The sequence below is a fragment of the Ruegeria sp. BF10 genome, from assembly GCF_056538725.1.
In genome coordinates this window covers 1,174,718-1,231,580 of sequence record NZ_JBQFTR010000001.1, presented here as the reverse complement: position 1 = coordinate 1,231,580, position 56,863 = coordinate 1,174,718, and the positions used below count along the sequence as shown (strand labels likewise).

The 56,863-nt window shown below is 59.0% G+C and carries 52 protein-coding genes and 4 tRNA genes (2 of these 56 cut by a window edge); 29 read left to right on the top strand and 27 right to left on the bottom strand.

What is annotated here, in order from left to right:
* Positions 1-3,044, bottom strand: partial view of a vitamin B12-dependent ribonucleotide reductase gene (locus ACR0DJ_RS06235; RefSeq protein WP_480684232.1) — the 5' portion only. The gene continues 577 nt to the left of window position 1, outside the view; 3,044 of the gene's 3,621 nt are visible here — the first part of the coding sequence; its start codon is at positions 3,042-3,044; its stop codon lies beyond the left edge, outside the window.
* Between the two features lie 542 nt (positions 3,045-3,586).
* Here ACR0DJ_RS06235 and ACR0DJ_RS06230 point away from each other — a divergent pair.
* Complete coding sequence (locus ACR0DJ_RS06230) at positions 3,587-4,021, top strand: hypothetical protein (RefSeq protein WP_257600801.1); 435 nt, start codon at positions 3,587-3,589, stop codon at positions 4,019-4,021.
* 11 nt (positions 4,022-4,032) lie between these two features.
* Here ACR0DJ_RS06230 and ACR0DJ_RS06225 read toward each other — a convergent pair.
* The 4 genes from ACR0DJ_RS06225 to pdxH form a co-directional block, all read right to left on the bottom strand.
* Positions 4,033-4,109, bottom strand: a tRNA-Pro gene (locus tag ACR0DJ_RS06225).
* Positions 4,110-4,152: 43 nt separating this feature from the next.
* Positions 4,153-4,620, bottom strand: coding sequence for a DUF192 domain-containing protein (locus ACR0DJ_RS06220; RefSeq protein ID WP_170344159.1), 468 nt, complete (start codon positions 4,618-4,620; stop codon positions 4,153-4,155).
* Positions 4,621-4,625: 5 nt separating this feature from the next.
* Entirely contained in the window at positions 4,626-5,132 is a 507-nt protein-coding gene (locus tag ACR0DJ_RS06215; RefSeq protein WP_174818371.1) for a cold-shock protein, read from the bottom strand.
* A 142-nt stretch (positions 5,133-5,274) separates the two neighbouring features.
* Complete coding sequence (gene pdxH / locus ACR0DJ_RS06210) at positions 5,275-5,880, bottom strand: pyridoxamine 5'-phosphate oxidase (RefSeq protein WP_170344157.1); 606 nt, start codon at positions 5,878-5,880, stop codon at positions 5,275-5,277.
* Between the two features lie 135 nt (positions 5,881-6,015).
* On the opposite strand from pdxH, the gene fabI reads away from it, so the two are divergent.
* The 5 genes from fabI to trpE all read left to right on the top strand — a co-directional run bounded on the left by fabI (position 6,016) and on the right by trpE (position 11,978).
* Complete coding sequence (gene fabI, locus ACR0DJ_RS06205) at positions 6,016-6,822, top strand: enoyl-ACP reductase FabI (RefSeq protein ID WP_170344156.1); 807 nt, start codon at positions 6,016-6,018, stop codon at positions 6,820-6,822.
* Positions 6,823-6,826: 4 nt separating this feature from the next.
* Positions 6,827-7,336 carry a xanthine phosphoribosyltransferase gene (gene gpt / locus ACR0DJ_RS06200; protein ID WP_170344155.1) on the top strand — a complete coding sequence of 170 codons (510 nt, stop codon included), beginning with the start codon at positions 6,827-6,829 and terminating at the stop codon, positions 7,334-7,336.
* A gap of 21 nt (positions 7,337-7,357) precedes the next feature.
* Entirely contained in the window at positions 7,358-8,533 is a 1,176-nt protein-coding gene (locus ACR0DJ_RS06195; RefSeq protein ID WP_480684228.1) for an aminotransferase, read from the top strand.
* Positions 8,534-8,613: 80 nt separating this feature from the next.
* On the top strand, positions 8,614-10,455 hold the full coding sequence (locus ACR0DJ_RS06190) for a peptidylprolyl isomerase (RefSeq protein WP_480684226.1): 1,842 nt from the start codon (positions 8,614-8,616) through the stop codon (positions 10,453-10,455).
* An 11-nt stretch (positions 10,456-10,466) separates the two neighbouring features.
* The gene (gene trpE / locus ACR0DJ_RS06185; RefSeq protein WP_480684224.1) at positions 10,467-11,978 is read left to right on the top strand and encodes an anthranilate synthase component I; all 1,512 of its coding nucleotides are present in this window, start codon (positions 10,467-10,469) and stop codon (positions 11,976-11,978) included.
* 58 nt (positions 11,979-12,036) lie between these two features.
* Here trpE and ACR0DJ_RS06180 read toward each other — a convergent pair whose 3' ends face one another.
* The gene (locus tag ACR0DJ_RS06180; protein WP_480684222.1) at positions 12,037-13,470 is read right to left on the bottom strand and encodes a divergent polysaccharide deacetylase family protein; all 1,434 of its coding nucleotides are present in this window, start codon (positions 13,468-13,470) and stop codon (positions 12,037-12,039) included.
* Between the two features lie 198 nt (positions 13,471-13,668).
* Here ACR0DJ_RS06180 and ACR0DJ_RS06175 point away from each other — a divergent pair, with 198 nt between their 5' ends.
* The 6 genes from ACR0DJ_RS06175 (at position 13,669) to lexA (ending at position 18,494) form a co-directional block, all read left to right on the top strand.
* Positions 13,669-14,250 carry an anthranilate synthase component II gene (locus ACR0DJ_RS06175; RefSeq protein WP_257600807.1) on the top strand — a complete coding sequence of 194 codons (582 nt, stop codon included), beginning with the start codon at positions 13,669-13,671 and terminating at the stop codon, positions 14,248-14,250.
* Positions 14,247-15,266 carry an anthranilate phosphoribosyltransferase gene (gene trpD, locus ACR0DJ_RS06170; protein WP_480684220.1) on the top strand — a complete coding sequence of 340 codons (1,020 nt, stop codon included), beginning with the start codon at positions 14,247-14,249 and terminating at the stop codon, positions 15,264-15,266. The genes ACR0DJ_RS06175 and trpD overlap by 4 nt, the downstream gene beginning before the upstream one ends.
* Entirely contained in the window at positions 15,263-16,075 is an 813-nt protein-coding gene (gene trpC, locus ACR0DJ_RS06165; protein WP_257600809.1) for an indole-3-glycerol phosphate synthase TrpC, read from the top strand. The genes trpD and trpC overlap by 4 nt, the downstream gene beginning before the upstream one ends.
* Positions 16,075-16,548 (top strand): cyclic pyranopterin monophosphate synthase MoaC, encoded by a 474-nt coding sequence (gene moaC, locus ACR0DJ_RS06160; protein WP_171725424.1) that lies wholly within the window; start codon positions 16,075-16,077, stop codon positions 16,546-16,548. Before trpC ends, moaC begins: the two co-directional genes overlap by 1 nt.
* Entirely contained in the window at positions 16,545-17,717 is a 1,173-nt protein-coding gene (locus ACR0DJ_RS06155) for a molybdopterin molybdotransferase MoeA (RefSeq protein ID WP_480684217.1), read from the top strand. The genes moaC and ACR0DJ_RS06155 overlap by 4 nt, the downstream gene beginning before the upstream one ends.
* Positions 17,718-17,795: 78 nt before the next feature.
* Positions 17,796-18,494, top strand: coding sequence for a transcriptional repressor LexA (lexA, locus tag ACR0DJ_RS06150; protein WP_152458099.1), 699 nt, complete (start codon positions 17,796-17,798; stop codon positions 18,492-18,494).
* Here the strand turns inward: lexA and ACR0DJ_RS06145 are convergent.
* Complete coding sequence (locus tag ACR0DJ_RS06145) at positions 18,488-20,536, bottom strand: ComEC/Rec2 family competence protein (protein WP_480684215.1); 2,049 nt, start codon at positions 20,534-20,536, stop codon at positions 18,488-18,490. The genes lexA and ACR0DJ_RS06145 overlap by 7 nt on opposite strands.
* A 78-nt stretch (positions 20,537-20,614) precedes the next feature.
* Here ACR0DJ_RS06145 and gltX point away from each other — a divergent pair, with 78 nt between their 5' ends.
* Positions 20,615-22,015 carry a glutamate--tRNA ligase gene (gene gltX / locus ACR0DJ_RS06140; RefSeq protein WP_480684213.1) on the top strand — a complete coding sequence of 467 codons (1,401 nt, stop codon included), beginning with the start codon at positions 20,615-20,617 and terminating at the stop codon, positions 22,013-22,015.
* A gap of 121 nt (positions 22,016-22,136) precedes the next feature.
* Positions 22,137-23,432, top strand: a complete 1,296-nt coding sequence (gene gltA, locus ACR0DJ_RS06135) for a citrate synthase (protein ID WP_480684211.1) — start codon at positions 22,137-22,139, stop codon at positions 23,430-23,432.
* A gap of 135 nt (positions 23,433-23,567) precedes the next feature.
* Here gltA and ACR0DJ_RS06130 read toward each other — a convergent pair whose 3' ends face one another.
* Positions 23,568-24,635, bottom strand: a complete 1,068-nt coding sequence (locus tag ACR0DJ_RS06130; protein WP_425078329.1) for a PA0069 family radical SAM protein — start codon at positions 24,633-24,635, stop codon at positions 23,568-23,570.
* Between the two features lie 270 nt (positions 24,636-24,905).
* On the opposite strand from ACR0DJ_RS06130, the gene ACR0DJ_RS06125 reads away from it, so the two are divergent.
* The 3 genes from ACR0DJ_RS06125 (at position 24,906) to ACR0DJ_RS06115 (ending at position 27,525) form a co-directional block, all read left to right on the top strand.
* Positions 24,906-25,604, top strand: a complete 699-nt coding sequence (locus ACR0DJ_RS06125; protein WP_152458104.1) for a corrinoid protein — start codon at positions 24,906-24,908, stop codon at positions 25,602-25,604.
* Between the two features lie 146 nt (positions 25,605-25,750).
* Positions 25,751-26,788 (top strand): Hint domain-containing protein, encoded by a 1,038-nt coding sequence (locus ACR0DJ_RS06120; protein ID WP_480684209.1) that lies wholly within the window; start codon positions 25,751-25,753, stop codon positions 26,786-26,788.
* A 77-nt stretch (positions 26,789-26,865) separates the two neighbouring features.
* On the top strand, positions 26,866-27,525 hold the full coding sequence (locus tag ACR0DJ_RS06115) for a DUF1638 domain-containing protein (protein ID WP_170344139.1): 660 nt from the start codon (positions 26,866-26,868) through the stop codon (positions 27,523-27,525).
* Positions 27,526-27,527: 2 nt separating this feature from the next.
* Here ACR0DJ_RS06115 and ACR0DJ_RS06110 read toward each other — a convergent pair whose 3' ends face one another.
* Entirely contained in the window at positions 27,528-27,938 is a 411-nt protein-coding gene (locus tag ACR0DJ_RS06110) for a SufE family protein (protein WP_170344138.1), read from the bottom strand.
* Positions 27,939-28,077: 139 nt separating this feature from the next.
* Here ACR0DJ_RS06110 and ACR0DJ_RS06105 point away from each other — a divergent pair, with 139 nt between their 5' ends.
* A complete protein-coding gene (locus ACR0DJ_RS06105) occupies positions 28,078-28,608 on the top strand; it encodes a hypothetical protein (RefSeq protein ID WP_170344137.1) in 531 nt (176 codons plus the stop codon).
* 6 nt (positions 28,609-28,614) lie between these two features.
* Here the strand turns inward: ACR0DJ_RS06105 and rnd are convergent, their stop codons facing one another.
* From rnd to purM, 3 genes are all read right to left on the bottom strand, one after another.
* Positions 28,615-29,772 carry a ribonuclease D gene (gene rnd, locus ACR0DJ_RS06100; RefSeq protein ID WP_170344136.1) on the bottom strand — a complete coding sequence of 386 codons (1,158 nt, stop codon included), beginning with the start codon at positions 29,770-29,772 and terminating at the stop codon, positions 28,615-28,617.
* 114 nt (positions 29,773-29,886) lie between these two features.
* A complete protein-coding gene (gene purN, locus ACR0DJ_RS06095; protein ID WP_170344135.1) occupies positions 29,887-30,483 on the bottom strand; it encodes a phosphoribosylglycinamide formyltransferase in 597 nt (198 codons plus the stop codon).
* Positions 30,480-31,526: a phosphoribosylformylglycinamidine cyclo-ligase gene (gene purM, locus ACR0DJ_RS06090; RefSeq protein WP_480684206.1), complete on the bottom strand. Its 1,047-nt coding sequence runs from the start codon at positions 31,524-31,526 to the stop codon at positions 30,480-30,482. The genes purN and purM overlap by 4 nt, the downstream gene beginning before the upstream one ends.
* A 107-nt stretch (positions 31,527-31,633) precedes the next feature.
* Here purM and ACR0DJ_RS06085 point away from each other — a divergent pair.
* Positions 31,634-31,710, top strand: a tRNA-Ile gene (locus ACR0DJ_RS06085).
* Between the two features lie 53 nt (positions 31,711-31,763).
* Here the strand turns inward: ACR0DJ_RS06085 and ACR0DJ_RS06080 are convergent.
* Together ACR0DJ_RS06080 and ACR0DJ_RS06075 are read right to left on the bottom strand one after the other, a co-directional pair.
* On the bottom strand, positions 31,764-32,321 hold the full coding sequence (locus ACR0DJ_RS06080; RefSeq protein ID WP_170344133.1) for a hypothetical protein: 558 nt from the start codon (positions 32,319-32,321) through the stop codon (positions 31,764-31,766).
* A gap of 99 nt (positions 32,322-32,420) precedes the next feature.
* Positions 32,421-33,740, bottom strand: coding sequence for an ATP-binding protein (locus ACR0DJ_RS06075; protein ID WP_257598795.1), 1,320 nt, complete (start codon positions 33,738-33,740; stop codon positions 32,421-32,423).
* 44 nt (positions 33,741-33,784) lie between these two features.
* Between ACR0DJ_RS06075 and ACR0DJ_RS06070 the strand changes: the two genes are divergently transcribed.
* The 3 genes from ACR0DJ_RS06070 (at position 33,785) to ACR0DJ_RS06060 (ending at position 35,052) form a co-directional block, all read left to right on the top strand.
* The gene (locus ACR0DJ_RS06070) at positions 33,785-34,699 is read left to right on the top strand and encodes an MBL fold metallo-hydrolase (protein WP_480684203.1); all 915 of its coding nucleotides are present in this window, start codon (positions 33,785-33,787) and stop codon (positions 34,697-34,699) included.
* Between the two features lie 76 nt (positions 34,700-34,775).
* Positions 34,776-34,850, top strand: a tRNA-Asn gene (locus tag ACR0DJ_RS06065).
* Positions 34,851-34,977: 127 nt separating this feature from the next.
* Positions 34,978-35,052 (top strand) — tRNA-Asn (locus ACR0DJ_RS06060).
* Positions 35,053-35,073: 21 nt separating this feature from the next.
* Here ACR0DJ_RS06060 and ACR0DJ_RS06055 read toward each other — a convergent pair.
* From ACR0DJ_RS06055 to zwf, 4 genes are all read right to left on the bottom strand, one after another.
* A complete protein-coding gene (locus ACR0DJ_RS06055) occupies positions 35,074-36,693 on the bottom strand; it encodes a long-chain-fatty-acid--CoA ligase (RefSeq protein WP_480684770.1) in 1,620 nt (539 codons plus the stop codon).
* 186 nt (positions 36,694-36,879) lie between these two features.
* Positions 36,880-38,484, bottom strand: coding sequence for a glucose-6-phosphate isomerase (pgi, locus tag ACR0DJ_RS06050; RefSeq protein WP_480684201.1), 1,605 nt, complete (start codon positions 38,482-38,484; stop codon positions 36,880-36,882).
* Positions 38,485-38,488: 4 nt separating this feature from the next.
* Entirely contained in the window at positions 38,489-39,160 is a 672-nt protein-coding gene (gene pgl, locus ACR0DJ_RS06045; RefSeq protein WP_257598799.1) for a 6-phosphogluconolactonase, read from the bottom strand.
* On the bottom strand, positions 39,157-40,611 hold the full coding sequence (gene zwf / locus ACR0DJ_RS06040) for a glucose-6-phosphate dehydrogenase (protein ID WP_257598800.1): 1,455 nt from the start codon (positions 40,609-40,611) through the stop codon (positions 39,157-39,159). The genes pgl and zwf overlap by 4 nt, the downstream gene beginning before the upstream one ends.
* A gap of 163 nt (positions 40,612-40,774) precedes the next feature.
* On the opposite strand from zwf, the gene ACR0DJ_RS06035 reads away from it, so the two are divergent.
* Positions 40,775-41,728 (top strand): radical SAM protein, encoded by a 954-nt coding sequence (locus ACR0DJ_RS06035; RefSeq protein ID WP_480684199.1) that lies wholly within the window; start codon positions 40,775-40,777, stop codon positions 41,726-41,728.
* Here ACR0DJ_RS06035 and ACR0DJ_RS06030 read toward each other — a convergent pair whose 3' ends face one another.
* The gene (locus ACR0DJ_RS06030; protein ID WP_480684197.1) at positions 41,729-42,391 is read right to left on the bottom strand and encodes a lipid-binding SYLF domain-containing protein; all 663 of its coding nucleotides are present in this window, start codon (positions 42,389-42,391) and stop codon (positions 41,729-41,731) included.
* A 98-nt stretch (positions 42,392-42,489) separates the two neighbouring features.
* Entirely contained in the window at positions 42,490-42,759 is a 270-nt protein-coding gene (locus ACR0DJ_RS06025; RefSeq protein ID WP_152458119.1) for an usg protein, read from the bottom strand.
* A gap of 193 nt (positions 42,760-42,952) precedes the next feature.
* On the opposite strand from ACR0DJ_RS06025, the gene gyrA reads away from it, so the two are divergent.
* Entirely contained in the window at positions 42,953-45,679 is a 2,727-nt protein-coding gene (gyrA, locus tag ACR0DJ_RS06020) for a DNA gyrase subunit A (RefSeq protein ID WP_257598803.1), read from the top strand.
* 131 nt (positions 45,680-45,810) lie between these two features.
* Positions 45,811-46,473, top strand: coding sequence for a PAQR family membrane homeostasis protein TrhA (gene trhA, locus ACR0DJ_RS06015; RefSeq protein WP_257598804.1), 663 nt, complete (start codon positions 45,811-45,813; stop codon positions 46,471-46,473).
* Between the two features lie 155 nt (positions 46,474-46,628).
* On the opposite strand, the gene ACR0DJ_RS06010 is transcribed toward trhA, so the two are convergent.
* The 4 genes from ACR0DJ_RS06010 to ACR0DJ_RS05995 all read right to left on the bottom strand — a co-directional run bounded on the left by ACR0DJ_RS06010 (position 46,629) and on the right by ACR0DJ_RS05995 (position 50,950).
* Complete coding sequence (locus tag ACR0DJ_RS06010; RefSeq protein ID WP_480684194.1) at positions 46,629-47,378, bottom strand: CE1 family esterase; 750 nt, start codon at positions 47,376-47,378, stop codon at positions 46,629-46,631.
* 149 nt (positions 47,379-47,527) lie between these two features.
* Entirely contained in the window at positions 47,528-48,997 is a 1,470-nt protein-coding gene (locus tag ACR0DJ_RS06005) for a carboxypeptidase M32 (protein WP_480684192.1), read from the bottom strand.
* Between the two features lies 1 nt (position 48,998).
* Positions 48,999-50,147, bottom strand: a complete 1,149-nt coding sequence (gene ctaA, locus ACR0DJ_RS06000) for a heme A synthase (RefSeq protein WP_480684190.1) — start codon at positions 50,145-50,147, stop codon at positions 48,999-49,001.
* Positions 50,148-50,206: 59 nt separating this feature from the next.
* Complete coding sequence (locus ACR0DJ_RS05995; RefSeq protein WP_170344120.1) at positions 50,207-50,950, bottom strand: RNA methyltransferase; 744 nt, start codon at positions 50,948-50,950, stop codon at positions 50,207-50,209.
* A 155-nt stretch (positions 50,951-51,105) separates the two neighbouring features.
* Between ACR0DJ_RS05995 and ACR0DJ_RS05990 the strand changes: the two genes are divergently transcribed.
* The gene (locus ACR0DJ_RS05990) at positions 51,106-51,726 is read left to right on the top strand and encodes a thiamine phosphate synthase (RefSeq protein WP_480684188.1); all 621 of its coding nucleotides are present in this window, start codon (positions 51,106-51,108) and stop codon (positions 51,724-51,726) included.
* On the opposite strand, the gene ACR0DJ_RS05985 is transcribed toward ACR0DJ_RS05990, so the two are convergent.
* The gene (locus tag ACR0DJ_RS05985; protein WP_480684186.1) at positions 51,723-52,865 is read right to left on the bottom strand and encodes a HupE/UreJ family protein; all 1,143 of its coding nucleotides are present in this window, start codon (positions 52,863-52,865) and stop codon (positions 51,723-51,725) included. The two genes, ACR0DJ_RS05990 and ACR0DJ_RS05985, sit on opposite strands and share 4 nt — an antisense overlap.
* A 171-nt stretch (positions 52,866-53,036) precedes the next feature.
* Between ACR0DJ_RS05985 and ACR0DJ_RS05980 the strand changes: the two genes are divergently transcribed.
* The 3 genes from ACR0DJ_RS05980 (at position 53,037) to ACR0DJ_RS05970 (ending at position 55,580) form a co-directional block, all read left to right on the top strand.
* Positions 53,037-53,930, top strand: coding sequence for a PfkB family carbohydrate kinase (locus ACR0DJ_RS05980; RefSeq protein ID WP_480684184.1), 894 nt, complete (start codon positions 53,037-53,039; stop codon positions 53,928-53,930).
* Complete coding sequence (locus ACR0DJ_RS05975) at positions 53,927-54,838, top strand: pseudouridine-5'-phosphate glycosidase (RefSeq protein ID WP_480684182.1); 912 nt, start codon at positions 53,927-53,929, stop codon at positions 54,836-54,838. Before ACR0DJ_RS05980 ends, ACR0DJ_RS05975 begins: the two co-directional genes overlap by 4 nt.
* A gap of 64 nt (positions 54,839-54,902) precedes the next feature.
* Positions 54,903-55,580, top strand: coding sequence for a DUF502 domain-containing protein (locus ACR0DJ_RS05970; protein ID WP_170344115.1), 678 nt, complete (start codon positions 54,903-54,905; stop codon positions 55,578-55,580).
* Here ACR0DJ_RS05970 and ACR0DJ_RS05965 read toward each other — a convergent pair whose 3' ends face one another.
* Both ACR0DJ_RS05965 and ACR0DJ_RS05960 read right to left on the bottom strand, forming a co-directional pair.
* Complete coding sequence (locus ACR0DJ_RS05965; RefSeq protein ID WP_480684180.1) at positions 55,581-56,606, bottom strand: patatin-like phospholipase family protein; 1,026 nt, start codon at positions 56,604-56,606, stop codon at positions 55,581-55,583.
* Positions 56,607-56,670: 64 nt separating this feature from the next.
* On the bottom strand, positions 56,671-56,863 hold the end of the coding sequence (locus ACR0DJ_RS05960) for a 3-hydroxybutyrate dehydrogenase (protein WP_480684179.1). 581 nt of this gene lie beyond the right edge of the window; only the last 193 of its 774 coding nucleotides appear in the window; the start codon falls outside the window, past its right edge; it ends in the stop codon at positions 56,671-56,673.

Below are 56,863 nucleotides of genomic sequence, written 5' to 3'. Positions count from 1 at the left end.
GCGATGGCAAAGTTGTTCATCATCGCCCGGAAGCCAGCGCCTTCCTTGTGCATGTCGATGAAAATCTCGCCCAACTGGCCGTCTTCGAACTCACCTGTGCGCAGATACACCTTGTGGCCACCGACGATTGCCTTCTGGGTATAGCCCTTGCGGCGATGCGGCAGTTTCTCGCGATGGCTGCGGATGATCTCTTTGACCACAACCTTCTCGATCACCTTCTCGGCCAGAACGACGGCCTTTTCCTGCGCCGATCCGCTTTCCAGCACCTCTGCCGCCTCGTCGTCATCCTCGACCAGTGCAGCTGCCAGCGGCTGCGACAGTTTCGAGCCGTCACGATAAAGCGCGTTGGCCTTCACACCCAGCGACCAGCTGAGTTCATAGGCTTTCTGACAGTCTTCGATGGTCGCGTCATTCGGCATGTTGATCGTCTTCGAGATCGCACCCGAAATGAAGCTCTGTGCCGCCGCCATCATGGTGATATGACTGTCAACACCAAGGAAACGCTTGCCTTTTTTTCCGCACGGGTTGGCGCAATCAAAGATCGAATAATGCTCTTCGTTCAGATGCGGCGCACCTTCCAGTGTCATGGTTCCACAGACGTGATCGTTGGCCGCGTCGATATCCGCCTTGGTAAAGCCCAGATGGCGCAGCAGGTCGAATGTCGGGTCATTCAGCTTGGTCGCCGGGATGCCAAGAACGCCGGTGCAGAAATCCTCGCCCAGCGTCCACTGGTTGAAGACGAACCGGATATCGAAGGCGCTTTCCAGCGCCGCGTCCACCTTTGCCAGTTCATTCGGGCCAAAGCCGTGACCGGTCAGCGAGGTGTGGTTGATCCCCGGCGCGTTGCCGATGGTGCCGTGACCAACGGCATAGGACACGATCTCTTCGATCTGCGACGAGGAATAGCCCAGCTTTTCCAGCGCCGATGGCACCGAGCGGTTGATGATCTTGAAGTAACCGCCACCGGCCAGCTTCTTGAACTTTACCAGCGCAAAGTCAGGCTCGATCCCGGTGGTGTCGCAATCCATCACCAGACCGATGGTGCCGGTTGGCGCGATCACGGTGGCCTGCGCGTTGCGATAGCCGTTTTTCTCACCAAGGCTCAGCGCCTCATCCCAGGCCGACATGGCCAGATCGACCAGACGCTTGTCCGGGCAGTTGCCGTGATCCAGCGGCACCGGCTTGACCGCCAGTTTCTCGTAGCCGTCAGTCACGCCCTGCGCCGCACGGCGGTGGTTGCGGATGACGCGCAGCATATGCTCGGCGTTGCGTTCATAGCCTTTGAACGGGCCAAGCTCTCCGGCAATCTCAGCCGATGTCGCATAGGCCACGCCGGTCATGATCGCGGTCAGCGCGCCACAGATCGCCCGGCCTTCGTCCGAGTCATAGCTGTATCCCATGTTCATCAGCAGACCGCCGATATTGGCATAACCCAGTCCCAGGGTGCGGAAGTCATAGGACAACTGCGCGATTTCCTTCGATGGGAATTGCGCCATCGTTACCGAGATTTCCAGCGTCAGGGTCCACAGGCGCGAGGCATGCATGTAATCCGCCGCCTGGAACTCACCATCCTTGAGGAAGGTCAGCAGGTTCATCGAGGCCAGGTTACAGGCCGTGTCATCCAGGAACATGTATTCCGAGCACGGGTTCGAGCCGCGGATCTCGCCATCTTCGGGGCATGTGTGCCACTCGTTGACCGTATCATGGAACTGGATGCCCGGATCGGCGCAGGCCCATGCCGCATGACCGACCTTTTCCCACAGATCACGCGCCTTGACCACCTTGGCCACCTTGCCGTCGGTGCGGTTGATCAACTCCCAATCGGCATCCTTTTCAACCGCCTTGAGGAACGCATTGGTCACGCGGATCGAGTTGTTCGAGTTCTGGCCCGAAACCGAGCTGTACGCCTCTGAATCCCAGTCTGTATCATAGGTCGGGAACTCGATGCTGTCGTGGCCCTGCTTGGCATAATCCAAGACGCGCTTGATGTAAGTTTCTGGGATCGCGACCTTTTTCGCTTCACGAACCGCCTTCTTCAGCGCGTCGTTCTTGTTCGGATCATAGGCGTCATCGGCAGATCCATCCCAAGATCGGATGGCCTCGAAAATGCCGTTCAGCATCTTCTCGTGCATCTTCGATCCGGCAACGATCGAGGCCACCTTCTGTTCTTCGATCACCTTCCATTGGATGAATTGCTCGATGTCCGGGTGATCCGCATCGACGATGACCATCTTTGCTGCCCGACGGGTCGTTCCGCCTGATTTGATCGCGCCGGCGGCGCGGTCGCCGATCTTGAGAAAGCCCATGAGGCCCGAGGACTTGCCGCCGCCCGACAGCGCCTCGCCCTCTGCGCGCAGATGGCTGAAATTGGTCCCGGTTCCCGAGCCGTATTTGAACAGGCGCGCCTCGCGCACCCACAGATCCATGATGCCGCCTTCGTTCACCAGATCATCATCGACCGACTGGATGAAGCACGCGTGCGGCTGCGGATGTTCGTAGGCCGATTTGGATTTGGTCAGCTTGCCGGTCTTGTAATCGACATAATGGTGCCCCTGTGCCGGGCCATCGATTCCATAAGCCCAGTGCAGGCCCGTGTTGAACCACTGCGGTGAGTTCGGCGCCGCGCGCTGGGTCGCCAACATAAAGCGCATCTCGTCGAAATAGGCGCGCGCATCTTCCTCGGTCGAGAAATAGCCGCCCTTCCAGCCCCAATAGGCCCAGGCTCCGGCCAGACGGTCGAACACTTGCTTCGACGATGTTTCTCCCACGAACTCGGCGCCTTCTGCGGGAACCGAGCGCCACAGAAACTCGGGAACATCTTTTTCCTTCACTTTCTTGAGCTTGGTGGGCACGCCCGCCTTGCGAAAGTATTTCTGCGCAATCACATCACTTGCGACCTGCGACCAGCTGGAGGGGACTTCGATGTCATCCAGACGAAAAACGATTGTGCCGTCCGGATTTCTGATTTCAGACGTTGCAGACACAAAATTCAGTTCCGCATAAGCGTCCTGATCCGGTTTGGTGAATTTTCTTTCAATCTTCATGTCCGCAGCCCTGGTTAATACAGCTCAATTTCCGATTCCCGACACCAAATCTTGTGTTGCGGGGTGTCGCCCACAACGCCCTGAGACGCACGCAAAAAGGTACTGTTCGCTGTCTGAGACAGCGCAAAGCCGCAAATGCGACCGCACGTAAAACGATAGTGCTTTTCCGACCCTCGCCCGCTGCCTTTTCCGGATTATACACCAGATATTGTGGCAATCTCGTTGGCCCATACAATTTGACGTATGTTCCCATAGAAGGTCAACGCCCTTTTTCGGTCATTTTCCAAATCTTTTTTGTTGACCTGACGGTTGCGTAAAGCCTTCTGCGCGCAGGTCGCGATTCCTCCACAGCTTCATCCACGGCGTATTTCCGCCGATGTTTTGAATTCTCAAAATGAATTCCCGTTTTTACCAGCATAGTTATCGGTATTTGATCAACCAATGACATGCTGGTTACCCTGAAGGGGAATCAATACCGCCCAGACAAACTGTCCCGCACCGTGTGCCGAACGGTCTACCGACGAGCGAGGGAGCTCAAGCGAATGAAGTTGTTTCCTTTTGTCCCGGCCACAGCCTTCATCGTGGCGTGCGCACCACAGGATGTGCCCATCCCGTCACGCAGCGCACAGTTCGACTCCTTCCCTCAACGACTGTTCGATACGTTCGAGACCAGCTGCTCGGGCCCAGGCGAGTCTTTCAGGAAAACCGGGAACCAAATCTTTGAATGCAGTGAGTTCCTGCCCCCAAAGGCCACAGCTTATTTGATTCTGAACTATGACGGTCATCCGCAGGACCTGCCCCAAAGCGTCATGCGCCTGACGTCGACGAAGACAAGCGCAGGGTATCGCGTGGACGCGCGTGTTTTCTTCCACGTCCCGCAAAAATCCGGTGCGGCCGTCGAAGTTCCGGTTGAAAGCAAGCTTCTGAACCAAGCCATCAGCGAGCTCTACCAGTCAATGGGTGGCTCGCCGAATTAGCTTGATGGAAATGGTCGGGGCGGCAGGATTCGAACCTACGACCCCCTGTACCCAAAACAGGTGCGCTACCAGACTGCGCCACGCCCCGGACCGTGCGCCTTCCTAACGATGCCGTTCTGATTTGAAAAGCCCTAACAGGGCCAAATTGCAGGTCCTTGCGAAAAAATTTCGTGCTTCATCTGTGTCCCGGGCCCGATGGAGTAGCGCGCGGACAATCCTGCATTGATTTCCAGCACCGCAAATACGGAATCGCCCCCTTCAATCGCCGTAAGATCACCCGGAATCGCCCCTTCATGCACACGAGTCACCAAACCGGTGCGATCCAGAAAAATCATATCCAGCGGGATCAGGGTGTTCTTCATCCAGAAGGCAACAGGCTGCGGCGGATCAAACACGAACAGCATTCCGGATCGAGCCGGCAACGATTCGCGAAACATCAAACCGCGGGATCGCTCTTGCGGTGTAACGGCGATTTCCACGTCAAATTGCACCGTCGCACTGTCATTTCTGAGGGTGACACGGTCGGATCTGCATGCGGCAGCAGCAACTCCTGCCCACAACGTTAAGAATATGGTCAAGAGTATCCGAAGCCGTTTCATCCGGTTCAGCTGTCCAAAGCCGCTTCCCAGGCCAGAACCTGCGCGGCCATCCGACCCCGCTTGCCGTCGATCACCCTCATGGCCAGTGCTTCACCTGGTTGCAGATCGGCAAGCCCCGAACGGCGCAACACCTCGATATGAAGGAATACGTCTTCGCCGCGCCCGAAGACATTTGCAAATCCGAAACCTTTGCCCTTGTCGAACCATTTCACCCGTGCGGCTTCCAGCGGCGCTTCTGCGATGACCTCCGGATCCAGCTCGGCGAAATCGGCAAGCATCATCGAGTCGGTCCGCGCCGGCGGATCAATCGCGATGACCTCGACCGCCTGAACCCCCCGGTCCGTGCGATGTGTCATGATTTCAATGCTGGCACCGTCTGCGACCGAGCTCTGGCCGTAGTTGCGCAGAACATTCACGTGCAACAGAATATCCGGGCCGCCCTCTTCGGACACAACGAAGCCATACCCCTTGGCAGGGTCGAACCATTTTACGTGTCCACGGACGCGGTACATGTTGTTCAGGTCTTCTGGCACGGTTTTCCCATCGCGAATATCAACAGTTCGTTAAGGGTTTGTTGTTTAGGGGAATGGCAGGCAAATTCAAGCTGAAAAAATCGTTTGTTTTCTGCTTGTTGCATTTCACGACACGTGAACGTCATGGATTCAACCTTTCAACATGCCATGCCGATCCCGGCTCAATTCGTTGCCATCTGAACCGATCATGCAAGCGGAACGCTCCATCGGCCCAGAACTCAATCTCGGTGGGCGTCAATCTGTACCCGCCCCAAAATGGCGGACGCGGCGGATTTGGCCCAAGTTTCGCCGTCACTTTCGCGACTTCTGCCATCAAAGCTGTCCGGCTCGAAAGCGGTTGCGACTGCTTTGAAGCCCACGCGCCCAGCCGGCTTTTCAATGACCTTGATGCATAATACTCATCTGCCTGGGGCCCGTTTTCACGACTTATTGTACCACGAACACGAAGTTGACGCCGCAAAGATTTCCAATGCATCACAAATGCAGCTTTTCCGGCGGTGTCCAGTTCCCTGGCCTTGGCGCTTTCGTAGTTTGTATAGAAAACAAACGAGTCCGCTTCGATTTCCTTTAGCAACACCATGCGTGCATTGGGCAAGCCATCCGGGTCAACGGTTGCAAGCGCAATCGCGTTCGGGTCGTTCATTTCGGTTTCTTCAGCCTCAGCCAACCACCGGGCCGCTATTTCAAACGGATCGGAGCCAGCAAAGATGCCATCACGCTCGGTCATTTCCATCCCCTGGAAAGTATTAACGACGAACCTAAGGCGAGAACCCGCTGCGGGCAAGAGCGCACGGCCTTGATGCAACGCAACCAATGGCATAAACCAACTCAACATAACGCGAAGACAGGCGGAGAACCGAACATGTCAAATCAGTTGATGGCCGGCAAACGCGGCCTCATCATGGGACTGGCCAATGACAAATCAATCGCATGGGGAATCGCCCGCGCCTTGTCGAATGCCGGGGCCGAGCTGGCCTTTTCCTATCAGGGCGAGGCTTTGAAAAAGCGTGTCGACCCGCTGGCGGCGCAATTGGGCAGCGAAATCGTTCTGCCCTGCGACGTCAGTGACGAAGCATCCATCGACGCGCTCTTTGCAGCGCTGGAAGAGAAATGGGGCAAGCTGGACTTCATCGTCCACGCCATCGGCTTTTCCGACAAGAACGAGCTGCGCGGTCGCTATGTCGACACCAGTCGCGCGAATTTCAAACTGACGATGGATGTGTCGGTCTATTCTTTCACGGCCGTGATGCAGCGTGCTGAAAAGATGATGTCCGAGGGCGGCAGCGCTGTAACCCTGACCTATTACGGCGCTGAACAGGTCATGCCGCATTACAATGTCATGGGCGTCGCCAAGGCCGCGCTCGAGGCCTCGGTCAAATACCTGGCTGAGGATCTGGGCAAGGATGGCATCCGCGTGAACTCGATCTCGGCCGGTCCGATCAAAACCCTGGCCGCCAGCGGCATCGGCGATTTCCGCTATATCATGAAGTGGAACGAATATAACTCTCCCTTGCGTCGGAACGTGACCATTGACGATGTCGGAAACTCGGCGCTGTATCTTCTGTCGGATCTGTCCAGCGGCGTAACCGGTGAAAACCTGCATGTGGATTCCGGGTATCACATCGTCGGCATGAAGGCCGTTGACGCCCCGGACATGGAAAAAGGTTAAGAACATGAGCGCCAAGGACCGCCTGCCCCACGAAAAAGGCTTTCACATCAGCTGGGACCAGATTCATCGCGATTCGCGTGCACTGGCCTGGCGTCTTGACGGGCAAGGGCCCGATGATGGCAACTGGCGGGGTGTTGTCGCGATCACGCGCGGCGGCATGGCGCCTGCGATGATCGTCAGCCGCGAACTGGACATCCGTACGGTGGATACGATCAGTGTGCGTTCGTACCACCATCAGGAACAGGGTGAAGCAGAGGTGTTGAAATCTCCGGACGCCGACCTGATGGGCGACGGAACCGGTATTCTGATCATCGACGATCTGGTCGACAGTGGAAAGACGCTGGAACTGGTGCGGGAAATGTACCCGAACGCGCATTTCGCGACGGTTTACGCCAAACCCAAGGGCCGTCCGATGGTGGATACCTTCATCACCGAGGTCAGCCAGGACACATGGATCTTCTTCCCATGGGATATGGCCCTTCAATATGTCGAGCCGTATCGCGGCACCGATTGATTCCAGAACAGTAGACCGCACATGACGCTCAGCCGTACCGCCGCAACGTTCGCACCTCCGGTGATGGAGGCGCGCCGATGGGTCGAGGGCGTTTCCTTCCCATCCGACCGCCCGTTGATCAACGTAAGCCAGGCGGCCCCGGTCGATCCGCCGCCGCTGGCCTTGCGGCAGGCCATGGCCGAGTTCGCCGTTCGCGAAGACAGCGCACATCTTTATGGCCCGGTTTTGGGCAATGACGATCTGCGCGCTGAACTGGCGGCGCAGATCAGTTTTCACTATGCTGCACAGGTAGACGCACCCCGGATCGCCATTACATCAGGCTGCAATCAGGCGTTTTCGGCCGTGATATCGGCGATCACCGGCGAAGCCGATGAGGTCATTCTGCCAACCCCTTGGTATTTCAACCATAAAATGTGGCTGGACATGGCAGGAGTACAAGCCGTGGACCTGCCGACCGGCGATGACCTTCTACCCGATCCAGAGCGTGCGCGCGGTTTGATTACGGACAAGACCCGCGCCATTGCACTGGTCACGCCCAACAACCCGGGCGGCATCGAATACCCTGCCGAACTTGTCAGGGCCTTTTACAACCTGGCCCGTGAAACCGGGATTCGCCTGATCGTCGATGAAACCTATCGCGATTTCGACAGCCGCAGCGGCCCTCCGCATGATCTGTTTCAACAACCCGGATGGGACGAAACGCTTGTCCACCTGTACTCTTTTTCCAAGGCTTACCGTCTGACGGGCCACAGGGTTGGCGCCATCGCGACAAGCCCGGAGCTGTTGTCCGAGGTCGAGAAATTTCTGGATACGGTCGCCATTTGCCCCGGCCAGATCGGCCAGTTCGCTGCGTTGTGGGGTATGCAAAACCTGTCGCAATGGCTGGCCGGCGAGCGCGATGAAATTCTGGACCGCCGCGCAGCCATTGCAGAAGGAATGCCGGCGCTTGAAACCCGGGGTTGGCGGCTTTTGGGACTTGGCGCCTATTTTGCCTATCTCGAACATCCGTTCGACCTGTCGTCAGACGAGCTTGCGCGCCGTCTGGTCAGCGAAGCCGGTGTGCTGCTGTTGCCCGGCACCATGTTCATGCCCGATCATGACCCGGATGGAAAACGGCAGGTGCGCATTGCTTTTGCCAATCTGGATCGGGCCGGGCTGGGCCAATTGTTCGACCGGTTGCAGGACCTGTCCTTCTAAGCTTGCCCCTCGGCGGTGTGCGTCGTATTCAGGGCCGCAACCGACAGGGCAGAACTCTGCCAAAAAAACAAGAGGGCATCATGGCCGCAGGCGCTAAAAGTCTTTCGAAAACCTTTGTCTGGATTCTGATGGGCCTGCTGATGCTGGGCCTTGCGGGATTTGGCGCGGTCAACCTCAGCGGGACGATCCGCACAGTTGCGCAAGTCGGCGACGAAAGCATCTCGGTCGATGACTATGTGCGCGAATTGCAGCGCGAAATCCGAGCGGTCGAAGCACAATCCGGGCAGCCTTTGCAGATGTCGCAAGCGCGCGAGCTGGGTCTGGATCGAAACGCCCTTGCCCGCCTGACCGCTTTGGCAGCGCTGGACAACGAGGTCCGTCAGCTTGGGATTTCCATCGGCGATGAGAACCTTCAGCAGGAGATCATCTCGATCCCGGCGTTTCAGGGTGTCAACGGAACTTTTGACCGTGAATCCTATCGCTTTCAGCTGGAACAGGTCGGCATGACCGATTCCGAATTCGAATCCGATCTGCGCAAGGAATCCGCCCGAACCATCGTGCAGGGCGCTATCATGGGCGGCGTGAAAATGCCCGCAACGATGACAGACACGATGGTCGACTACATCGGCGCGCGGCGCAGCTTTACGGTCGCAACTGTCGGGGCGGAAGCACTGGACACACCTGTGGCCGAACCAACGGACGCGCAGATCCAGGCATTCTACGATGACAATGGAGATCAGTTTACCCTGCCCCGCACCAAGCAGCTGACTTATGCGATTCTGTCGCCTGAAATGTTGGTGGACACGGTCGAAATCGACGAAGACGCGTTGCGGAAGCTTTATGAAGAACGGTCCGACGAATACAACCAACCCGAACGCCGTCTGGTTGAACGTCTGAACTTCCCAAGCGAACAGGCCGCCAAGGACGCTTTGGCGCAGCTCGAGGTTGGCGGCACGACTTTTGAACAGTTGGTTCGGGATCGCGATCTGGAACTGAACGACATCGATCTGGGCGACGTGACGCGTGAGGATCTGGGCGAAGCTGCGGACGCCGTTTTTGCGGCCGAGCTTGACGCTGTCGTGGGCCCGTTGCCTTCGGTGTTCGGTCCGGCCCTGTTCCGTGTCAACGGATCACTGGCCGCGAACAGTGTTCCATATGACGAGGCCGAGCCGGCACTTCGGGAAGAGTTGGCGACTGAACGCGCCCGCCGCCTGATCGAGGCGCAATCCGAAGATATCAACGACATGCTGGCGGGCGGTGCCACTCTGGAAGAACTGGCGGAAGAAACCGAAATGGAACTGGGTCAGATCGACTGGACCCGTGACAGCGACGAAGGCGTTGCGGCCTATGACGGGTTCCGAGCGGCCGCAGAAGCCGTGCAGGAAGGGGATTTCCCTGAAATTGCCTTCCTCGAAGACGGGTCAATTTTTGCCCTGCGCCTGGACGAGGTTCTGCCGCGCCGCCCGGAACCGCTGGAGAGCGCGCGCGACCGTGTCGCCGCGGCCTGGCAACAGGCCGAGACCAACAAAACCCTGCGGGAAAAGGCGGATGCCATTCTGAACCAACTGGCAACTGACGGTGATTTTGCCGCGACCGGTCTGCCCTTCCGCGTCGAAAACGCCCTGACCCGCACCGCGTTTCTGGATGACGTTCCCGCCGATTTCATGACCGAAGTATTCGCCATGGAACCGGGCGAGTTGCGCGTTATTGGCGGCAACGGTGCGGCCTGGATTGTGCGTCTGGACGAAATCCTGCCGCCGGCGGATACGGATGAACTGCGCCAGTTGCGTGATGCCCTGAGCACACAGATGGATCAGGCTCTGGCACAGAATATTTTCAACGCCTACGTACGTGATGCCCAGACCCGGGCGCGCCCCGTCGTGGATCAGCAGGCTCTGAACGCCGTGCAGGCGAGCTTTTAAACGAGACCGATATGGCCCTGACACCCGATTTCGAAACCTTCGCGCGCGCCTATGAAGCGGGCGAAAACCAGGTTGTTTACACACGTCTGGCCGCCGATCTGGACACACCTGTGTCACTGATGCTCAAGCTGACGGGCGCGCAGAAAGACGCGTTCATGCTGGAATCGGTGACAGGCGGTGAGGTGCGTGGCCGCTATTCGATCATCGGTATGAAACCTGATCTGGTCTGGCGCTGTCGCGGCGAAACATCTGAGCTGAACCGCTCGGCCCGTTTCGATTCCGAGGCGTTCTCGCCTCAGGATGGCAACCCGATGGACAACCTGCGGGCGCTTCTGGCCGAAAGCCGTATAGAATTGCCCGATGACTTGCCGCAGGCCGCTGCCGGGCTGTTCGGGTATCTGGGATATGACATGGTTCGGCTGGTGGAACACCTTCCGAATGTGAACCCCGATCCCCTGGGTCTGCCCGATGCGATCATGCTGCGCCCGTCTGTCATCGCGGTGCTGGATGGGGTCAAGGGTGAGGTGACAGTGGTGTCACCCGCCTGGGCCAGTGACGGTCAATCGGCCAAAGCTGCGTATGCGCAGGCGGCTGAGCGTGTAATGGATGCGGTCCGCGATCTGGAACGTGCCATGCCCGCAGAAACCCGCGATCTGGGTGACGCGCGCGAAGTCGCCCCACCGGTGTCGAACTTCACCAAGTCCGGCTATATGAAGGCGGTTGAAAAGGCCAAGGAATACATCCGCGCGGGTGACATTTTCCAAGTTGTTCCGGCTCAGCGCTGGACGCAGGATTTTCCGCTGCCGCCATTTGCTCTCTACCGGTCCTTGCGGCGCACGAATCCGTCACCCTTCATGTTCTATTTCAACTTCGGCGGTTTCCAGGTCGTGGGCGCAAGCCCCGAGATTTTGGTGCGTGTGTTCGGCAATGAAGTCACCATTCGCCCCATCGCAGGCACCCGCCCCCGAGGCGCGACGCCAGAAGAAGACAAGGCGAATGAGCTTGATCTGCTGGCCGACAAGAAAGAACTGGCCGAGCATCTGATGCTGCTGGATCTGGGTCGCAACGATACCGGTCGCGTATCAAAGATCGGAACAGTACGCCCGACCGAAGAGTTCATCATCGAACGCTACAGCCACGTGATGCACATTGTGTCGAACGTGGTGGGCGAACTGGCCGAAGACAAAGACGCGCTGGACGCTTTCTTTGCCGGGATGCCTGCGGGCACCGTCTCGGGCGCGCCCAAAGTGCGCGCGATGGAGATCATCGACGAGTTGGAGCCTGAAAAACGCGGCGTTTATGGCGGCGGCGTCGGCTATTTCAGCGCGGGCGGCGACATGGACATGTGTATCGCCCTGCGCACGGCCATCGTGAAAGATCAGAAACTCTATATCCAAGCCGGCGGTGGCGTCGTCTATGACAGCGATCCCGAAGCCGAGTTTATGGAAACCGTTCATAAATCCAACGCCATACGGCGCGCAGCAGCTGACGCAGCGCGGTTTACCGGGAACGGAAACGGCTAATAAAACAGGGGCGGCCGGTCAGATGATCACCGCCCCTTTTCGTTGCTTTCTGCACTGGTCACTGCACGTTTTTCATCATGACTGCCGAGATCGGAGCCATTGCCACGCGGTTGCCCCGATCTTCCAGCCCCCACAGCAACAGGGCTGAAATCGTCTCGGGACGCACGCGCCCCAGCATGACCACTGTCCCTTCCTGACCGGCACGGAAAGCGGCCTGATCCAGGAACCTGCGCATGATTTTGGGGTCCTGCCGTGCGCCGTCGATATCGCGGAAAACGACACTGGACGGAATTCCGTTTCGCGCCGCCAGTTTCTGAACGGTGTTGAGCCCATTGTCCTGCGTAATCAGCCCACGACCGGTTCCCGCAGCAATCGCGGCGACCTGATCGGCCAGTTTGCGATTGCCTTGAATCCCGCTGTTCACACCTTCCAGAATACCAACCGTTTCCGGCAGGGTATCCAGCCACACCGACAGCGACACCTCGGCGTCCTGTGCACTTGCCGCCTCGGGCAGATCCGCCAGTGCCAGCACCTCGAACCCGGCCTTGCGATGGCGTGCCATCTTTTCTGCCGCATCAGGGTCCGATGGGTTCACGGCGAAGCTGATCGGATACGGAAAGTCCTGCAACGCTTCGGACCCGAATGAACCCTCGTCATCAATCAGAATGATCGACATCAGCGGCTTGGATTCGGGGTTTTCGAACTTTGCCGCAAAACGCTCGATCGGCTTGTCCGATTTCGGCTGTTCAGCCGAGGCCTGTTCCACGACGGGTTCATCATCGCGTTCCGTCAACGGTACGACGCGTTTCCCGATGATCGAGCTGGCACTTGCTTTCTGCTCGCCCCCGATCTGGGGCAGCGCAGCGATGCGCGGCAGTTCACGTGGCATGGTGTCTTCATCGCCTTCCACGGCAATCGGGCTGTTTTCAAAGGGGTTCTGTTCTTCGGCCTCTGTCGACTCTGCCTTCGGTTCTGGCGCTGCCTGTGGCAGAGGATCCGGTTCGGGCGCAAGCGCGGCCATCTCGGTGTTTTCGGGCTCTGCTGGCGAGGCCGGTGTTTCATCAATGACCGCAGGCAGCACATCGTCTGGCTGAATCGCGGGAACCTGACTTGGCTCTGGCAGGGCGGCGGGTGCTTCGATCACGAATGACACTTCATTTGCATCTGCTGATTCCGGTTGGATCAATTCGTCCGTTGCGGCGCCGACAACTGGCTGGGAATCGACTGATGTTTCCAGACCCGACAGATCGGCAAGATCCTCGCTGGCGTCATCGGCGGCTTCTGGCGCACGCGGGGCCAGTTCAACCAGATCGGCGTCAGAACCGGCCTCAGCCACTTCAGCCGGAGCTTCGGGCGTTTCAGAAATCGTCGGTGCCGGTGCTTCGGTTGCGACAACCGGGGTATTCACCATCGGCGTCTTGAGAGACACGACCGCGCCCAAGATCAAAACAACGATCGCGCCCGCGACCATTCCTCCGAAAAATCCGCCCATTTTCCTGCCTTTCGCCTCTTTCCTCTGCCTCGTCCAGCTCTGCGCCATCTGGTGTGGCGCTCGGCCAATTGAACGCGTCAGAAACGGTATGTCCTCTTGACGCTGCCGCTCAAGCCTGAGCATGTATGTGCGGACATTATACCGTGGCCCGGGGCTGCATCGCCAGCCCGAAATGCCCAAGCGAAGATAAGTGCCCAAATGCTGCTGCTGATCGACAACTACGACTCGTTTACCTACAATTTGGTACATTATTTAGGCGAACTTGGTGCCGAAATGGTCATTCGCCGAAATGATGCGCTGGATGTGCAGGAAGCGATGGCCATGAACCCTGCCGGCATCCTGCTGAGCCCTGGCCCCTGCGATCCGGATCAGGCGGGGATTTGCCTGGCACTGACACAAGCTGCGGCCGAAACCAAAACGCCGCTTTTGGGGGTTTGCCTGGGCCATCAGACCATAGGTCAGGTGTTTGGCGGCAAGGTGGTTCGATGCCATGAGATCGTTCATGGCAAGATGGGCACGGTGAAGCACACCGGCAAAGGCCTGTTTGCCGGACTGCCCTCACCCTTTGAAGCAACCCGATACCATTCGCTGGTGGTCGAGCGCGAGACCCTGCCCGATTGCCTCGAGATCACGGCCGAGCTGGACGACGGCACCATCATGGGGCTGCAACACAAGGAATTGCCGATCCACGGTGTGCAGTTCCATCCGGAATCCATCGCATCCGAGCACGGCCACGCCCTTCTCAAGAACTTCCTGCAAGAACTGAAAGTCCCGGCATGAGCGACGCGCTTAAACCGCTGATCGGAGCCGCAGCCGATCGTCCTTTGACACGTGCCGAGGCCGAAAAGGCCTTTGCCATATTGTTCGATGGTGAAGCCACGCCCAGCCAGATCGGCGGTTTGCTCATGGCCATGCGGACACGCGGCGAGACGGTCGATGAATACGCCGCGGCGGCGGCCGTGATGCGCGCGAAATGCAATGCCGTGAACGCACCCGAGGGGGCGATGGATATCGTCGGCACCGGTGGCGATGGCAAAGGCACCCTGAATATTTCGACCGCGACCGCTTTTGTCGTGGCCGGTGCCGGAGTCACGGTCGCGAAACACGGCAATCGCAACCTGAGCTCCAAATCCGGCGCGGCGGATGCATTGGGCCAGATGGGCATCAACGTCATGGTTGGCCCGCAAGTCGTTGAAAATGCGCTGAAAGACGTTGGAATCGGCTTCATGATGGCACCAATGCACCACCCTGCCATCGCCCATGTGATGCCGTCCCGGCAAGAACTGGGAACGCGCACGATCTTCAATATTCTCGGCCCCCTGACCAACCCTGCTGGCGTCAAACGGCAATTGACCGGCGCCTTCAGCCGCGACCTGATCCGCCCGATGGCCGAAACGCTTGGCCTGCTGGGCTCGGACCGGGCCTGGCTGGTGCATGGCTCGGACGGGACGGACGAGCTCACGATTACCGGCATCAGCTGGGTCGCCGCTCTGGAAGACGAGATGGTGAAAGAGGTCGAACTGCACCCCGAAGACGCTGGTCTTCCCGTGCATCCTTTCGAGGACATCATCGGAGGCACGCCCGAGGAAAACGCCGTTGCGTTCCGGGCTTTGCTGGACGGTGACCCGTCAGCGTATCGTGACGCGGTGCTGCTGAATTCGGCCGCCGCTCTGGTCGTCGCCGAAGCGGCAAATGATCTGCGCGAAGGCGTGGCCATGGCTGCTGAAAGCATCGACAGTGGCAATGCCAAAAACAAAATCACGGCCTTGGCCGCCAAGACACAGGAAGCCGCATGACCGAAACTGTTCTGGACAGAATCAAAGCCTACAAACTGGAAGAGGTCGCGGCGGACAAGGCCCGGAAATCTTTGGAAACTCTGGAAGGTGAGGCACGGGCCGCCTCGGAGCCCCGTGGCTTTGCCAATGCGCTGCAACACGCCTCGCGGCAAGGCTATGGCCTGATCGCCGAGATCAAGAAAGCCAGCCCGTCCAAGGGGCTGATCCGGCCGGATTTCGACCCGCCCGTTCTTGCAAAGGCTTATGAAGATGGTGGCGCGACATGTTTGTCCGTCCTGACCGACACCCCCAGTTTTCAGGGCAAGAAAGAGTATTTGACGCAAGCACGCGAGGCGACATCCCTGCCCGCTTTGCGCAAGGATTTCATGTACGACCCGTATCAGGTGGTCGAAGCTCGCGCCCTGGGGGCGGACTGTATTCTGATCATCATGGCCTCGGTCAGTGATGATCAGGCGGCTGAACTGGAAAACACTGCATTCGATTGGGAGATGGACGTTCTGATCGAAGTCCACGACGAAGCAGAGCTTGAACGCGCGGCACAGCTGAAAAGCCCGCTGATCGGTATCAACAACCGCAATCTGAAGACCTTCGAGACAACGCTCGACACGACGCGCCGCCTGTCCAAGCTGGTGCCCGCCGATCGCACCATCGTTTGCGAAAGCGGATTGGGCACACCAGACGATCTGAGGGACATAGCGCGGTATGGGGCCCGCTGCTTCTTGATCGGAGAAAGTCTGATGCGGCAGGACGATGTTGAAGCCGCAACGCGCCATATCCTGTCCAACCCGCTGATCCCCGGAGTGATGTGATGCCACTGACCCATTTCGATGCCCAAGGTCAGGCACATATGGTCGATGTCTCGGGCAAGGAGGTAACAGATCGCGTTGCCGTTGCCGAAGGTCACATCAGGATGGCGCCCGAAACCTTTGAAATCATTTCCGAAGGTCGCGCCAAGAAGGGCGATGTTCTGGGCATTGCCCGTTTGGCCGGCATCATGGGTGCAAAGAAAACGCCGGACCTCATTCCGCTGTGTCATCCTTTGCCGGTGACCAAAGTGGCGGTCGAGCTTACACTTGACCCCGACCTGCCGGGTGTTCGGATCCAGGCCACCGTCAAGACCTCGGGCCAGACCGGGGTCGAGATGGAAGCGCTGACCGCCGTATCGACAGCCGCCTTGACGGTATACGACATGACCAAGGCCGTCGATAAGGCGATGGAGATAGGCGGCATTCGCGTTCTGCTTAAAGATGGCGGCAAATCAGGGCGTTACGAGGCGAAATGATTACTGTCGAAGAGGCCCGCGCCCTGTTGTTCGATCTTGTGGGGCCATTGCCGGCGGAAGAGGTTCCACTGGCCCAGTCCGCAGGGCGTGTTCTGTCGCGGGACGTCACGGCCACGCGGGATCAACCGCCTTTTGCCGCCTCTTCCATGGATGGCTATGCGGTCAAATCTGACGAGGTCGAACTGCACGCCATGTTCAAAATCGTGGGCGAGTCAGCGGCCGGGCGTCGTTTTGAAGGCGCTGTAGGCCCAGGACAGGCCGTTCGCATCTATACCGGCGCCCCTGTACCCGAGGGTGCGGATTTCGTTGTGATTCAAGAGGATACGGACCGCCGCGGCGATCTTCTGACAATCACGGACACACCCGGCGCCAAAACCAACATTCGGCCCGCTGGTGTGGATTTCAAGGCTGGCACGTCCATATCGGCCCCGCGTTTGATCCGCGCGGAAGATGTGGCCTTGATGGCCGCTATGAACATCCCCCGCGTCCCGGTTTCGCGCAAACCCGTGATCGCCCTCATCTCGACAGGAGACGAGTTGGTCATGCCCGGGGAAGAACCCGGCCCCGATCAAATCATTGCCTCGAACACGTTTGGCCTGAAGGCAATGCTCGAAGGATTGGGGGCTGTGGTGCGCGTGCTTCCGATCGCGCGGGACACTGTTTCGTCGCTCGAAACGGCCTTTGGCCTTGCGCAGGGGGCGGATCTGGTCGTGACGATCGGCGGGGCGTCGGTTGGCGATTATGACCTCGTGTCGGACGTCTCGCAGGGGTTGGGAATGAAGCAATCCTTCTACAAGATCCGAATGCGCCCCGGAAAACCCCTGATGGCCGGTCGTATCGGCAACGCGGCGATGGTCGGGTTACCGGGCAATCCGGTCAGCGCCATGGTCTGCGGCTATCTGTTTCTGGCTCCGATGGTGCGCCGGATGCTGGGGCTTGAACAGGTGCTGCCCCCCTTCCGCACGGCCCGGCTGAGTGGTCCTTTGCCCGAGAATGGCCCGCGTGAGCATTATATGCGCGCCGTGGTGACGGATGCCGGTATCGAGGCTTGCGCAGATCAGGACAGTTCGCTTCTCAATGTACTGGCCCAGTCCAACGCGCTGTTGGTCCGCGCCCCACACGATCCGGCGCGCGACATCGGGGAAATGGTCGAATATCTGCCGATCTGACCTGCCCTCAAATTCGTTGACACAAAACGTGAACATGCGTAGAACAAAAGAAAACGCATGAGCGACGAGGTGTGAGCGATGCTGACCAAGAAGCAATTGGATTTGCTGGAATTCATCCACAAACGCGTGCAGGCGGACGGTGTTCCGCCCAGTTTTGATGAAATGAAGGCTGCTCTCGACCTGCGGTCGAAATCCGGCATTCACAGGTTGATCACCGCATTGGAGGAACGCGGGTTTATCCGCCGCCTTGCCCATCGCGCTCGGGCCATTGAGATTGTGAAACTGCCCGAAAGCCTTGGCGGCGAGCCAACGGCCGGCTTTACACCCCGCGTTATCGAAGGTGACAGGCCCAAAGGTCCTCGCCCTGCGAACGTGGAGCCTGTATCGGTGGACGCGCTGGAACTGCCAGTCATGGGCCGGATCGCAGCCGGTGTTCCCATCGAAGCAATCAGCCATGTTTCGCATCACGTGGCCGTCCCCGGCCCCATGGTTTCGGGACAGGGTCAGCATTATGCACTGGAAGTTCGCGGTGACTCGATGATCGATGCCGGCATCAATGACGGTGATGTGGTCGTCATCCGGGAAACCTCGACCGCGGATAACGGCGACATTGTGGTTGCTCTGGTCGAAGATCAGGAAGCGACCCTCAAGCGGTACTTCCGCCGCGGCAATGCAATCGCTCTGGAGGCTGCAAACCCGGCCTATGAAACGCGCGTCCTGCCCGAAGAGAAGGTCAAGGTTCAGGGCCGGTTGGTCGGACTGATCCGCACCTATTGAGCCTGCTTGGAATGACGGTCCCCGGCAGGTTTCGGGGACCAAAGCCGATGGCCGGTCATGTCTGCGCTTGAGGTCAGCTTTCCGTTCGAAACCGACAGGCTGCCGGTTTCGTACAACCGTTCCGGATCGAACACCCCGCACGGACCTTGCAGGGCAAGCGCAACAGCCGAGATGATGATCTGGTTGTCCCGACATTCGTCAAACGCGCGCGCCGCCCTTTTTCCGGTGATATGGATGATCTCATAGTCCTTCAGCGGGTAACGTTGAACGATGCTGCCGTCCGGCCATCTGAGCGCCGCCTCGATCTGATCAACGCCGTCTCCGTCATTTTCAAGCCAGACACCGGCGACAAACCCACTGCCTTTGCTTTTGCTGAGGGCCCTGCCCTTGTCGGTCATCACGCCGACCAACCCGCCGTTTTCAGCGATCAGAACATCCGGTCTGTGACCCGAGTTCCAAAGCATAAATGCCAGGGCAACAGGTACTGCTCCGGCCCATCGTGCTTGTCCCTGCCACAAGGCCATCCACAAGGCGCCGAATGCGACCAGTGGCAGGATGTACCATGGCGGGCTGACCACAAAACCCTGCGCCCCCTCAAGGTGCGACACCCAGTCGGAAACCGTAAGGATCCAATGCAATGCCCACCCCATGACGGTCAGGGCAAGTGCCTCCAGTCCAAACGGGGCCAGAAATGCAGCGACGACGGCAGAGGGTACGACGAGAAGCCCCATGACGGGAACGGAAAGCAGGTTTGCCAGCAGACCGTAATGGGACATCGTATTGAAATGCGCCGCACCAATGGGGGCTGTCGCAAGACCTGCAATTGCCGATGACATCACCACGCCAACGACCGGTTTCAACCAGTTTGGGCCGGGTAACGGGCCTACCTCTCGCAACGCTCCGAAGACGGCGACCAAGGCTGTGGTTGCGGCGAACGACATTTGAAATCCGGGGCTCAGCAGCGACTCGGGTCGAAGAACCAGCACGATCACGGCGGCAACAGCAACCGCACGCAGCGAAATCGCGCGTCGGTCGATCAACACGGCCCCCAGCATGACGCTGACCATGACAAAGGCCCGTTCGGTTGCAACGTTCCCCCCGGACAACAACAGATAAAGGGTTGCGGCACAAAGCGCGAGCACAGCGGCCACTTTCCGAACCGGAAGTCGCAACGCCACAGGAGGGCACAGCGACAGACCCAATCGGCAAGCCACGAACACAAAACCGGTCAGAAGCCCCATGTGAAGCCCGGAAATGGCCAACAGATGCGCAAGGTTGGACGCCCGCAAGGATGAAAGCGTCTCCTGCCCCATCCCGCTGCGATCTCCGGTGGTGACGGCCGCGGCAAATCCACCGATTTCTCCGGGCAGGATCTGCCTGACCCGCTGCGAAATGGCCATGCGGATCGCAGTGACCCGAATGCCGGCAATCCCCTCTGTCGCGGGTGCGATGGTCATGACCGGGACGCGGGTATAGCCGACCGCGCCCAATCGTTGAAACCAGGCATGGCGGCGAAAGTCGAACCCTCCGGGCTCGACCGGGCCTTGCGGCGGCGAAAGATGACCGGTGGTCATAATGCGCTGCCCCGGTACGATAGTGCCCGCCGGACCATGAACGGAAAGACGGATGCGCTGCGGCCTGCGCTCCTGAGGCACATCCCCTATGCGTACCTGATCAAGCGTCAACCGCAACGCATCCGAGGCAGACCGATCCATGGCGACGACCCTCCCCTCGACAGGGCCATAATATCGCCACGACAGAACCGGTTCCGCCACCATATGGGCGCGAACGCCTGCCAGAATGAAACCGGCAGCGATCAGCGCCCCCCCGATTGCCAACGTTCCCACCCCCGGTGGCAGCCGGCGGCGCAAGGCGACCAGAGCAATTCCAAGACAGACAAGACCGGAATAAACTGACCGATCCGGCTCGACGCGGACGCCAAAATACAGACCAATCCCCGTCGCCAGCAAAACCGGCGTCCAGGGGAAAAGGTAGCCTGTCTGGTGCAGCAGCGCGGCCTCGACCCGTGCAAGAACACGCATGGTTGCCCCCGTCCTTCGGGCTCGTTAGACAGGCGTCAAACTATGCCAGATACGGTTACCAAAAGGTTAATCCTCACCATGACTGAACAGGTCGTCACTCGTTTTGCCCCCTCGCCCACCGGTTTCCTGCATATCGGCGGCGCGCGCACTGCATTGTTCAATTGGCTGTATGCGCGTGGTCGGGGTGGCAAATTCCTGCTGCGGATCGAAGACACCGATCGCGAACGTTCGACACCCGAGGCGACCGCCGCGATCCTTCAGGGCATGGCCTGGCTTGGCCTTGATCACGACGGTGATGTGATCAGCCAGTTCGAAGGGGCTGCCCGTCACGCCGAAGTCGCGCATCAGTTGCTGGCCGAGGGCAAAGCATACAAATGTTTCTCGTCTCAGGAAGAAATCGCGGCTTTCCGGGACCAGGCGCGCAGCGAAGGGAAATCAACCCTGTTTCGCAGCCCATGGCGGGACGCCGATCCCTCGACACATCCGGACACACCTTTTGCCATACGCATCAAGGCACCTCAGGACGGGGTGACCGTGATCCACGATCAGGTTCAGGGCGATGTGAGCATCCGCAACGACCAGTTGGACGACATGATTCTTCTGCGCTCGGACGGAACACCCGTCTACATGCTGGCAGTCGTCGTCGACGATCACGACATGGGCGTCACCCATGTAATCCGCGGCGACGATCACCTCAACAATGCGGCGCGGCAAATGATGATCTACGAAGCCATGGGCTGGGACATTCCGGTCTGGGCGCATATCCCGCTGATTCACGGGCCTGATGGCAAGAAGCTGTCCAAACGCCATGGTGCGCTTGGAGCGCAGGAGTATCAGGCCATGGGCTATCCCGCAGCCGGGATGCGCAATTACCTGGCCCGGCTGGGCTGGAGCCATGGCGACGATGAGTTTTTCACGGACGCGCAGGCAAAGGACTGGTTCGATCTGGATGGGATCGGCAAAAGCCCTGCACGGTTCGATCTGAAAAAGCTTGAAAACCTGTGTGGACAACATATCGCAATCTCGGACGATGCTGCACTGCGGCAAGAGATCGAAGCATATCTGGCCGCAGCAGACCTTCCGCCCCTTACTGAGACACAATCCAGTGATCTGGAACGTGCGATGTATTGCCTCAAGGACCGGGCGCGCACCTTCCCTGAACTGCTTGAAAAGGCTCATTTTGCACTGACAAGCCGCCCGATCGCTCCGGATGAAAAAGCCGCAAAGGCGCTGGCAACTGTATCCGATGGTATACTGACGGAATTGACGCCGCATCTGCAAAATGTTAGCTGGTCGCGGAACGAACTGGAGGAGGCACTGAATTCCTTTGCCGAGTCAAAGGAGCTCAAGTTCGGCAAGCTGGCCGGTCCGCTGAGGGCCGCTCTGGCGGGTCGTGCCGTTACGCCTTCGGTTTTTGACATGATGCTTGTGCTGGGACGGGAAGAAACCCTGGCGCGGCTTTCTGAAGCAGCGAAATAACCCAAGCTTCATAAACGGGTAACGCTGCTCCGCTAACACCCGGACTGCGCGTTCACGCGCAGTCATTGCCCGTATCACCAGAGGTATCTCTGGCGTGCGCATGAATGAAGAAGGGACAACCATGACTGAAAGCAACAAAACAGCCACTCTGACCGTTCACGGCAAAGAGTACGAGTTGCCTGTTCATTCTCCGACCGCTGGTCCGGATGTCATTGATATCCGCAAGCTTTATGGTCAGGCCGGCGTCTTCACCTACGATCCCGGATTCACTTCGACCGCAAGCTGCGACAGCACCATCACCTATATTGACGGCGAAAAAGGCGAGCTGCTGCACCGGGGCTATCCGATCGACCAACTGGCCGAAAAATCGCATTTCCTCGAGGTTTGCTATCTTCTGCTGTACGGAGAACTGCCGGCGGCAAAGGATCTTGAGAAGTTCGAGACCACGATCACACGCCACACCATGCTGCACGAGCAGATGCAGTATTTCTATCGCGGTTTCCGCCGTGACGCGCACCCGATGGCCATCATGGTCGGCGTTGTCGGCGCGATGTCGGCCTTCTATCACGATTCAACGGATGTCTCGGACCCGCAGCAGCGTGAAATCGCATCGCATCGCCTGATCGCCAAGATGCCGACAATTGCTGCATGGGCCTACAAGTACCACACCGGTCAGCCCTTCGTGTATCCGCGCAACGATCTGGACTATGCGTCGAACTTCCTGCGCATGTGTTTCAGCGTCCCTGCCGAGGAATATGAGGTCAACCCGATCCTCAGCCGCGCCATGGACCGTATCTTTACGCTGCATGCGGATCACGAACAGAATGCCTCGACATCGACCGTGCGTCTGGCGTCATCCTCCGGGGCAAACCCGTTTGCCTGTATCGCCGCCGGCATCGCCTGCCTTTGGGGTCCGGCACATGGCGGCGCAAATCAGGCCTGCCTGGAAATGCTGGAAGAAATCGGCACCGTTGATCGCATTCCCGAGTTTATCGCCCGCGCCAAAGACAAGAACGATCCGTTCCGCCTTATGGGCTTTGGTCACCGCGTTTACAAGAACTTCGATCCGCGCGCCAAAGTGATGAAGCAATCGGCAGACGAAGTTCTTGATCTGCTGGGCGTTGAGGACAACCCGAAATTGCAGGTTGCCAAGGAACTGGAACGCGAAGCGCTGGAAGACCCGTATTTCGCCGAAAAGAAGTTGTTCCCGAATGTCGACTTCTACTCGGGCATCATCCTCGAAGCGATGGGTTTCCCGACTTCGATGTTCACGCCGATCTTCGCCCTGTCGCGTACCGTTGGCTGGGTCAGCCAGTGGAAAGAGATGATCGCCGATCCGCAAAACAAAATCGGCCGCCCGCGTCAGCTGTACCTGGGCGAAACGCTGCGCGATTACGTGGATATCGAAAATCGCTGATACGCGCCTCGCAACGATCTGTTCCGAAGGCCCCGGTACTGCCGGGGTCTTTTTGTTTGGGTTGAAGCAATGAGAGCGCGAAGACCCGGTTTTTTCCCGAGCAAGACAGCACCGGACATGCCGGGGCGCATGACCTCAAAACAGGCTCAGTTGGTCTCCGGGCTGCGGCGGCACCGCAAACAAGTCGCAACGCAACGGGGCCGATCTTACGGACAGCCCCAGACGTTTGCAGGACTTCAAAAACCTTTGAGCGATGATCCCGGCATACTCACCCTCGCCCCGCATTCTGTGCCCCCAACGCGGATCGTAATCCCGCCCCCCATGCATTTCCCGCAGTTTGGACATGACCTTTTCCGCCCGCGACGGCTCATGATCGGCAAGCCAGCCCTGCCAAAGCTGCGAAACCTCGCGCGGCAGGCGCAGCATGATCCAGCTAGCGGCATCCGCGCCAGCCTCTTTCCCGGCTTCCAGCAGGCTTTCAAGTTCATGATCCGTCAGCCCCGGCACGATGGGTGACGTCATAACGCGCACCGGAATGCCCGCTTCCGTCAGCGCTCGGATCACGCGCAGCCGCCGAAGTGGCGACGGTGCCCTTGGTTCCATCCGGCGGGACAAATCCGCATCCAGCGTGGTCAGCGAAATGCCAACCCGTACCAGCCCCCGGCCTGCCATGTCGGCAAGCAACTCCAGATCCCGCTCTATCAGAGTACCCTTGGTGACAATTGCGACCGGGTGGTTGAACGCACTCAAAACCTCAAGGCATGACTTTGTAATCATGTGCTTTTTCTCAATCGGCTGATACGGGTCCGTATTCGTGCCCATTGCAATCGGCGCGACTTTGTAGGATCTGGCGGATAATTCCTTGCGCAGAACATGTCCCATGTTGGGTCGTGCGATCAGGCGGGTTTCGAAATCCAACCCTGCCGATAACCCAAGATACGCGTGGCTGGGCCGCGCAAAACAGTAAACGCAGCCATGTTCACATCCCCGGTACGGGTTGATCGACCGATCGAAGGGCAAGTCAGGGGATCGGTTGTAAGCAATAGCGCTGCGCGCAACCTCTTCACGTGTCTCGGTACGCAGCGGCGGCAATTCTTCTTCAATGTCCCACCCGTCTTCGGTTGCCGTGGTGACAAAACGTTCAAACCGACCAGCTTCGTTCGTCGTTGTTCCTCTTGCCTTGATCGTCCGCGCGATGTTCATGTCAGCTTGTTCTTCTTTTGTTCCTTCCCGAACATAGAGGGGGCGCCAATTTGGCGCAAGCCCCGCCAAATCACCAACGGATTGAACCGAGTTGAAAACTCCGCAGGATGATCTTGCAGACTTTTCTATCGAGCCCCCGCTTTTTTTGTCTTATAGGTCGGTCCCGAAACGACCGACGTCGCAATCGTCACAGTCAGGATGCGACGTTTTGGCCAAAACGGAAAAAATGCCACCACGGGCCGATTGCCCGCCCAGCACAGGGAACACCCCATGTCCGACGAAGAAGACATCGTCCTGTCCGAACTGAATGATGACGAACTGGTCGAGCAGATGTTCGACGATCTCTACGATGGCCTGAAGGAAGAGATCGAAGAAGGCACCAACATCCTGCTGGAACGCGGATGGACACCTTATGACATCCTGACCAAGGCTCTGGTTGGCGGTATGACCATCGTGGGCCATGACTTCCGCGACGGCATCCTATTCGTCCCCGAAGTTCTGCTGGCCGCAAACGCGATGAAGGGCGGCATGTCCATTCTCAAGCCGCTGCTGGCCGAAACCGGTGCACCGCGCGTCGGCAAGATGGTCATCGGCACCGTGAAGGGCGACATCCACGACATCGGCAAGAACCTTGTTTCGATGATGATGGAAGGCGCTGGCTTCGAAGTTGTCGATCTGGGCATCAACAACCCGGTCGAAAACTACCTGGAAGCGCTGGAAAACGAACAACCCGACATTCTGGGCATGTCGGCCCTGCTGACCACTACGATGCCTTACATGAAAGTGGTCATCGACACGATGGTCGAACAGGGCGTCCGCGACGATTACATCGTTCTGGTCGGCGGCGCGCCCCTGAACGAAGAGTTCGGCAAGGCCATCGGCGCGGATGCTTATTGCCGCGACGCAGCTGTTGCAGTGGAAACCGCCAAGGAATTCGTGGGCCGCAAGCACAATCAACTGGCTGGCTAGGACCTGGAAAATACTGATAGAAAGGCCGTCCAATCCGGGCGGCCTTTTCGATTCTGAAGCGCTTTGTCACCGGAAGATCCGGATTATCCAATTGTAAACCAAAGCAGGTCTAAAAAAACGAGGCATCCACATCGCAAGGGGGTCTCGTGCCGACTACGTTCACAGCCATCTCGCTCGGCAAGCTAGCCGATATCGACAGTTTCGAAGGCAACAACACAGCTGAAAACGCTTCGGCGCTTGTGGGGAAAACCTTTGGCGGGTCCGACGATCCGCTGGCTCACAACAGCGTCACCTGGAGCGCAGTCGGCAATCCGGGTTCGTACTACAACATGAACAACATGTCGGCCAATGATCGGTTTTCGATCGATGGCGGGCCGCCTCAGACATTCGATGGCACTTCGGTCTACAACGCCACGATCACCTATTTTGACGGATCAACTACCAGGATTACCGCTGTTGTGGCGCAGGATGTGGATGGCAACACCTATCTGATGCCGGAATTCTCGGACAATTCGGACCAAGCCGCTTTGGAGGCTGGCCCTGTCCGCTCGATCACACTCAACAGCCTTGCCGGAAACCGGTATTCAGGCCTGACATCCCGTCGTGAGGATTGGGTTCTGGTGCCCTGCTTTACCCCCGGAACGATGATCCGCACCGAGCAAGGCGCACGACCGATTGATACCCTGTCCGTTGGCGACCGGATCGAAACCCATGATCATGGGCTGCAAACCCTGCGTTGGATGGGGCGGCGAACCGTCAAGGCAACGGGTCCGCATGCGCCTGTTCTTTTCAAAGCGGGCGCCATCGGAAACACGCGCGACCTTATGGTGTCACAACAGCACCGCATGCTGATTGGGGATTGGCGTCTCGAGCTGCACACCGGACATAGCGAAGCCCTGGCGCCTGCCAAACATCTCGTGAACGGGTCCGACATCATGTTGCGGACCGGAGGGTTGGTGACCTACATCCACCTGCTGTTCGACCGCCACGAGCTGCTCTGGGCCGAAGATTGCCTGAGCGAGAGCTTTCATCCCGGCGCGCAAATCTGGGACAGTCTCGGTTCCGCCGCACGGCAGGAAATCCAGTCGCTGTTTCCGGAACTGACGTTGAATGGGCTTGCCGCGTACGGCCCGCTGGCCCGGCCCCTGTTGACCGCGTTCGAAGCGCATGCGTCGGCAGCCTGACATGAGATGTCGGATCGGGGCTTGCCCAATGGCCGCAATCATCCTCCTATGGGAACAGCCCCGTAGGATACCAAGTGATGTCAAACGAATCCCTGCCAGATGATGCAAGCCTGACCACGAAAGGTTATGACGATACAGGCAAGGGAAGCATCCTGTTGATTGCCTGCGGCGCTCTTGCGCGCGAAATACTGGACATCAAAACACGGAATGGCTGGGATCACATGGCTCTGACCTGCCTGCCGGCGATCCTGCACGTTCACCCGGAACGGATCACTCAGGCCGTGGAAGACGCAGTGGCCAGGCATCAGGGCAATTTTGACAAGATCTACATCGTTTACGCCGATTGCGGGACCGGGGGGCTGCTTCAGGCCGCCTGCGAAAAACTTGGGGTCGAAATGGTGAAGGGCCCCCATTGCTATTCCTTCTTCGAAGGAAACCAGGCCTTTGAGGACCGCAGAGAAGACGAAACAACCGCGTTCTATCTGACAGATTTCCTGGCCCGGCAATTCGACGCTTTTGTCTGGAAGCCTCTTGGCCTGGACCGCCACCCGGAACTGCGTGACATGTATTTCGGCAATTACACCAAACTTGTCTATCAGGCCCAGATCGACAGCCCAGAGCTTACGGAACGCGCGCGCGAGTGTGCAGACCGGATGGGGCTTGAATTCGAACGCCGGTTCACCGGTTACGGCGATCTGGAAAACACGCTGTCGGACTGGGCAAACCGCCCAAAATGAGGTCAGGCGTTTTCCTGTGCGACCTGTCGGATGCGTTCGATCATCGACCGCAGGCCGTTTGAGCGCTGAGCGGACAGGTGATCGTTCAGCCCAAGGCGTGCCAGTTCAGCCCCCGCATCGACTTTGGGAACTTCGGCCACGGGCAAACCGTTGTACAAGGCCCGAAGAACAGCGATCAGGCCACGCACGATCAGTGCGTCGCTGTCACCATCGAACTTGAAAACGCCGGAATCGATCATCGGATGCAGCCAGACCTGACTGGCGCATCCATGCACTTTTGTCGCCGGAACCTTGAATGCGTCGTCCAACGGCTCCATCGCCTTGCCCTGCTCGATGACATGGCGATACCGATCTTCCCAATCCTCGAGAAACTCGAAATCCTCGACAATCTCTTCAAAGGCGGGCGTGGCCATGATGCGGTGATCCTTTGATTGCATTCACAATTGTGACCTAAGCCGGTCGCTGGCCACTGTCCAGCCCCCGCGGTGGCTTTTCAACGCGAAGAAATTGCGCTAACCCATTGCCTGAACTCGTGTGAAAGTCTGTGGGTCCATGCAAAAACCTCTGTCCGTTCTCATCATCGCCACGCTGACCCTGACTGCATGCAGCAGCTGGCGTGACTCTCGGGTGAACCCGTCAAACTGGTTCGGATCCAGCAGATCTGTCGAAGCCGAAACACCGCCCGACCCAAATGCCGCCGACGCGCTGGTTCCGAAGCAAAGCGAAGGTACCGGTCTGTTTTCACGCCCCGATGCCGAAGACACCAGCATTCCAATTGGTCAGATCGACGAATTGCGTATCGACCCGACCCCCTCCGGCGCGATCATCTATGCGTCCGGCACGGCTGTCCGACAGGGGGCGTACAATGCGCGTCTGGTTCCTGTTGAAAAGGAAGAAAACCAGAAGAACGGAACTTTGGAATTTGTGTTCCGCGTGAACTACCCCAGCTATGAGACACCGCAAGGGTCGGAACGTACTCGGATGGTATCGGACGCCATCAATATCTCGAATCAGGAACTGCAAGGTATTCGGCTGGTCCGCGTGGTCGGACAGCAGAACGCACTGGAATCACGGCGCCGGTAAGCGCCGTTACAGGGACACGACCTTGACCGACTGTCCTTTGGCCGCCAGGGCAATCTTGCCTTCGCACAGTTTGAGAGCATCCTCGCCAAAGACCTCGAACCGCCATCCCGACAAGGCTGGAACATCCCGCTCGCCGGCCGCAATCTGATCCAGGTCCGAACTTGTGGCGATCAATTTCGCCGCCACACCTGAACTTTCGGTCTTGGACTTCAGCAGAACCCTCAGCAGGTCAGCCAGCGCCGGATTGACCTTGAGCTTGTCACGCGAAGTGTCGACCTTGGGCAATTTGTCGGGCGGGCAATTCGCGCCACGCTGGACTGCGGCCAGAATACCTTCGGCGATCGCCCCTTTGCGGGCTTCGCGCAACAACAGGCGGGATCCGCCCAAATCCGAATGTGTTTTGGGTTTGGTCGATGCCAGCTCGATCAGCGCGTCGTCTTTGAATACGCGGTTCCGTGGCACGTTGTTTTCCTGCGCATAGGCTTCGCGAAACTGCGCCAATTCCCGCACTACGGCCAGAAACTTGGCCGAGTTCGTACGCGTCTTTACCCGCTTCCATGCGTCTTCGGGGCGGATGTCATATGTGGCAGGCTGTGTCAGCGTCCGCAATTCTTCGGCAACCCAATGGCTGCGCTGCGTCTTTTCAAGTTCTGCTGCCAAGTATTCATAGATCCCGCGCAGATGCGTCACGTCTGCCAGAGCATAGTTTTTTTGAGCATCGGTGAGAGGACGACGGGACCAGTCGGTGAACCGAGAAGTCTTATCAACGCCTTGTTTGCAGATTTTCCGGACCAGAGTTTCATAGCCAACCTGTTCGCCGAACCCGCACACCATCGCTGCGACCTGTGTGTCAAACAGCGGCTTGGGAAAGACGCCGGCCTCGACCCAGAAAATCTCAAGGTCCTGGCGGGCGGCATGGAACACCTTGACCACGCTTTCGTTCCGGAAAAGATCGTAAAGCGGGTCAAGCGACAAGCCATCGGCAAGCGGATCAACCAGAACAGCGCTGTCTTCATCCTCGGACGGAACCGCCAGCTGCACCAGGCACAGCTTGGAGTAATACGTCCGCTCGCGCAGGAATTCGGTGTCGACCGTAATATAGGGATAGCCTTCGGCGGCCTTGCAGAAATCGGCCAGCTCTTGCGTCGTCGTCAGGGTTTTCATGCGCCGTACTAGTATCGCTCTTGTTTTTGTGCCTGCCCGTTTTTGTCCTCGTCCCGAGCGTTGTCGACGACCATAGGCCGATTATTGCACGGGTGTAAATCACCCACCGAGCGTTCACGGCAACAGGACGGGCGACCTGTTGCCTTCTGCAAAGCGCCGCAGCACCTCGGGGTAGAGTTTGTGTTCCCACACCAGCACCCGCGCAGCCAGCGATTCCGGTGTATCATCGGCTTGGATCGGAACCCGTGCCTGGCCCAGAATCGGGCCGTCATCCAGTGCCGCCGTCACTTCGTGCACCGAGCAGCCGTGTTCGGAATCTCCGGCCTCAATCGCGCGAGCATGAGTGTGTAACCCTTTGTATTTTGGCAATAATGAAGGATGAATATTCAGCATCCGACCTTGAAACCGAGACACGAAATCCGCTGTCAGCACCCGCATGAAACCAGCCAGACAGACAATGTCGGGTTGCGCCTCTTGCAGGGGCTTCAAAAGCTCGGCCTCAAAGGCGGCGCGGTCCCCCTTGAAGGGGCGATGATCAACCACTGCGGTCGGAATGCCACGGTCCGCAGCTTTTTTCAGCCCGCCTGCCTGCGCATCATTGGACAGCACCAAACAGGGCCGCGCCGGATGATCTTTGGTCATGCTGTCAACCAGCGACACCATGTTCGATCCGCCCCCGGAGATCAGGATCGCGACGCGCTTGTGACTCATAGCAGTTTGCCCGAATAAGCAACGCCGGGCGTTTCCGTGACGGTACCGATCCGAGCGACGGTTTCACCGGCATCCGCCAACAGGGCCGACAGGTCATCCGCCTTGTCCGCGGCGCACACGACGATAAGGCCGATGCCGCAATTGAAGGTCTTGAGCATCTCCGCCTCAACGATACTGCCGGTCTTCGCCATCCAGCCAAAGACAGGGGGCAGCTTCCAGCTGTCCAGATCGATCCGGGCCCCCAGCCCTTGGGGCAGCACGCGCGGAAGGTTTTCAGTCAACCCACCGCCGGTGATATGCGCCAGCGCGTGCACACCACCCGCACGAACCGCTGCCAAAGCCGGTTTCACGTAGAGGCGTGTGGGCGTCAGCAACGCCTCACCCAGGTTGCCCTCACCAAAGGGTGATGGCGCGTCCCAGCCCAGACCGGACAGTTCGACCAGCTTGCGCACAAGCGAATAGCCGTTGGAATGCACCCCGTTCGAGGCCAGACCCAAAAGGACGTCGCCGGCTTGAACGCCCGCGGGCAGTTCTGCGCCGCGTTCCATCGCACCGACCGCAAAACCGGCCAGATCAAAATCGCCATCGGGATACATTCCCGGCATCTCGGCGGTTTCACCACCGATCAGGGCGCAGCCAGACTGCGCACAGCCTTCGGCAATCCCTTCGATGATCCGTGCCGCCGTATCGGTATCCAGCCTGCCGGTCGCGAAATAGTCGAGGAAGAACAGCGGCTCGGCCCCCTGGCAGATCAGGTCATTGACGCACATGGCCACCAGATCGACCCCGACCCCGTCCACGACACCGGTATCAATCGCGATCCGCAGCTTGGTGCCTACACCATCCGTCGCACCGACCAGGATCGGGTCCTGGTACCCGGCAGCCTTCAGATCGAACAGCGCGCCGAATCCACCCAGGCCACTCATCACACCAGGGCGGTTGGTCCGCTTGGCGGCGGGTTTGATCCGATCGACCAGGGCGTTGCCCGCGTCGATATCCACACCTGCATCGGCATAGGTGATTCCGTTTTTACCCGCTGTCATGTTCGATCCCTCAAGAAAGCTTTGCGGGCGGGTTAGTCGATTGTGGCGTTTGTTGCAACGGTCAGGCTTGACGCGGCTGTTCACCGTGATACCCAAGGCGCCGAGGCGGGCCTGTAGCTCAATTGGTTAGAGCAGAGCGCTCATAACGCTTTGGTTGGGGGTTCGAGTCCCTCCGGGCCTACCATTTCGCCGAAACATCCGGGTGGGTTGTTGCCGTCTGGACGTTGATGCGCTGGCTTATCCGTCCGAATCTTCCAACCCAAAATAGGCGTCGAGCTCCTCTTGGGTTACTTGCCATTCATAGGAATAGCCGTCGCGCCCACCAAAGCTGTAATCCTCGTAACTGCCGGACAGGCCCGGATCTTGATGCACCGCCTCCAAATACGTCTCGAATTCAGCAGGATCGACCCAGAACGAAGCATCCATGATCATCATGTAATAATCATAGGCGAGAGGCTCATCGAACTTGCCGAAATCATTCTGCAAATAGTCCAGCATTTCAGCGCAAAATATCGCCATATTGGCACGCACCTGAACCGGAAGAGGTGCCAGATCTTCGTCGCCATCCACCACGTCTTGCTGCGACGCATGCCACAACTCGGATGCCAACGACTCGATCAGGTCGGACCGCAACCATTTCAGACATGTATCGCCTGCCCCGATAAAACCGGTCAGACGCTCCACCCGTCTTTCATCGGTTTCGTCATACCACTGCCAAAGAGGCAGAAGGGCCGCAAGTGTCGCGCACCCGACAAACCCCCTTTCGGCCAATTTCACGAATCCTGCGATAACCATCCTATGCGCCCCCCAAAAAGCAAAAAACTATGGGGACAGGATGCCATGGCCAGACAAATTAACAAAATTGAACCCAATGCGCAGACATAACAGGGGGGTCTATCGTCCGATAATAATGTCCGCGCAGAGCCCGCCGAGACGTTCGCTTTTGCCCAGACGCAAAGTACCGCCATGCGCGCGCGCGACATCCGCCACGATCGCAAGGCCCAGGCCCACGCCACTGCCCTTGTTCTGATTGCGTGCCGGGTCGAGTCGCGTGAAAGGCTTTACCGCCTCGGCGCGTTGGTCGGCAGGTATTCCGGGGCCGTCATCCTCAACGCGGATGCGCATCGATTTCGCGTTCAGAAACAGGCTCAGCTCGGCCCGGCTGCCATAGCGCATGGCATTACCAATCAGGTTTTCCACCGCCCGGCGTACAGCCATGGGGCGTATCATGACCGTCCCCTGCCCCTCGACCGCGATCAGCTCTGCCTGATGTCCGGCCCGTTTTGCGTCATCCACGATCTGGCGGAGAAATTCATCCGGCTGGACCTCTTCCGCCGATCCCTCGGCAGCCCCACGCGAAAAATCCAGAAACGCATCCAGCAAGGACTGCATTTCCGTGACATCCTTTTGCAACGGTGCGGCCTCGTCTTCCGGCAACATCGACAGCCCAAGCTTCAGACGCGTCAACGGGGTGCGCAGATCGTGGCTGACACCCGACAGCATCAACGTCCGCTGCTCGATCTGGCGTTCGATCCGGGACCGCATGTCCAGAAACGCATTTCCCGCCGCGCGCACCTCGATGGCTCCACCGGGAGAATACGGAACGATTCGTCCCCGCCCGAATGCCTGGGCCGCATCAGCAAGGCGCGTGATGGGGCGCAATTGATTCCGCATGTAAAGAAACGAGATCGTCGTCATGATGACCGCAAAGAACACCATGGTGACGATCAATTGATGCGGGGCCGCGGGCGACAACCTGCGCCGATCGAACGTCAATTGCAGCAGCCCCAGATGCGTCTTCAGATAGACCCGCGCCTCTTTGCTGCTGGGCAAAGCCACGGCGTCAAGATTGGGCAATCTGGCATACAATTCGGATTCGACCTGCGGCGCGATGAAATCATACCATCGCCGCGCGCCGATCTCAGGCTGTTCGTTGACGCCCAGAAACCTGGCCTTTATTTCAAGGGCCTGCAAATCCGGACGAATCGACGCCAGCGCCTGTTGTTGCGTTTCCGCGTCCTCGATCATTGTCGTGATCAGCATCACCTCGCGGGATGCCGCGCGCGTCATCTGGCCGGTGACATCCTCAAGATGCCTTTGAAGGAAAGCGTTTCCCACGACCAGCAACAGCACGATCACAGGTAAAACCAGGATCAGCGCTGCCCGGGCGTAGAGACTGCGAGGCATATAAGGTTTGAGCCAGTGCGAAGACATGCGCTAAACCTAACGGGCTGCCCGGACAAGAGAAAGAGCACAGAATGCAGGCATCAGATGATTTCGATCCGCCCGTCGGCAAATCAGAGGAACTGCATCCGGGTTTGCGGCGTATTCTGGCTCCGAATCCCTCTCCGATGACCTATCGTGGCACCAACACGTACCTGCTGGGTGATCGCGACCTTGCCGTCATCGATCCAGGCCCCGCAAGCGAGGCACATCTAAACGCAATTCTGGAGTCGTTGGCGCCAGATCAAAGGATCAGCCATATCATTGTCACGCATACGCATGTGGACCATTCACCTTTGGCGGCTCCGCTGGCGGCGCGCACAGGGGCGACGATTTATGCTTATGGTGGGCCTGAGGCGGGGCGCAGCGCCGTCATGACCGATCTTGCCGCGCAGGGGCTGACCGACGGCGGCGAAGGCATCGACACCACGTTTCGCCCTGATGTCGAAGTGGTGGATGGTGAGTTTATCAATGGCGACGGGTGGAAGCTTGAGGTCATTCACACTCCGGGCCATCTGGGCAATCACATTGCTCTGGCCTGGCAGAACATCTGTTTCACGGCGGATCATGTCATGGGTTGGGCCAGCTCGTTGGTGTCTCCTCCGGATGGTGATCTGACCGACTTCATGGCTGCCTGCCATCGGCTGCGCGCGCGCGACTGGTCGGTTTTCCACGCCGGCCATGGCGCACCGATCACCAGCCCGGCCGAACGTTTGGACTGGCTGATTGCACATCGCCAGACCCGCGAGGCCCAGATCCTGAGCGCACTGGAAGATGCAGACGGCACGGCACGGCATCTGGCTGAGCGTATCTATACGGATACGCCAGCGGCATTGCTGCCTGCGGCCGAGCGGAATGCTTTCGCTCATCTCGTTGATCTGACAGGAAAAAACAAAGTGGTGCCCATTGGCCCACTGTCAGTTTCATCTGTTTTTCGACGGGTTTGCTAAAACAGCAAAAAATTTTGATGGTTCTCGTACTTAACCACTGGACGTCCGGAATCGGGGTTGCTATATGCGCCTCAGTTCCGGCGTAGCTCAGCGGTAGAGCAGTTGACTGTTAATCAATTGGTCGTAGGTTCGATCCCTACCGCCGGAGCCAAATTCCCCTTTCGTCCAAACCCGCATTGACGTTCAAAATCGCATCGGTTTCTGCCGGATTTTTTCGTTGAAAAACACACGCACCCTCTGGACGTTGGGAAACCGGATTGCTATACGGCGCGAACCGTTCCGGCGTAGCTCAGCGGTAGAGCAGTTGACTGTTAATCAATTGGTCGTAGGTTCGATCCCTACCGCCGGAGCCATTTTTCCAAGATCCGCACGCGCTACCCTGTCAGGGCGTCTCCGAACTCTGCCCGAAGCTTGCGTTTCAATACCTTTCCGGTCGCGCTCAGTGGCAGCGCATCGACAAAGACAACCTTGTCCGGGATCTGCCACTTGGCGATTTTGCCTTCGAAAAAGGCAAGCAAATCCTCTTCGCCGGGCTCTTCACCGTCAGCTTTCACTGCAACCAGCAAGGGGCGTTCATCCCATTTCGGATGCGGAACACCGACCACGGCGGCCGTCGCAAGCTGGGGGTGGGCCACGGCGATGTTTTCCAGCTCGACCGAACTGATCCATTCCCCACCGGATTTGATGATGTCCTTGGATCTGTCGCGAATGGTCATGTAGCCATCCGGGTCCAAAGTGGCCACATCCCCGGTGGCGAACCAGCCATCCTGCAACAAGTCCTGGTCCTGCAACTGGAAGTAGCTGTCCAGAACCCAGTGGCCCCGCACCAGCAAGTCACCCTGGGTTTCACCGTCATGCGGCAGATCATTCCCATCTTCGTCCACGATTTTCAACTCGACCCCAAAGGGCGGTCTTCCCTGACTCAGGCGAATCTTGTGCTGTTCTTCCGGTGGCAGCTTCAGGTGTTTGGCCAATGGGTAATTCGTCGTGCCCAGCGGGCTCATCTCGCTCATGCCCCAGGCGTGGACCGTGTCAACGCCATAGGTTTCGCGGAACGTTTCGATCATCGACGGAGGGCACGCGGCGCCGCCAATAACCGTGCGTTCAAGGCTTTTGAGTTCGGTTCCGCATGCCGCGGCATGGGCCAGCAAGCCTTGCCAGATGGTCGGCACGCCCATGGCCAATGTCACGCCATAGGTATCGATCAGGTTGACCAGCGCTTCACCATGTAAATCCGGTCCAGGCAACACAAGCCGCGATCCGGACATGGCACAGGCGTAGGGCGACCCCCAAGCGTTGACGTGGAACATCGGCACAACCGGCATGACAACATCCATCGCTGAATACCCGATCACATCCCGTGTGTTCGATGCGAAACTGTGCAGCAGTGTTGACCGATGGGAATACAACACGCCCTTTGGGTTGCCCGTGGTTCCCGACGTATAGCACAGACCGCAGGCCGTCTTTTCATCCAGATCGGGCCATTGGAAACCTGCATCCCCGGTCTCCAGCAACTCGTCATAGAATTTCAGGCCGGGAATCTGAGCCGCAGCCTCTTCATTGCGAGGCCCCATGAGGACAAAATGCTGCACCTCGGTCAAAGCGTCATGCAGCGCGGCGACCAGCGGAATGAACGTCGCATCAAAGAACAACACCCTGTCCTGGGCATGGTTGATGATAAAGGTCAGCTGCTCGGGGAACAGGCGGGGATTGACCGTATGACAGACAAAGCCCGCACCGGAGGTGGCAAAATAGATCTCAAGATGCCGCCGATTGTTCCAGGCCAGTGTCCCGATCCTGTCCTGCGGTTCCAGCCCCAGATTCGTCAAGGCCGACGCCATTCGTCGGGCATTCACGGCAATCTCGGACCAGTTGGTTTCAGTGACCGTTCCGTCCGTTTCGACCGAGACAATCTCGGTCTGGCCGTGACAGCGCTCTGCGTGATCGATCAGCGACGAAACCAGCAAGGGCTGCGTCATCATCTGTCCTAGCATGGACATCCTCCCGTCCTTGGCGAGACCTTGGATGGCCTCTGCCTTATCCATCTTGCATTGACGGCTTGGGGTGTGACCCGACGCGTCAATACAGTCGTTTCCTACGGAAGAACCCTGCCAATCATTTAATTGTCTGACAATAAAAGAATGCAGCCCAACACGGCCGTGGGCGGCATTTTTTCGCTCTTAGTTTCGGTGTTTCAGCGCATAGGCGACCAATGCGGCTGTTGATCCGTCTTTACCTTCAGCGCTCGCAACACCTTCCACGACAGGACCAAGCGAGTTGGCAAGCTCTTTGCCCAACTCCACCCCCCACTGATCAAAGGAGTTGATGCCCAGCAGAACGCCTTCGACAAACACGCGATGCTCGTACAGCGCGATAATCTGCCCCAGAACGAACGGTGTGAGTTTCGGATACATCAGCGTTGTGGAAGGGCGGTTGCCCGGGAACACCCGGTGTCGCGCCTGCCGATCAAGTTCGTCGCCATCAAGGCCTTTCTCCGCCATACGCTCACGGGCTTCATCCAAAGAGCGACCACGCATCAAAGCCTCTGACTGGGCCAGACAGTTGGCCAAAAGCAGGCGGTGATGGTGGGTCAACTCGGGTTCGTGCCCTTCGGCGGCGACCATGAATTCGCAGGGAATGACATCCGTGCCCTGATGGATCAGCTGATAAAATGCATGCTGACCGTTGGTGCCCGGCTCACCCCAGACCACCGGCCCCGAAGGGACGGCCAGCGAAGATCCGTCCATCGCTACGGATTTGCCGTTCGATTCCATTTCCAACTGCTGGAGATATGCGGGCAGACGCAACAGACGCTGATCATAGGGCAGGACGGCCCGGCTGGTGCAACCCAGAACCTGACGGTGCCATATACCGACGAGCGCCAGCATCACAGGCATGTTTTCAACCCAATCCGCCGAGCGGAAATGCAGATCCATCGCCTGCCCGCCCCGCAGAAACGCATCAAATGCATTCGAACTGACGGCAATCATGACCGGCAATCCGACCGGCCCCCAGACCGAATAGCGCCCGCCCACCCAATCGGCAAAACCAAAAACATGCGCCTCGGGAATGCCGAAGGCCTGCGTCTTGTCCAGCGCGCTGGATACGGCCGCAAACTGGCGGGACGGTTCACCTCCGCCTTCGGACATCCAGGCGCGGGCCGTGCGCGCATTGGTCATCGTTTCGATCGTGGTGAATGTCTTCGACGCGACAATCACCAGCGTCCGTGTCGGGTCCAGCTGGCGCAACGTATCAGCGATATGGGCCCCATCCACGTTCGAGACGTAGTGCACCCGCGGACCATCGTGATAAGGGGCCAGTGCGTGCGTGGCCATCACCGGGCCAAGGTCGGATCCCCCGATGCCGATATTCACCACGTCGGTAAAACTGCCCCCTGCCCCTGCAATGGCGCCGCCGCGCACCTCCTCGGCAAAGACACGCATCCGTTGCAGCGTGTCCAGAACCCCGGGCATGACATCCTGACCGTCCACCTCGACGGGCCCGCCATCCAGGTTGCGCAGGGCGGTGTGCAGGACCGCGCGCCCTTCGGTTTCGTTGATCTTTTTCCCGGCAAACATGGCGTCGCGCCGCGTCGCTAGCCCGGCATCTTCGCACAATTGCAGCAGCGCCGCGCGCACGTCTTCATCGATCTGCGTTTTCGAATAATCGAACAGCATATCCCCGGTTGAGGCTGAAAACGACCGGGCCCGGGTTGCATCCTCTGCGAACAAATCGACGATACGGCGGTCAGCCGCTGCAAGCGCCTTCAAAGCATTCAACTGCATTGCCTCACTCCGCCCAATGAACCGTCATGCCACTGAGAACGGCGGCGATCGGTGCTTCTTCCGGCGGCATCGACATGGCCTTTTCCAAAACGTCTCGTTTTGCCTGCCCGTAGATGACCAAGTGTTTCGACAAAGCCCCGTCCAGAACAGGGGCCGTCAAAGAAATCCGGGGCTCTGGCTGAACATCGGTCCGGGCAACGATCAGGGTCGGCGCCTGGCTGTCGAGGGCCTTATCCAGCCCGTCCATTCCGGGGAACAATGAGGCCGTGTGCATGTCTTCGCCCATCCCGAGGACAAGAACCGACAATGGCAGTACCGGCGCGATCAGCGATTCAACCTCTGGCAAAGCCGCTTCAGGCTCTGCGCCCGGTACATAGAGTGGAATGTACTGCGCCACGGATGCCCGGTTGGTCAGCAGTCTCTCCCGGATCAGCCGTTCGTTCGAACGTTCGTGATCAGCCGGTACGCAGCGCTCATCCGTAGGCAGAACGCGCACGCGGTCCCACTCGAGATCAGCGGCGCACAGACTGTCAAAAATCGGCCCCGGTGTTGTCCCGCCGGGGACAGCCAACGCAACCGTGTCGTTGTGCAACAAAGCGGTCTCAAGCTCACCCGCCAACGCGTTTGCCACATCGATGGCAAGCATTTCCCGATCGGCATATTCCTGAATGTTCATGGCTTTATTCCTTGCCAGCGGCGACCATCGCGTTTCATCAGCAGCTCGGCGTCGCCCGGTCCGGTGCTGCCGCTGTCATAAGGTTTGGGCACGTCCCCACGCGCCAGCCATCCGGCGATGATCGGATCAGTCCAGGCCCATGCGGCCTCGACCTCGTCCCCACGCATGAACAGCGTCTGGTTGCCCCGGATCACGTCCATGACGAGGCGTTCGTAAGCATCTGGCGGGTCTTGATTCTCGGGCCCCAGCGCTTCGGCAAAACTCATGTCCAAAGGCACGTCGATCAACCGCATCCCGCCCGGCCCCGGTTCCTTGATCGTCACTTTAAGTGTGATTCCCTCATTGGGTTGCAACCGGATCGACAGTGCATTGGCGTGACGCCCGGCTTCTTCCCCGAAAATCGAATGCGGTGCGTCCTTGAACATCACATTGATAATCGAAGATCGCGCCACCAGCCGTTTACCCGTACGCAAATAAAACGGCGTACCCGCCCATCGCCAATTGCTGACATGCGCCTTCAACGCCACGTAGCTTTCGGTGGTCGAGCGTGGATTGCCGACACATTCGCGGTATCCCGGCCCGTCCGGCCCTGCCGAAAACTGGCCGCGCACGATGTGATGCGGTTCCACCGGATCAAGCGCCCGGATCACCTTGAGCTTTTCATCCCGCACCGCGTCCGGATCGAACTTTGCCGGGGGTTCCATTGCAATCAGACACAGCAGCTGCATCAGGTGGTTCTGCACCATGTCCCGCATCGCACCCGCGCGCTCATAGTATTCTTCGCGCCCTTCGATACCGACGGTTTCCGCAACCGTGATCTGGATGTGGTCGACATACTGGCTGTTCCACAGCGGTTCGAACAGCATATTGCCAAACCGCACAGCCATCAGGTTCTGGACGGTTTCCTTGCCCAGGTAATGATCGATCCGGTAAATCTGGCTTTCATCAAAATGCGCAGCCAGTGTGGCATTCAGCTCTCGCGCGCTGTTCAGGTCATGCCCGAACGGCTTTTCCACCACGATGCGCGTATCTTCGGTTGCCAGATCATAGGCCCGGACCCGCTCGGCCAGGGGGCCGAACAGACTGGGGCCGACCGAGAAATAGAACGCGCGCACACGGTTGGGTGACAGTTTTTCACCCAGCAGATCCCATCCTTCGGTTGATACTGCATCCAGCGGGACATAGTCGACCCGCTGTAGAAAACGCGACACCCCCTGGGACTCCGAAGCGCAGACCGCAGCATGCCGGTGAAGCGATTCTGCGACCATCCGTCGGAAATCTTCCGCGGAATGGCCCGCGCGCGCGGCGGCGATAATCCTTGCATCCTCATGCCATTGCCCGGCGCAAAAGCGACGGTAAAGCGCAGGCAGGATCTTGCGCTGCGCCAGATCGCCGGTGCCGCCGAAAATGATCAGATCAAAGGGATCAACTGGTATGACGCGTGAAACCATGAGTTGTCCTTACCTCGCCCCTTCCGGCATGTCCAATGTTAGCGCAACCATTCGGCAAGAAATCACTCTGTTCAAAACTCTGTCAGAACCGCTGCGTCACCCTTACCAAATCCGCGACAAAGGGCTAGATCAGATCGACGACCTCAAAGAACCGGATGCGGGAATGAAAGACAACGCCCCTCAGCTTGCCAATATCGGCAAGTTTCAAAACAAATCGGTGACAGCTGACGGCCAGGCCCGCGCAAAGGTTTCCCTGACACGGCCCGAAACCCTTTGGTTCAATACGGGCACTTTGTGCAATATCGAATGCGTGAACTGCTATATCGCCAGCAGCCCGACCAATGACGCCTTGGTTTACATCACGGCTGACGAGGTCCGGAACTACCTGGATCAGATCGAAGACCGCAACTGGCCCGTGCACGAAATCGGGTTCACGGGCGGTGAGCCGTTCATGAACCCTGACATGATCGACATGACACACGCCGCGCTGGAACGCGGGTACAAGGTTCTGATCCTGACCAACGCAATGGCGCCGATGATGCGCCGCAAAATGCGCGAAGGGTTGCTGGGGTTGCAAAAGGAATTCAACCACATGTTGACTCTGCGCATTTCGGTCGATCACTTCCGCCCGGCCCTGCACGATGAAGAACGCGGCGACGGCAGTTTCGACAAAACCCTGGCCGGGATGGAATGGTTGCGCGACCACGGATTCAACATGGCCATCGCCGGGCGTACGGTCTGGGGGGATTCAGATGCGGAAAGCCGTGCGGGCTATGCCAGGTTCTTTGCCGAGCACGGATTTGATATTGACCCGCAGAACCCGGCTCGGACCGTTCTGTTCCCCGAAATGGACGAAACTGTCGAGGTTCCCGAAATCACCTCCGCTTGCTGGGGAATTCTGGACAAATCCCCCAACGACGTCATGTGCGCCAGCGCCCGTATGGTGGTCAAACGCAAGGGGGCTGAAAAACCTGCTGTCCTGGCCTGCACCCTGCTGCCCTACGAGCCCGAGTTCGAGATGGGTCATACCCTGGCCGAGGCCGAGGCGGACGTGCATCTGAACCACCCTCATTGCGCCAAGTTCTGCGTTTTGGGCGGGGCCAGCTGTTCTGGCTGATCAGTTCAACTCGGGCGATTTCCAGAACTTGGTGCCCGACGCGCCAGCCGATACGCGCCAGCCTTTTTTGTTGAGAACGAAGAACGAGCGTCCGTCCGTAAAACGCAGGGTTTCGCCCGTTTTGTCCTCGCCATACATGGCCCCTGTTTCTGCGGTCGCGTCATAGCCCTGGTTTATGAACTTATCCAGATCAGCAGGGGTTTCGAACAGGATCACGAATTTGGTCTCGAAACCGCCGATGCCGATGGCACCGCCAACACCGCCTGTTCCCATGTTCATGTATGTGTGTTGCCCGGTGTCTTTCGACACCGCCACACCCCGGCCATAGCCCGCCGACACAGGGAATACTGTAACCTTACGAGAGTCGAACACCGCATATCCGGCACTGACGTCATAGAGTGGCCGCGCATCGGGGTTTTCCGCCAAAAGCTGATCCAAAATCTCGCCTGCCATCGCGTCAAGTTTTGCGCGCGTCTCTTCGGGCGTTGCCTCGTTGGACAGCAGCTCCGAGGTGGACGTGATCGTATCGTCAACCGCCTCGGCGCCTTTGTCGATCGTCTTCCCGACGCTCTCGGCACCTTTCTTGATCTTGTCCAGAACACCCTCGGCCAAAACAGGGCTGCTTATGCAAAGCGCGGCAACAAAGAGAATGGCTCTGGTCATGGTTTTTCCTGTGATACCATCAGATTGGCAGTCACCATACGCGACTTGCCTCAAATGGGAACAGGAATTCCGACACGCAGTCGGACCTGGCCGGTCACTCAGTTCACGCGAAACTCGCCAACCATGTTGCGCCACTCGCCCGGTGCGATCATCTTGCGGTGCGTGAATTTCACGGAATGCAGCGGGCCTTCGATTTCTCGTTGCCAAAACTCGATGAATTCGAACAGTTTGGGATGATCCGGCGCAAGGTCATATTCCTGCCAGATGAAGGTATTCAGGACGTGGACGTAATCGGGCATGTGATAGAAAAACTCGGCCGTTGTCAGGCCATAGCCCTTGAGCATCAATTCGGTTTCACTTGTCTTCATACAGACCTCCGGTTTGTTGCACTGTATTCTCAGGCTAGCACGAAAACCCCCTAATACTTAGATAACAATATGTTACTTGGGTGTTACCAAGGATTCGGACCTCGGGAAGCGCTGCTTGCTTGCACCTTATGTGCCGGGTCTGATAAGGTGCATCCACAAGATATAGACCCAGCACAAAATACGGGCAGTTTACGTGAGCGATACGCCAGAAATCCCAGAAAACATGGATGAAACCCCGCCCGAGCGCCCTGTCTATGACGGCCCGACGGTCTCGATCGAATCCGAGATGCGCACGTCCTATCTGGACTATGCGATGTCGGTCATCGTCAGCCGCGCGATCCCCGATCTGCGCGACGGTTTGAAACCGGTGCATCGGCGCATCCTCTATGCGATGCACGAGACCGGTAATACCCATGACAAACCCTATCGCAAATCGGCCCGTCCGGTGGGTGACGTGATGGGTAAGTATCACCCCCACGGCGACAGCGCGATCTATGACGCGCTGGTGCGGATGGCTCAGGATTTCTCGATGTCGCTGCCGCTGCTGGATGGTCAGGGCAACTTCGGCTCGATGGACGGCGACAACCCGGCGGCCATGCGTTACACCGAGGTCCGCATGGACAAGCCCGCCGCCGCCCTGCTGGCGGATATCGAGAAAGAGACGGTCGATTTCCAGGACAACTATGACGGCAAGGACAAGGAACCCACCGTCCTGCCCGCGCGGTTCCCCAACATGCTGGTCAACGGCGCCGGCGGTATCGCGGTCGGCATGGCCACCAACATCCCGCCGCACAACTTGGGCGAAGTGGTCGACGCGACGCTGGCGCTGATCGACGATCCGGACCTGACCAGCGAACAGCTGATCGAATACGTCCCCGGCCCCGATTTCCCCACAGGCGGCGTGATGCTGGGCCGATCCGGCGCGCGCAAGGCCTATCTGGAAGGCCGCGGCAGCGTCATCATCCGTGCCAAGACCCGCGTCGAGGAGTTGCGCAAGGACCGCTATGCCATCGTCGTGGACGAGATCCCCTATCAGGTGAACAAGGCCTCGATGATCGAGAAGATCGCCGAAGCGGTGCGTGAAAAGCGCATCGAAGGTGTCAGCCATGTTCAGGACGAATCCGACCGTAACGGCGTACGGGTGGTGGTCGAGCTGAAGCGCGACGCGACACCCGAGGTGGTGCTGAATCAGCTGTACCGCTTCACGCCGATGCAGACCTCGTTCGGCTGCAACATGCTGGCGTTGAACGGCGGCCGCCCCGAGCAGCTGACCCTGCGCCGCTTCCTGACCAGCTTCATCGACTTCCGCGAAGATGTCGTTGCCCGCCGCACCGCATACGACCTGCGCAAGGCGCGGGAACGCAGCCATGTCCTGTGCGGTCTGGCCGTTGCGGTCTCGAACGTGGACGAGGTCGTGGCCACGATCCGGTCCTCGGCCGACGCCGCCGAGGCGCGCGAAAAGCTGATGACCCGCCGCTGGCCCGCGGCCGAGATCGAAAGCTATCTGCGCCTGATCGACGACCCGCTGTCCAAGATGAACGACGACGGCACCTACAACCTGACCGAGGTTCAGGCCCGTGCCATCCTTGACCTGCGCCTGCAACGCCTGACGCAACTGGGCGTCAAAGAGGTCACGGACGAGTTGGAAGAGCTGGCCGCCAAGATCAAGGAATACCTGGATATCCTGTCCTCGCGCGAACGCATCATGGGCATCATCGCTGATGAACTGCGCAGCGTCCGCGAACAGTTCGCGGTACCGCGCCGCACCGAGATCGTCGACTGGTCCGGCGACATGGAAGACGAGGATCTGATCGAGCGCGAAGACATGGTCGTGACCGTCACTTCCGGCGGCTATATCAAACGAACCCCGCTGGCCGATTTCCGCGCGCAAAAGCGCGGCGGCAAGGGGCTGTCGGGCATGCAGACCAAGGAAGAGGACGTGGTCACCACCCTCTTCGTGGCCAACACGCACACTCAGCTACTGTTCTTCACCACCGACGGGATGGTCTACAAGCTCAAGACCTGGCGCCTGCCCCAATCGGGGCGCACCGGCAAGGGCAAGGCGATCGTCAACATCCTGCCGATACCCACGGGTGTTTCGATTGCGGCGATCATGCCGGTCGATGTGCCGGATGAAGAATGGGAAAACCTTCAGATCGTCTTCGCCACCAGCGCCGGCGACGTGCGCCGCAACGCGCTGAGCGATTTCACCAACGTCAAGCGCAACGGCAAGATCGCGATGGACCTGCCCGAGGGCGTGGAACTGGTCAACGCGCGCATCTGCTCGGACGATGACGACGTGATGCTGGTCACCAATTCCGGCCGGGCGATCCGTTTCTCCACAACCGACGTGCGGGTGTTCAAGGGGCGCAAATCGACCGGCGTGCGCGGCATCCGACTGAACGCGGGCGACCGTGTGGTCTCGATGTCGGTGATCCGCCATTTCGAGGCCACCCCGGACGAGCGCGCCGCCTATCTGAAGATGCGTCGCCTAATGGCCGGCGTGACCGATGACACCGAAACCGACGAGGATGGCGGCAATGCCGACAGCATCCTGCCGCAGGAACGCTATGCCGAGATGTCGGCGGCCGAGAACCTGATCCTGACCATCACGGCCAAAGGATCGGGCAAGCTCAGCTCGTCGCATGACTACCCGGTGCGCGGTCGTGGCGGCATGGGCGTGATGGCGATGGACAAGGCGATGCGGGGCGGCCCGCTGGTGGCCTCGTTCCCGGTCGAAATCGACGACCAGATCATGCTGGCCACCTCCAAGGGTCAGTCGATCCGGGTTCCGGTCGACGGCATCTCGTTCCGGTCCCGCAGTGCCGGCGGGGTCAAGGTGTTCAACACTGGCAAGGGCGAAGAGGTCGTCAGCGTCGCCCGGATCGCCGATCAGGGTGATGAGGAAACCGAAGAATAGCCCTCACGCTCAATTACGGATCTGAAACAAAACGCTCGCCCTGCGGGCGTTTTGTCATTCTGGATCACGATATCGACAACTCTCGGGATGATCTGCTTGCCCGAAGCCATTCTGCCGCCTAGCCTTTTCATATGTGGTCTTTTGCGCATATCCGACCAGCTTACAGTCGCACGGAACGGATCAGCGACGGTGTGGTCCATGTGCTCGGTGTCTCAAGTGCGTTGGTTGCCGTACCCCTGCTGATCACAATGACCATCTATTACCGGTATGATCAATCTGCGGTTCTGGGTGCCTCGGTTTACGGGGTGACGCTGATACTCATGCTCACGTTTTCCGCCTTGTACAACATGGTCGAAAACGAGGAATGGCGCGGGTTCCTGCAGCGCCTCGATCATTCTGGCATCTACGTCAAGATCGCTGGGACCTATACGCCGTTTCTACTGTTGTCCGGTGCTCAGCCCCCGGGGCTGCTACTCGGATTGTGGTCTTCGGCGACGCTTGGGTCGGTTCTCAAGATGCTGGACCCAAACCGGTTCCGTTGGTTCGGGCTTGCGTTATACCTATTGATGGGTTGGGCGGTGGTCTGGGCCGGGCAATCCATGCTGGCAGACCTGTCCCCCACAATCGTCACGCTGATGATTGCCGGAGGGCTCGTGTACACGGCCGGGGTCGCCTTCTACCTGCTGGACTGGCTGCCGTTCCACAACACGATCTGGCACGTATTTGTGCTGCTGGGCAGCGTATTGTTTTTTGCGGCGGTCGCGGCCCGAATCGAACTGGTTCAGGTCGTTTAGGATAACCCGCTCGTTTTTGTCAGGGAAAAAGTTTGCGCAAAACGAAAGTTGGCGTCGCCCAATAAAGGGTTCCGCGTGAAGCCGAAGACAAATTGCGCGGCATGTCCCGCGACCATCTCTCCGTCTTCACCAGTCCAGTTTTGTGTTGGAAGCCCCTATTCCAAAGCATTCACCGTCTCAAACCAGTCAAGCATCAGATCGCTCCAGCCACTTGGAACGCCATGCCCGGCCTCATAACCGATCACCGAAACGGTCGAACCGGTTTTACAACCGCTTAGAATGCGCTGATCATGGCTATCTGCCTCAACAACTTCATCCTTTTGGCAGCCTGCAGAAGATGCGAGCCTTAACGTAGCCTCACCTGCACCCATATATCCCGGATCAGACCACGAAGACCCGGAACCGGCGAAAGGAATAACCGTGTCGTCATGACCATGGCTATAGAACATATCGAAATCGAAGTCCGCTGAAGCACAATCCCCAGGCTGGCCACGCACCGGTGTTCCAGCAATAGGGGCGAAGGCTTTTAAACATGGGTCAATAACTGCACAGGCAAGATACCAAGCGAAGGATCCGCCTCGGGAATGGTCAGTGGTTACGATCTGCGCCGGATCAACGGGGAATCGAGCTAACACGTCCTCAAGCATATTGGCAATGAACTCAAAATCATCCCGGCCATAATATGCGTCATTCCAAACCCACCTTGTACCCGGGCCGTTTCGGTATTCAATTTCCAGCGCGGTCGGAGCGACAATGGCATACCCGCGCTCCAGTATCGGCTTGACAAGAAATGCACTCTGAATCACCCGCTGCCCCGTTCCGCGCGGCCCATGAAGAAAGATCACGGCCGGAAATGGTCCTTTGCCCTTCGGAATCAATACACTGTATTGACGTCCGGAAACCATACATGGGGCACCCACGCCGCCACATTCCTGTGCTCGGTACAGATGTGAAAAGCTCTCCGCAGGTCGCGCTGGTTTGAGCGCTAAAACCAAAGCCATTGCTGCAATGCAAAGAGCAATGAGCCTTACCGTTCAGTTGCCGCTCCGTGCTTTCACAGCCCATATATCGCGCTGAACTTCTGTTCCAGATATCCCAGCAAAGGTTCGGGTCCCGGCTCAATGCCGCTTGCCCGTCGGATAATCTCGCGCGGGGCATAAAGCCCGCCGTGCTGCTGGACGTGTTCGCGCAGCCAAGCAGTTGCGCCAGATGTGTCGCCGTCTGCCAGTTGGGCATCCAGCCCCGGCACCGCCGCTCGCAGGGCCTGATACAGACATCCTGCATAGACATTGCCCAGCGAATAGGTCGGGAAGTACCCGAACAGCCCGACCGACCAGTGCACATCCTGCAAGCAGCCGTTCGACGGTTTGTCGACCGCATAACCGAAGTCAGCCTTGAAGCGGTCATTCCAGGCCGCCTCAAGTTCGTTGACCTGCAAGTCTCCGGCCATCAAAGCGCGCTCAAGATCGAAGCGAAGCATGATGTGCAGATTGTATTGCACTTCATCGGCTTCGGTGCGGATATAGCCGTTGTGAACCCGGTTGACGGTGGCATAGAACGCGTCTGCATCGGCAATTCCGAAATCGCCGAATGCGTCTTTCATCTGATCGAACAACCAGCCCGTAAACGCACGCGAACGGCCAAGCTGGTTTTCATAGATCCGACTTTGGCTTTCATGCACACCCATGGATACGCCACGCCCCAGTGGCGTCAGCAGGTAGTCGCGGTCGATCCCCTGTTCGTAAGCGGCGTGGCCGACCTCGTGAATGGTGGAAAAAAAGCAGTTGAACGGGTCCGTTTCGCTGGTTCGCGTGGTGATGCGCACATCCAGACCCGAACCCGAGCTGAACGGATGAACCGCCTTGTCCACACGGCCGTTGTTCAGGTCATAGCCGAAGGTAATCGCCAGTTTTTGCGCAAGCTGCATCTGGATCAGCTCATCAAAGCTGCCGCTCAGCGCGGCAGGTTCCGGGCGGTCCAGAACAGCCGCGCGCAAGGCCACCAGACGTGGACGCATCTCATCGAAAATGGCCGCGATCTGAGCGCCGGTCGTATAGGGTTCATAATCCTCGACCATGGCGTCATAGACGTCTCCGCCCTGTGCCAGCGCCTCGCCTTCCTGACGCTTCAGCGATACGACCTCTTCCAGCACCGGAAGGAACGCCGAGACATCTTCGTCCGCGCGCGCCTGGGCCCATGTTCCCTGTGCGGCGGACGTAATTCGGGCAATCGCCGTAGCCAGATCGGCAGGCACCTTGACCGCCCGATCATAGGCGCGCCGGATTTCCCGAAGCTGCGCCTTTCCGACTTCATCCTGAGGCGCGGCCTGATCCAGCCACTCTGCCACGCGTGGATCTGCACGACGCGCATGAAGGACCGCCTCGATAGCGGCCATTTCTTCGGCACGTTGAGGTGCGGACCCGCGCGGCATGACGGTTTCCTGATCCCAGCCAAGCCGACCGGCAACCTGGCCCAATGCCGAGGTGTCACGCTGAAAAGCCATCAGTTCATCGAAAGCGGTCATGTTATTTTTCTCCGCGCACAGATGTTGCGATTGGATATGCAGTCAGGAACCGTGCGCGCAGGATCAGGGTCCAGACGACGACGGCCATGAACTGGTGGAAGATGGCGATCTGCCAGGGCGCTCCGTAGACGACGGTTACGATACCGACGACAACCTGCACCGACAGGGCCGCAAAAGCCGCATTGAAGGCGAAGCGCGTCTGGGGATGCGCGCTGCTGCTGCCGCGGCGCCAGACGAAGATGCCAAAGGCGAACAAGGCGTAGCCCACGCAGCGGTGGATGAACTGTACCAGCCCCGGGCTTTCGAAGAAATTGCGCCACATCGGTTCAAGTGCGGTGGCGTCCGGCGGCAGCAGCTGCCCGCCGATCAGCGGCCAGTCGGTATAAGACCGTCCGGCGTCGATCCCGGCGACAAGCGCGCCAATGAGTATTTGCAAAAAGGCGAAATGCATCAGGCCCGTGGACAGCGAGAACAGTTTCGCTTCCTTCATGCGGCGTGCCTGCATCAGGTCACGTTCTTCCCGGCCGAGCTCGAAAATATACCAAGCGAGGAACCCGAGAATTACGAAGGCCAGTCCCAGATGGGTGGCCAGGCGATAGCTGGCGACGGCGGTCATCCCCTCGCCCTGCGTCACGCCCGAAGCGACCATCCACCAGCCGACAGCACCCTGCACACCGCCCATAAGGCCGGGGATCAGCAGCTTGCCTGTCCAACCCGTGGGTATCTTGCGGGCCACGAGAAAACCCAGAAAACCGGCGGCCCAGACCAGCCCGATCAAGCGGCCCAGTTGGCGATGCCCCCATTCCCACCAGTAGATGGTTTTGAAGTCGCTCAGCTGCATCCACTGGTTCTGAATGCGCCACTGGTCGATCTGCTTGTACTTGTCGAACTCGGCCTGCCAGTCGGCCTCGGACATCGGTGGAACCGCTCCGGTGATCGGGCGCCATTCGGTGATCGAAAGACCGCTGTCAGTCAGACGCGTCAGGCCGCCGACTGCGATCATCACGACGACCAGCGCAAACAGTATCATCAGCCAGGCACGGATTGCCCTGCGCGCGCCGCCACGCCCCCGGTCGATCATACCGGGTTGAACCGCCTGTTGTTTTTCCGTGTCCGAGACCTCTTCGAAGATGCTGCGCTTACCGCTCATGCTGTCCTCATGTCCTGATTTCGTCGCAAGCTAGGGTGTGGCGGAAGATAGGTCCAGCCTCAGCCTTTGTCTTTCCAGCGGACCATCTGCCGCATGATCCCGTGCAGCATCTGCACGTCGGCCCGCGTCATCCGCATCCGCGACCACAGGTTGCGCAGGTTGATCTTCATGCCCTCGGCCTTTTCTGGGGGGTAGAAGAACCCGGCCTCTTCCAGCCGGTCCTCGTAGTGCTCGACCAGTTTTTCGACTTCGATCCCCGTGGCCCAGTCGCCCTTGCCCAGATCGGTGGATTCATGCACCACGTCGCCGGTCTGGCGCATCCACTCGTAAGCGGTCAGCAAGACGCATTGGCCCAGGTTCAGCGACGCGTATTCCGGGTTCACAGGCACCGAGATGATTGCGTTTGCCTTGGCGATGTCTTCGTTCTCCAACCCCGCGCGTTCGGGGCCGAACAGAACCGCAACCTTTTCGCCCGCCGCGACCTTTTCAGCGGCGATCTGCATGGCGCGCTCGGGGCTGTAGACGGGTTTTGTCAGCCCGCGCTGCCGTGCAGTGGTGGCGAAGACAAAAGTGCTGTCGGCCAGCGATCCGGCCAGATCGTCAAACAGCTGCGCTTCGTCCAGCAACCGGCCCGCACCGCTGGACATCGCCACCGCCTTGGGGTTCGGCCAGCCGTCACGGGGCGCCACGATGCGCATCCGGTCCAGCCCAAAGTTCCACATCGCCCGGGCCGCGGCACCGATATTCTCACCCATCTGCGGGCGAACAAGCACGAAGGAAGGCTGGGATTTGTCGCTGGGCATGGTTCACCTTATGAAAACTTGGCCTGCTGTAATCGGCAGGCACTTGCAGGGCAAGGCGTTGGGGGTGTTATTTGCGCGGCCTCAGCCATAAAAGTTTGCTTCCCCGCCGCAATCCGCTAAACCGCGCCAAAGACTGAAACCCGAAGGACGCGCCCATGGACACCCCCGAGCAGCCGCAGATTTACCTGATCACGCCTCCGACGATCGAGCTGAGCACGTTCCCCTCCAAACTGGCCTCGGTTCTGGACGGGGCCGAGATCGCCTGCATCCGCCTGGCGCTGGCTGGCAACGACGAAGATACCATCGCCCGTGCTGCTGATGCCTGCCGCGAGGTGGCCCACGCCCGCGACGTAGCCATCGTTATCTCGAACCACGTGCTGCTGGCGCAACGTCTGGGGCTGGACGGGGTGCATCTGGATGACGGCGCGCGCTCGGTCCGTGCCGCGCGCAAGGAACTGGGCGCGGACGCGATCGTCGGAAGCTTCTGCGGCGCGTCCAGCCATGACGGCATGACGGCGGGCGAACACGGCGCGGATTATGTGGCCTTCGGCCCCGTAGGCACTGCCACGTTGGGCGACGGAACCCGCGCCGAAAAGGATCTGTTCCAATGGTGGTCCGAGATGATCGAAGTTCCGGTCGTGGCCGAAGGCGGCCTGACGCCTGAACTGATCGGTGATCTGGCCCCCTGCACCGATTTCTTTGGTATCGGCGACGAGATCTGGGGCGGTGACGACCCGCTGGGTGCGCTGAACAGGCTGCTGGCGGCGATCTCTTAAGCCAGCAACCAGGGTTCAGCCATCCAATACACGCCGATCCCGGCGATCAGAATCGAGGCCAGAACCGAAATCCGGCCTCTTGTTCTGTGTGACCCGCCTGCAACCAAAAGCGCGCAGGCAAAGGCCAGAACAGCCACGAAGACAATCGGCATTATATTTCCGACGCCAAACCCAAAAACAGCCGGGGCCAGATGATCGGGCGGCACCCCGATCCCAGTCAGAGCCGTAGCCAATATCACCCCGTGAAGACTGCCTGCGGCAAGCACAGCCAACAGGCGCCAGACCTGCAAGTGCCGGGCCACCAGGTTCCATAGCGCCAGAATGATGATCGCAGCCACCAAGGCCTGATCCTGCATGTTTTCTGGTACGTCCAGCACACCGTACATGCCCAACCCGAGCCCGATAAAAACTCCTGCTGCCAAAAACGCCACCTGAGACATCACAGGCCCCAGGCTCAGCGTCAGCATCACGAGTGTCAGAACAAGGATGGATGGCTTTAGGGGGCTTTGAACAAATCGGCTGATCCCCTTTGCGAAATACGTCTGCAATGTCTGCTCGGTCGTCAGCGACGCCCCGCCCTGCAACGGGATCAAGGGGCTGATTTCTCCGGCCGTCAGAAACCCTGTATACGGGGCCACAACGTTTTGCTGCCGAAGCACGACCGACCCGCCGTTCAGCGGCCAGGTCAGGCGCAGGTTCGATGCCTGATCCGACAAATGAGCGGTCAACAACAATTTGGAAACACGCACTTTTTCCACATCCCCCACCACGGGAATACGCACACCTTCATAAGACAGGTCCAGGCGATCAGGTGCTTCGACAACAAGGCTCTGCTTCCAGACCTGAACGAAATTCCTGATCTGAGGTTCCAGTTCCGATGACACCAATCGTCGCAGAGATCGGTACTGTGAATTGCCGGAATAAGCGTCGGGTTGTGTCGGATCGGCACCGGCCAGCATAGCCTCGGCGTTCAGTTTCACCTCAAGAAACAGAGTGTCATCCTTGACCCAGAAATCAATGACCGTCGGCGGGGCCGTTTGCGCCTTTACGGATCCCGGATGCAAGGTCAGAAGAACGATAATACTCAGGGCGCAGGTATTGAGGGCTCGGAGGATGGCACGGAAGACAGGGCCATTCATACGAAACGCTCCAACAGGAAAACAAAATCACCAATCATTGCATTTGATTGTTCCCGCGAAGGCCTCGGATCGCAAGCCCAAAGGCGATTTCGGCCCAGGCCGGTCGGGAATCTCTTGTTGCGAAGACGTTCCGGCTTGCACGGGCTACACCGCTGCGGCATGACGTCCCCTATGACTCAGAACACCAATATCCTGTGCATCGGCTCGGTCCTGTGGGACGTGATCGGCCGATCGGCCAGCGCCATGCGACAGGGCTCGGACGTGCCGGGCCGGATCACCCGCCTGCCCGGCGGCGTTGCGATGAACATCGCCATGACACTGGTGCGTTTCGGCATGACACCCACCCTGCTGACCGCCATTGGCCGCGATCCCGAAGGCGACGAGCTTGTCCATGCCTGTTCGCGCCTCGGCATGGTGACGGATCACATCTATCGGTCGCAGGATTTGCCGACTGACCGCTATATGGCCGTCGAAGGTGCGAACGGGTTGATCGCGGCGATTGCCGACGCGCATTCGCTGGAGGCCGCAGGCGCAAAGATACTGCGCCCCTTGATGCACGGGCCTTTGGGCTATGAGAACGCACCGTTTGAGGGCCCGATCGCACTGGATGGCAATCTGACACTGGACCTGCTGGAAGAAATTGCCCAAAGCCCTGCTTTTGCCCTTGCTGATCTGCGCGTGGCCCCGGCCTCGCCCGGTAAGGCCGAACGTCTGCTGCCCTTCCTGAAACACGCCCGTGCCACGCTCTATGTGAACCTCGAAGAGGCTGGCATCCTGTGCCAGCGCGAATTCCCTGATTCCGAATCCGCCGCGAAAGGCCTTCTGGATCGCGGCGCGCTGCGCGTTCTGGTCACCGATGGCGGCAATTCGGCAACCATCGGCAGCTCGACAGAAGTCCTGACGCAAACACCCCCTGCCGTTCTGGTCACCCGCGTGACCGGTGCCGGGGATACTTTCATGGCGGCCCATATCGCCTCAGAATCCCGCGGTGCATCCAGTGACGAGGCTCTGGCCCGCGCCCTGCACGCCGCTGCAACCTACGTTTCCGGAGAAACCCCACTGTGATCGACATCCAATACTCAGCCGAAGTCCGCGCCGCCAAGGACGCGGGCCTGCCCATCGTTGCGCTGGAAAGCACCATCATCACCCACGGGATGCCCTACCCGCAGAACATCGAAGTCGCGGCACAGGTCGAACAGGACATCCGCGATGCGGGTGCGGTTCCTGCAACCATGGCCGTGATCGAAGGCAAATTGCATGTGGGGCTTGAGCAGGATCAGCTGCAATGGCTGGGTCAGGCACAAGGCGTTGCCAAGATCTCGCGCGCGGACATGGCAGCGTGCATCTCGACCGGTGGCACCGGGGCCACCACCGTTGCCGCCACGATGATCGCCGCGCATTATGCCGGGATCGAGGTTTTTGCCACCGGCGGTATCGGCGGCGTGCATCAGGGGGCCGAGACCACGTTCGACATCTCTGCCGATCTGCACGAGCTTGGGCATACGCCCGTGACCGTCGTCGCAGCCGGGGCGAAAGCCATCCTGGACCTTGCCAAAACGCTTGAGGTTCTGGAAACGCTGGGCGTGCCCGTGATTGCACATGGTCAGGACGAGTTTCCTGCGTTCTGGTCGGCAAAGTCGCCCTTTGCCGCGCCCCTGCGCATGGACAGTGCCGACGCCATCGCCAAGGCCCACTCCACCCGCCGCGCGCTGGGTCTGCCGGGCGGGCAGTTGGTGGCAAACCCGATTCCGGCCGCCAATCAGATCCCGGCCGAGGAACTGGCCCCGATCATCGCCGAAGCCCAGTCAGATGCGGATGCCCATCGTATCACCGGCAAAGCCGTGACCCCCTATCTGCTGCAACGTATCTTTGAAAAGACCGAAGGCCGGTCCCTGGTCGCCAACATCGCCCTTGTTCGAAACAATGCGCGGTTGGCGGCAAAGATCGCGCAAGCGCTGGTCAAACAGAGGTGACGTTAACCTATTGTACCAAGGCCGTGGATTGACTACCTAATTCCGGAAACCATTCGGAACCGCAATGAATACACCGTTCGACGAAGAACCTCACCGCCGCCCGGGCATGCTTTCACGGCTGCGCGCGTCCTTTCTGACGGGCGTCGTGGTCATTGCGCCTGTCTGGTTGACGGTCTGGCTGATCTGGTCGGTGGTCGGCTGGATAGACAGCGCGGTCCTGCCGCTGGTGCCCCACCAGTTCCAGCCCGAACAGTACGTGGGCATCAACCTGCGCGGTGTGGGCGTGGTGATCTTCCTGATATTCACCGTTCTGGTCGGCTGGATCGCCAAGGGCATTCTGGGCCGTTCCCTGATCCACTTCGCCGAAAGCGTTGTTGACCGGATGCCTGTCGTGCGCTCGGTCTATTCCGGGATCAAACAGATTTCGGAAACGGTGTTTGCCCAGACTGAGCGTTCTTTTGAAAAAGCCTGCCTGATCCAGTACCCGCGTCGCGGAATCTGGGCCATCGGCTTTGTCTCGACCAGCGCCAAGGGTGAGGTAAGCGAACGCGCCGAAACCGGCGGAGAGCTGCTGAGCGTCTTCGTACCCACGACACCCAACCCGACATCGGGGTTCCTGCTGTTCTTCCCCGAAGAAGACGTGATTCTGCTGGATATGAGCATCGAAGACGCAGCCAAACTGGTGATTTCAGCGGGGCTTGTCTATCCGAATGGAAAAGATCCGACCCAGCCACCCGAATGATCAGCTGAACATCGCAGGCAGATCAATTGTGCTGGCCTGACCCAAATCGTCCTTGTGTTCGGCAAGAAAACCATCCGCCGCGTCCCGTCCGGCCTGTTTCAGCTTATGTAGAATGACCGGATTGGGCACGGTCTTGGTGGCAACGGACAGGCTGTTCATCAACGCGTCATCCGCAATCATGTGAACCAGAACACGGCTCATCTCTCCGGAAGTCAGCTTGCCCTCTTTCAGCAACCGTTGGACAAAGCTGATCGCCCGCAACTCGCGAAACAGGGATGAGTTGAAGCTGATCTCGTTGATCCGGTTCTGGATTTGCTGCGGTGTGACCGGAACTTCGTCGCGCTCCAGCGGATTGATGTTCACGATCACCACGTCATCCGGCAAATCATCGTTGAACAGCGGATAGAGCGCCGGATTGCCGGTATACCCTCCGTCCCAATAGGCTTCGGTCCGGTTTGTATTCGGGTCAAAAATCTCAACCGCCTTGAACAGGGTCGGCAAACAGGCCGAGGCCAGAATAGCATCCGTGCTGATCTCGTCTCCGGTAAAGACGCGGATCTTGCCGCTGCGTACGCAAGTGGCGCACACAAACAGGCGCGGGCCTTCTTCCGCGCATATCTCGTCAAAATTGAACCTGTCCACCACCGGCTTCAAGGGGTTGCTGTAGAACGGTCCGTACGCATAGGGCGACACCATCCGCGACCACGCATCCCCGATCGAAAACGGCACAGAATATTCCACCGCCTGCGCGATGGCCGCCGGTTCCAGGCCGCGAAACCAGTTGGCAAAACGCATGTCGCCAATAGCGCCCATGCGCGTCCACAACCCATCCAGGCGCGCCCGCGCGCCTTCGCGCCCGGAATGAACCATACCAGATTTGTAGGCCGCACCGTTCAGCGCCCCTGCGGAAGTTCCTGTGATGGCAGCGACCTCGATGTCTTCCTCGTCCAAAAGACGATCAAGCACACCCCAGGTGAACGCCCCATGCGCCCCACCTCCCTGCAAAGCCAGATTGATCCGCTTCATACCGCAACCCCTTCATCTTTTTCAAAATACTCCGGGGGTGTGGGGGCAGCGCCCCCACGAAACCTCAAAGCGCTGTCCAGCCGCCATCGACGGAAATCGTGGTTCCGGTGATCTGAGCCGCCGCGTCCGAGCACAGAAAGACAGTCGTTCCACCCAGTTGCTCGACGGTGGCGAACTCCTTGGACGGTTGCCGTTCCAATAGAATGTTCTTCACAACGTCCTCACGGCTCATGTTGTATTCTTTCATCGTATCGGGG

Excerpts from the sequence above, each read along its gene's own strand:
- trpD (WP_480684220.1), top strand. The coding sequence starts at position 14,247 with ATGAGCGACGCGCTTAAACCGCTGATCGGAGCCGCAGCCGATCGTCCT.
- ACR0DJ_RS06125 (WP_152458104.1), top strand. The coding sequence starts at position 24,906 with ATGTCCGACGAAGAAGACATCGTCCTGTCCGAACTGAATGATGACGAA.
- rnd (WP_170344136.1), bottom strand. The coding sequence starts at position 29,772 with ATGAAAACCCTGACGACGACGCAAGAGCTGGCCGATTTCTGCAAGGCC.
- pdxH (WP_170344157.1), bottom strand. The coding sequence starts at position 5,880 with ATGACCGAGCGTGATGGCATCTTTGCTGGCTCCGATCCGTTTGAAATA.
- gpt (WP_170344155.1), top strand. The coding sequence starts at position 6,827 with ATGAGCGCCAAGGACCGCCTGCCCCACGAAAAAGGCTTTCACATCAGC.
- gltA (WP_480684211.1), top strand. The coding sequence starts at position 22,137 with ATGACTGAAAGCAACAAAACAGCCACTCTGACCGTTCACGGCAAAGAG.
- moaC (WP_171725424.1), top strand. The coding sequence starts at position 16,075 with ATGCCACTGACCCATTTCGATGCCCAAGGTCAGGCACATATGGTCGAT.
- ACR0DJ_RS06180 (WP_480684222.1), bottom strand. The coding sequence starts at position 13,470 with ATGGGCGGATTTTTCGGAGGAATGGTCGCGGGCGCGATCGTTGTTTTG.
- ACR0DJ_RS05985 (WP_480684186.1), bottom strand. The coding sequence starts at position 52,865 with ATGAATGGCCCTGTCTTCCGTGCCATCCTCCGAGCCCTCAATACCTGC.
- ACR0DJ_RS06035 (WP_480684199.1), top strand. The coding sequence starts at position 40,775 with ATGAAAGACAACGCCCCTCAGCTTGCCAATATCGGCAAGTTTCAAAAC.
- ACR0DJ_RS06230 (WP_257600801.1), top strand. The coding sequence starts at position 3,587 with ATGAAGTTGTTTCCTTTTGTCCCGGCCACAGCCTTCATCGTGGCGTGC.
- ACR0DJ_RS06005 (WP_480684192.1), bottom strand. The coding sequence starts at position 48,997 with ATGACCGCTTTCGATGAACTGATGGCTTTTCAGCGTGACACCTCGGCA.
- ACR0DJ_RS05995 (WP_170344120.1), bottom strand. The coding sequence starts at position 50,950 with ATGCCCAGCGACAAATCCCAGCCTTCCTTCGTGCTTGTTCGCCCGCAG.
- trpE (WP_480684224.1), top strand. The coding sequence starts at position 10,467 with ATGGCCCTGACACCCGATTTCGAAACCTTCGCGCGCGCCTATGAAGCG.
- ctaA (WP_480684190.1), bottom strand. The coding sequence starts at position 50,147 with ATGAGCGGTAAGCGCAGCATCTTCGAAGAGGTCTCGGACACGGAAAAA.
- pgl (WP_257598799.1), bottom strand. The coding sequence starts at position 39,160 with ATGAACATTCAGGAATATGCCGATCGGGAAATGCTTGCCATCGATGTG.
- pgi (WP_480684201.1), bottom strand. The coding sequence starts at position 38,484 with ATGCAGTTGAATGCTTTGAAGGCGCTTGCAGCGGCTGACCGCCGTATC.
- trpC (WP_257600809.1), top strand. The coding sequence starts at position 15,263 with ATGACCGAAACTGTTCTGGACAGAATCAAAGCCTACAAACTGGAAGAG.
- ACR0DJ_RS06190 (WP_480684226.1), top strand. The coding sequence starts at position 8,614 with ATGGCCGCAGGCGCTAAAAGTCTTTCGAAAACCTTTGTCTGGATTCTG.
- ACR0DJ_RS06010 (WP_480684194.1), bottom strand. The coding sequence starts at position 47,378 with ATGGTTTCCGGACGTCAATACAGTGTATTGATTCCGAAGGGCAAAGGA.
- ACR0DJ_RS05970 (WP_170344115.1), top strand. The coding sequence starts at position 54,903 with ATGAATACACCGTTCGACGAAGAACCTCACCGCCGCCCGGGCATGCTT.
- fabI (WP_170344156.1), top strand. The coding sequence starts at position 6,016 with ATGTCAAATCAGTTGATGGCCGGCAAACGCGGCCTCATCATGGGACTG.
- ACR0DJ_RS05990 (WP_480684188.1), top strand. The coding sequence starts at position 51,106 with ATGGACACCCCCGAGCAGCCGCAGATTTACCTGATCACGCCTCCGACG.
- purM (WP_480684206.1), bottom strand. The coding sequence starts at position 31,526 with ATGACAGCGGGTAAAAACGGAATCACCTATGCCGATGCAGGTGTGGAT.
- ACR0DJ_RS06130 (WP_425078329.1), bottom strand. The coding sequence starts at position 24,635 with ATGAACATCGCGCGGACGATCAAGGCAAGAGGAACAACGACGAACGAA.
- ACR0DJ_RS06075 (WP_257598795.1), bottom strand. The coding sequence starts at position 33,740 with ATGTCTTCGCACTGGCTCAAACCTTATATGCCTCGCAGTCTCTACGCC.
- ACR0DJ_RS06145 (WP_480684215.1), bottom strand. The coding sequence starts at position 20,536 with ATGCGTGTTCTTGCACGGGTCGAGGCCGCGCTGCTGCACCAGACAGGC.
- lexA (WP_152458099.1), top strand. The coding sequence starts at position 17,796 with ATGCTGACCAAGAAGCAATTGGATTTGCTGGAATTCATCCACAAACGC.
- ACR0DJ_RS06025 (WP_152458119.1), bottom strand. The coding sequence starts at position 42,759 with ATGAAGACAAGTGAAACCGAATTGATGCTCAAGGGCTATGGCCTGACA.
- purN (WP_170344135.1), bottom strand. The coding sequence starts at position 30,483 with ATGAGTCACAAGCGCGTCGCGATCCTGATCTCCGGGGGCGGATCGAAC.
- ACR0DJ_RS06080 (WP_170344133.1), bottom strand. The coding sequence starts at position 32,321 with ATGGTTATCGCAGGATTCGTGAAATTGGCCGAAAGGGGGTTTGTCGGG.
- ACR0DJ_RS06110 (WP_170344138.1), bottom strand. The coding sequence starts at position 27,938 with ATGGCCACGCCCGCCTTTGAAGAGATTGTCGAGGATTTCGAGTTTCTC.
- ACR0DJ_RS06195 (WP_480684228.1), top strand. The coding sequence starts at position 7,358 with ATGACGCTCAGCCGTACCGCCGCAACGTTCGCACCTCCGGTGATGGAG.
- gltX (WP_480684213.1), top strand. The coding sequence starts at position 20,615 with ATGACTGAACAGGTCGTCACTCGTTTTGCCCCCTCGCCCACCGGTTTC.
- ACR0DJ_RS06055 (WP_480684770.1), bottom strand. The coding sequence starts at position 36,693 with ATGCTAGGACAGATGATGACGCAGCCCTTGCTGGTTTCGTCGCTGATC.
- ACR0DJ_RS06175 (WP_257600807.1), top strand. The coding sequence starts at position 13,669 with ATGCTGCTGCTGATCGACAACTACGACTCGTTTACCTACAATTTGGTA.
- ACR0DJ_RS06105 (WP_170344137.1), top strand. The coding sequence starts at position 28,078 with ATGCAAAAACCTCTGTCCGTTCTCATCATCGCCACGCTGACCCTGACT.
- ACR0DJ_RS06215 (WP_174818371.1), bottom strand. The coding sequence starts at position 5,132 with ATGTACCGCGTCCGTGGACACGTAAAATGGTTCGACCCTGCCAAGGGG.
- ACR0DJ_RS06155 (WP_480684217.1), top strand. The coding sequence starts at position 16,545 with ATGATTACTGTCGAAGAGGCCCGCGCCCTGTTGTTCGATCTTGTGGGG.
- ACR0DJ_RS05980 (WP_480684184.1), top strand. The coding sequence starts at position 53,037 with ATGACTCAGAACACCAATATCCTGTGCATCGGCTCGGTCCTGTGGGAC.
- ACR0DJ_RS06220 (WP_170344159.1), bottom strand. The coding sequence starts at position 4,620 with ATGAAACGGCTTCGGATACTCTTGACCATATTCTTAACGTTGTGGGCA.
- ACR0DJ_RS06115 (WP_170344139.1), top strand. The coding sequence starts at position 26,866 with ATGTCAAACGAATCCCTGCCAGATGATGCAAGCCTGACCACGAAAGGT.
- ACR0DJ_RS06030 (WP_480684197.1), bottom strand. The coding sequence starts at position 42,391 with ATGACCAGAGCCATTCTCTTTGTTGCCGCGCTTTGCATAAGCAGCCCT.
- ACR0DJ_RS06070 (WP_480684203.1), top strand. The coding sequence starts at position 33,785 with ATGCAGGCATCAGATGATTTCGATCCGCCCGTCGGCAAATCAGAGGAA.
- zwf (WP_257598800.1), bottom strand. The coding sequence starts at position 40,611 with ATGGTTTCACGCGTCATACCAGTTGATCCCTTTGATCTGATCATTTTC.
- ACR0DJ_RS05965 (WP_480684180.1), bottom strand. The coding sequence starts at position 56,606 with ATGAAGCGGATCAATCTGGCTTTGCAGGGAGGTGGGGCGCATGGGGCG.
- trhA (WP_257598804.1), top strand. The coding sequence starts at position 45,811 with ATGTGGTCTTTTGCGCATATCCGACCAGCTTACAGTCGCACGGAACGG.